General features: G+C 66.0%; 51 protein-coding genes (2 of these 51 running past the window's edge). 28 read left to right on the forward strand and 23 right to left on the reverse strand.

Going from position 1 to position 56,256, the window contains the following annotated elements:
* The 3 genes in view from J2T07_RS12895 to J2T07_RS12905 are tightly spaced (each overlapping or abutting the next) and all read left to right on the forward strand, a layout consistent with a single transcriptional unit that may run on beyond the window.
* A protein-coding gene (locus tag J2T07_RS12895; RefSeq protein ID WP_306850486.1) for an aldose 1-epimerase crosses the window boundary here: on the forward strand, positions 1–459 show its 3' end. Its footprint begins 459 nt before the window's first position; only the last 459 of its 918 coding nucleotides appear in the window; the start codon falls outside the window, past its left edge; the stop codon is at positions 457–459.
* Positions 456–2,726 (forward strand): alpha-galactosidase, encoded by a 2,271-nt coding sequence (locus J2T07_RS12900; protein WP_306850487.1) that lies wholly within the window; start codon positions 456–458, stop codon positions 2,724–2,726. Before J2T07_RS12895 ends, J2T07_RS12900 begins: the two co-directional genes overlap by 4 nt.
* Positions 2,723–4,897, forward strand: coding sequence for a CBM35 domain-containing protein (locus tag J2T07_RS12905; protein ID WP_306850488.1), 2,175 nt, complete (start codon positions 2,723–2,725; stop codon positions 4,895–4,897). The genes J2T07_RS12900 and J2T07_RS12905 overlap by 4 nt, the downstream gene beginning before the upstream one ends.
* Here the strand turns inward: J2T07_RS12905 and J2T07_RS12910 are convergent.
* Together J2T07_RS12910 and J2T07_RS12915 are read right to left on the reverse strand one after the other, a co-directional pair.
* On the reverse strand, positions 4,881–5,318 hold the full coding sequence (locus J2T07_RS12910; protein ID WP_306850489.1) for a hypothetical protein: 438 nt from the start codon (positions 5,316–5,318) through the stop codon (positions 4,881–4,883). The genes J2T07_RS12905 and J2T07_RS12910 overlap by 17 nt on opposite strands.
* 17 nt (positions 5,319–5,335) lie before the next feature.
* The gene (locus J2T07_RS12915; RefSeq protein ID WP_306850490.1) at positions 5,336–5,494 is read right to left on the reverse strand and encodes a hypothetical protein; all 159 of its coding nucleotides are present in this window, start codon (positions 5,492–5,494) and stop codon (positions 5,336–5,338) included.
* Between the two features lie 175 nt (positions 5,495–5,669).
* Here J2T07_RS12915 and J2T07_RS19170 point away from each other — a divergent pair, with 175 nt between their 5' ends.
* Both J2T07_RS19170 and J2T07_RS12920 read left to right on the forward strand, forming a co-directional pair.
* Positions 5,670–5,843, forward strand: coding sequence for a DUF3606 domain-containing protein (locus J2T07_RS19170; protein WP_430539364.1), 174 nt, complete (start codon positions 5,670–5,672; stop codon positions 5,841–5,843).
* Positions 5,840–6,067 carry a hypothetical protein gene (locus tag J2T07_RS12920; protein ID WP_306850491.1) on the forward strand — a complete coding sequence of 76 codons (228 nt, stop codon included), beginning with the start codon at positions 5,840–5,842 and terminating at the stop codon, positions 6,065–6,067. The genes J2T07_RS19170 and J2T07_RS12920 overlap by 4 nt, the downstream gene beginning before the upstream one ends.
* 18 nt (positions 6,068–6,085) lie before the next feature.
* On the opposite strand, the gene J2T07_RS12925 is transcribed toward J2T07_RS12920, so the two are convergent.
* Together J2T07_RS12925 and J2T07_RS12930 are read right to left on the reverse strand one after the other, a co-directional pair.
* Positions 6,086–6,304, reverse strand: a complete 219-nt coding sequence (locus J2T07_RS12925) for a hypothetical protein (protein ID WP_306850492.1) — start codon at positions 6,302–6,304, stop codon at positions 6,086–6,088.
* 358 nt (positions 6,305–6,662) lie between these two features.
* Complete coding sequence (locus J2T07_RS12930; protein ID WP_306850493.1) at positions 6,663–6,953, reverse strand: hypothetical protein; 291 nt, start codon at positions 6,951–6,953, stop codon at positions 6,663–6,665.
* A 336-nt stretch (positions 6,954–7,289) separates the two neighbouring features.
* Between J2T07_RS12930 and J2T07_RS12935 the strand changes: the two genes are divergently transcribed.
* Entirely contained in the window at positions 7,290–7,943 is a 654-nt protein-coding gene (locus J2T07_RS12935) for a response regulator (protein WP_306850494.1), read from the forward strand.
* 92 nt (positions 7,944–8,035) lie between these two features.
* On the opposite strand, the gene J2T07_RS12940 is transcribed toward J2T07_RS12935, so the two are convergent.
* Positions 8,036–11,263, reverse strand: a complete 3,228-nt coding sequence (locus J2T07_RS12940; protein WP_306850495.1) for an Rne/Rng family ribonuclease — start codon at positions 11,261–11,263, stop codon at positions 8,036–8,038.
* A 350-nt stretch (positions 11,264–11,613) separates the two neighbouring features.
* On the opposite strand from J2T07_RS12940, the gene J2T07_RS12945 reads away from it, so the two are divergent.
* Positions 11,614–12,561: an RluA family pseudouridine synthase gene (locus tag J2T07_RS12945; RefSeq protein ID WP_306850496.1), complete on the forward strand. Its 948-nt coding sequence runs from the start codon at positions 11,614–11,616 to the stop codon at positions 12,559–12,561.
* A 110-nt stretch (positions 12,562–12,671) separates the two neighbouring features.
* Here the strand turns inward: J2T07_RS12945 and J2T07_RS12950 are convergent, their stop codons facing one another.
* Both J2T07_RS12950 and J2T07_RS12955 read right to left on the reverse strand, forming a co-directional pair.
* Positions 12,672–14,099: a CPBP family glutamic-type intramembrane protease gene (locus tag J2T07_RS12950; RefSeq protein WP_306850497.1), complete on the reverse strand. Its 1,428-nt coding sequence runs from the start codon at positions 14,097–14,099 to the stop codon at positions 12,672–12,674.
* A gap of 1 nt (position 14,100) precedes the next feature.
* The gene (locus tag J2T07_RS12955; RefSeq protein ID WP_306850498.1) at positions 14,101–14,442 is read right to left on the reverse strand and encodes a 4a-hydroxytetrahydrobiopterin dehydratase; all 342 of its coding nucleotides are present in this window, start codon (positions 14,440–14,442) and stop codon (positions 14,101–14,103) included.
* A 116-nt stretch (positions 14,443–14,558) separates the two neighbouring features.
* On the opposite strand from J2T07_RS12955, the gene J2T07_RS12960 reads away from it, so the two are divergent.
* Positions 14,559–15,152, forward strand: coding sequence for an NfuA family Fe-S biogenesis protein (locus J2T07_RS12960; RefSeq protein WP_306850499.1), 594 nt, complete (start codon positions 14,559–14,561; stop codon positions 15,150–15,152).
* 13 nt (positions 15,153–15,165) lie between these two features.
* On the opposite strand, the gene J2T07_RS12965 is transcribed toward J2T07_RS12960, so the two are convergent.
* The 6 genes from J2T07_RS12965 to J2T07_RS12990 all read right to left on the reverse strand — a co-directional run bounded on the left by J2T07_RS12965 (position 15,166) and on the right by J2T07_RS12990 (position 19,719).
* Positions 15,166–15,516 (reverse strand): c-type cytochrome, encoded by a 351-nt coding sequence (locus tag J2T07_RS12965; RefSeq protein ID WP_306850500.1) that lies wholly within the window; start codon positions 15,514–15,516, stop codon positions 15,166–15,168.
* A 17-nt stretch (positions 15,517–15,533) separates the two neighbouring features.
* The gene (locus tag J2T07_RS12970) at positions 15,534–15,854 is read right to left on the reverse strand and encodes a c-type cytochrome (RefSeq protein ID WP_306850501.1); all 321 of its coding nucleotides are present in this window, start codon (positions 15,852–15,854) and stop codon (positions 15,534–15,536) included.
* A gap of 99 nt (positions 15,855–15,953) precedes the next feature.
* Positions 15,954–17,189 carry a TraB/GumN family protein gene (locus tag J2T07_RS12975; RefSeq protein WP_306850502.1) on the reverse strand — a complete coding sequence of 412 codons (1,236 nt, stop codon included), beginning with the start codon at positions 17,187–17,189 and terminating at the stop codon, positions 15,954–15,956.
* A gap of 25 nt (positions 17,190–17,214) precedes the next feature.
* Complete coding sequence (locus J2T07_RS12980; RefSeq protein WP_306850503.1) at positions 17,215–18,105, reverse strand: carbon-nitrogen hydrolase; 891 nt, start codon at positions 18,103–18,105, stop codon at positions 17,215–17,217.
* A 43-nt stretch (positions 18,106–18,148) separates the two neighbouring features.
* A complete protein-coding gene (locus J2T07_RS12985) occupies positions 18,149–19,186 on the reverse strand; it encodes an agmatine deiminase family protein (protein ID WP_306850504.1) in 1,038 nt (345 codons plus the stop codon).
* Positions 19,187–19,377: 191 nt separating this feature from the next.
* Positions 19,378–19,719 carry a hypothetical protein gene (locus J2T07_RS12990; RefSeq protein WP_306850505.1) on the reverse strand — a complete coding sequence of 114 codons (342 nt, stop codon included), beginning with the start codon at positions 19,717–19,719 and terminating at the stop codon, positions 19,378–19,380.
* A gap of 176 nt (positions 19,720–19,895) precedes the next feature.
* On the opposite strand from J2T07_RS12990, the gene J2T07_RS12995 reads away from it, so the two are divergent.
* The 6 genes from J2T07_RS12995 (at position 19,896) to J2T07_RS13020 (ending at position 27,489) form a co-directional block, all read left to right on the forward strand.
* Positions 19,896–21,785, forward strand: coding sequence for an ABC-F family ATP-binding cassette domain-containing protein (locus tag J2T07_RS12995; RefSeq protein ID WP_306850693.1), 1,890 nt, complete (start codon positions 19,896–19,898; stop codon positions 21,783–21,785).
* Positions 21,786–21,787: 2 nt separating this feature from the next.
* Positions 21,788–22,804: a phosphoglycerate mutase gene (locus J2T07_RS13000; protein ID WP_306850506.1), complete on the forward strand. Its 1,017-nt coding sequence runs from the start codon at positions 21,788–21,790 to the stop codon at positions 22,802–22,804.
* Positions 22,801–24,513, forward strand: a complete 1,713-nt coding sequence (gene recJ, locus J2T07_RS13005; protein WP_306850507.1) for a single-stranded-DNA-specific exonuclease RecJ — start codon at positions 22,801–22,803, stop codon at positions 24,511–24,513. The genes J2T07_RS13000 and recJ overlap by 4 nt, the downstream gene beginning before the upstream one ends.
* Complete coding sequence (locus J2T07_RS13010) at positions 24,513–25,487, forward strand: multidrug resistance efflux transporter family protein (protein WP_306850508.1); 975 nt, start codon at positions 24,513–24,515, stop codon at positions 25,485–25,487. Before recJ ends, J2T07_RS13010 begins: the two co-directional genes overlap by 1 nt.
* 53 nt (positions 25,488–25,540) lie before the next feature.
* Entirely contained in the window at positions 25,541–25,996 is a 456-nt protein-coding gene (locus J2T07_RS13015) for a hypothetical protein (RefSeq protein ID WP_306850509.1), read from the forward strand.
* Positions 25,997–26,229: 233 nt separating this feature from the next.
* Positions 26,230–27,489, forward strand: a complete 1,260-nt coding sequence (locus tag J2T07_RS13020) for an MFS transporter (protein ID WP_306850510.1) — start codon at positions 26,230–26,232, stop codon at positions 27,487–27,489.
* Here the strand turns inward: J2T07_RS13020 and J2T07_RS13025 are convergent.
* The 3 genes from J2T07_RS13025 to J2T07_RS13035 are packed head-to-tail and all read right to left on the reverse strand — an operon-like array spanning position 27,464 to position 29,827.
* Positions 27,464–28,354, reverse strand: coding sequence for a LysR family transcriptional regulator (locus tag J2T07_RS13025; RefSeq protein ID WP_306850511.1), 891 nt, complete (start codon positions 28,352–28,354; stop codon positions 27,464–27,466). The genes J2T07_RS13020 and J2T07_RS13025 overlap by 26 nt on opposite strands.
* Before the next feature lie 4 nt (positions 28,355–28,358).
* On the reverse strand, positions 28,359–29,225 hold the full coding sequence (locus J2T07_RS13030; RefSeq protein ID WP_306850512.1) for an acyl-CoA thioesterase: 867 nt from the start codon (positions 29,223–29,225) through the stop codon (positions 28,359–28,361).
* 47 nt (positions 29,226–29,272) lie between these two features.
* Complete coding sequence (locus J2T07_RS13035) at positions 29,273–29,827, reverse strand: N-acetylmuramoyl-L-alanine amidase (protein ID WP_306850513.1); 555 nt, start codon at positions 29,825–29,827, stop codon at positions 29,273–29,275.
* 45 nt (positions 29,828–29,872) lie between these two features.
* Between J2T07_RS13035 and J2T07_RS13040 the strand changes: the two genes are divergently transcribed.
* From J2T07_RS13040 to J2T07_RS13050, 3 genes are all read left to right on the forward strand, one after another.
* Positions 29,873–30,391: an alpha/beta hydrolase gene (locus J2T07_RS13040; RefSeq protein WP_306850514.1), complete on the forward strand. Its 519-nt coding sequence runs from the start codon at positions 29,873–29,875 to the stop codon at positions 30,389–30,391.
* Complete coding sequence (gene rlmKL, locus J2T07_RS13045) at positions 30,388–32,532, forward strand: bifunctional 23S rRNA (guanine(2069)-N(7))-methyltransferase RlmK/23S rRNA (guanine(2445)-N(2))-methyltransferase RlmL (protein WP_306850515.1); 2,145 nt, start codon at positions 30,388–30,390, stop codon at positions 32,530–32,532. The genes J2T07_RS13040 and rlmKL overlap by 4 nt, the downstream gene beginning before the upstream one ends.
* Before the next feature lie 77 nt (positions 32,533–32,609).
* Positions 32,610–33,020 (forward strand): hypothetical protein, encoded by a 411-nt coding sequence (locus J2T07_RS13050; RefSeq protein ID WP_306850516.1) that lies wholly within the window; start codon positions 32,610–32,612, stop codon positions 33,018–33,020.
* A gap of 60 nt (positions 33,021–33,080) precedes the next feature.
* Here J2T07_RS13050 and J2T07_RS13055 read toward each other — a convergent pair whose 3' ends face one another.
* Complete coding sequence (locus J2T07_RS13055) at positions 33,081–33,521, reverse strand: DUF6491 family protein (protein WP_306850517.1); 441 nt, start codon at positions 33,519–33,521, stop codon at positions 33,081–33,083.
* Between the two features lie 182 nt (positions 33,522–33,703).
* Between J2T07_RS13055 and egtB the strand changes: the two genes are divergently transcribed.
* Complete coding sequence (gene egtB, locus J2T07_RS13060) at positions 33,704–34,972, forward strand: ergothioneine biosynthesis protein EgtB (RefSeq protein WP_306850518.1); 1,269 nt, start codon at positions 33,704–33,706, stop codon at positions 34,970–34,972.
* Positions 34,969–35,952 carry an L-histidine N(alpha)-methyltransferase gene (egtD, locus tag J2T07_RS13065; RefSeq protein ID WP_306850519.1) on the forward strand — a complete coding sequence of 328 codons (984 nt, stop codon included), beginning with the start codon at positions 34,969–34,971 and terminating at the stop codon, positions 35,950–35,952. The genes egtB and egtD overlap by 4 nt, the downstream gene beginning before the upstream one ends.
* 152 nt (positions 35,953–36,104) lie before the next feature.
* Here egtD and mfd read toward each other — a convergent pair whose 3' ends face one another.
* The 5 genes from mfd to J2T07_RS13090 all read right to left on the reverse strand — a co-directional run bounded on the left by mfd (position 36,105) and on the right by J2T07_RS13090 (position 42,824).
* Complete coding sequence (mfd, locus tag J2T07_RS13070) at positions 36,105–39,554, reverse strand: transcription-repair coupling factor (protein WP_306850520.1); 3,450 nt, start codon at positions 39,552–39,554, stop codon at positions 36,105–36,107.
* Between the two features lie 80 nt (positions 39,555–39,634).
* Entirely contained in the window at positions 39,635–40,543 is a 909-nt protein-coding gene (locus tag J2T07_RS13075; protein WP_306850521.1) for a cation diffusion facilitator family transporter, read from the reverse strand.
* A gap of 36 nt (positions 40,544–40,579) precedes the next feature.
* The gene (locus J2T07_RS13080) at positions 40,580–41,089 is read right to left on the reverse strand and encodes a Slp family lipoprotein (RefSeq protein WP_306850522.1); all 510 of its coding nucleotides are present in this window, start codon (positions 41,087–41,089) and stop codon (positions 40,580–40,582) included.
* Between the two features lie 28 nt (positions 41,090–41,117).
* Complete coding sequence (locus J2T07_RS13085; RefSeq protein ID WP_306850523.1) at positions 41,118–42,020, reverse strand: 23S rRNA (adenine(2030)-N(6))-methyltransferase RlmJ; 903 nt, start codon at positions 42,018–42,020, stop codon at positions 41,118–41,120.
* A 168-nt stretch (positions 42,021–42,188) separates the two neighbouring features.
* Positions 42,189–42,824, reverse strand: a complete 636-nt coding sequence (locus J2T07_RS13090; protein WP_306850524.1) for an NAD(P)-dependent oxidoreductase — start codon at positions 42,822–42,824, stop codon at positions 42,189–42,191.
* Between the two features lie 114 nt (positions 42,825–42,938).
* On the opposite strand from J2T07_RS13090, the gene J2T07_RS13095 reads away from it, so the two are divergent.
* Positions 42,939–43,841, forward strand: a complete 903-nt coding sequence (locus tag J2T07_RS13095) for a LysR family transcriptional regulator (protein ID WP_306850525.1) — start codon at positions 42,939–42,941, stop codon at positions 43,839–43,841.
* 8 nt (positions 43,842–43,849) lie between these two features.
* Here the strand turns inward: J2T07_RS13095 and J2T07_RS13100 are convergent, their stop codons facing one another.
* Positions 43,850–44,383 (reverse strand): DUF6630 family protein, encoded by a 534-nt coding sequence (locus J2T07_RS13100; protein WP_306850526.1) that lies wholly within the window; start codon positions 44,381–44,383, stop codon positions 43,850–43,852.
* A gap of 436 nt (positions 44,384–44,819) precedes the next feature.
* On the opposite strand from J2T07_RS13100, the gene J2T07_RS13105 reads away from it, so the two are divergent.
* The 8 genes from J2T07_RS13105 to J2T07_RS13140 all read left to right on the forward strand — a co-directional run.
* Positions 44,820–47,207, forward strand: coding sequence for a TonB-dependent receptor plug domain-containing protein (locus tag J2T07_RS13105; protein ID WP_306850527.1), 2,388 nt, complete (start codon positions 44,820–44,822; stop codon positions 47,205–47,207).
* Positions 47,208–47,457: 250 nt separating this feature from the next.
* A complete protein-coding gene (locus J2T07_RS13110; protein WP_306850528.1) occupies positions 47,458–47,877 on the forward strand; it encodes a hypothetical protein in 420 nt (139 codons plus the stop codon).
* 133 nt (positions 47,878–48,010) lie between these two features.
* Positions 48,011–49,288, forward strand: a complete 1,278-nt coding sequence (gene tviB, locus J2T07_RS13115) for a Vi polysaccharide biosynthesis UDP-N-acetylglucosamine C-6 dehydrogenase TviB (RefSeq protein ID WP_306850529.1) — start codon at positions 48,011–48,013, stop codon at positions 49,286–49,288.
* A 14-nt stretch (positions 49,289–49,302) separates the two neighbouring features.
* A complete protein-coding gene (locus J2T07_RS13120; RefSeq protein ID WP_306850530.1) occupies positions 49,303–50,313 on the forward strand; it encodes an NAD-dependent epimerase in 1,011 nt (336 codons plus the stop codon).
* 124 nt (positions 50,314–50,437) lie between these two features.
* Complete coding sequence (locus tag J2T07_RS13125; RefSeq protein ID WP_306850531.1) at positions 50,438–51,286, forward strand: HpcH/HpaI aldolase/citrate lyase family protein; 849 nt, start codon at positions 50,438–50,440, stop codon at positions 51,284–51,286.
* A 5-nt stretch (positions 51,287–51,291) separates the two neighbouring features.
* On the forward strand, positions 51,292–53,676 hold the full coding sequence (locus J2T07_RS13130) for a sodium:solute symporter family transporter (protein ID WP_306850532.1): 2,385 nt from the start codon (positions 51,292–51,294) through the stop codon (positions 53,674–53,676).
* Positions 53,677–53,716: 40 nt separating this feature from the next.
* Complete coding sequence (locus tag J2T07_RS13135) at positions 53,717–54,607, forward strand: LysR family transcriptional regulator (RefSeq protein ID WP_306850533.1); 891 nt, start codon at positions 53,717–53,719, stop codon at positions 54,605–54,607.
* Positions 54,608–54,866: 259 nt separating this feature from the next.
* Positions 54,867–56,256 carry the 5' portion of a TonB-dependent receptor gene (locus J2T07_RS13140; RefSeq protein ID WP_306850534.1) on the forward strand. Its footprint extends 863 nt past the window's final position, so the window shows 1,390 of its 2,253 coding nt (coding positions 1–1,390); the start codon lies at positions 54,867–54,869; its stop codon lies beyond the right edge, outside the window.

Below are 56,256 nucleotides of genomic sequence, written 5' to 3' on the forward strand. Positions count from 1 at the left end.
TTCGGTGTCGGCCTGCATCCGTTCTTTCCCCTGCACGGCGGCGTCCGGTTGCGCGCGCCTGCCAGTTGGGTCTGGCTGAACGACGGGTGCGATCCGTTGCCGGTCCGGCGTGCGCCGGTACCGCCCGAGTGGGATTTTTCGTCGGACCGTGAGCTGCCGGCAGGTGGGCTGAACCATGCTTTCGATGGATGGCGGGGGCAGGCCACCATCGAGTGGCCAGCGCTTGCGCTGCGCCTGCTTGTCGAGGCGGAAGTCGATGGCTACGTTCTCTATGTCCCGGCGGGCGACGACTTTTTTTGCCTGGAACCCGTGGATCATCCGATCAATGCCGTGCACCTGCCAGGCGGCCCCGTCGCCAACGGTATGACCGACCTGGCGTCAGGTGAGACCCTTGAACGTGCCTTCGCCTTTCGCGCGGAGGCTTTGGATAGTCGAAAGGAAGGGAGGTCGCACCGTTGAAGTTACGAGCCCGCACGATCCGCCTTGCCATGTTGCTCGCGGCAAGCCTGCTCGCCGCTCCGGTCGGCGTCACCGCCAAGGGGGCGCCGGAACGCACGGCATCGCCACGCTACGATGCCGCGCACCGCGTCTTCAGACTGGACGCCGGTGGCGTCACCTATGCGATGGGCGTGAACGCCGACGGCATGTTGCAGACGATCTATTGGGGCGCACGGCTGCCGGCGGACGATCCGCTCGGTCCTGCCGTCGCGGCGCCTGAACGCTCGTCGTTCGACCCCGTCGGGGCGCTTACGCCACAGGAATACGCCGGTTGGGGTGGTGCGATGACGGCCACCCCCGCACTGAAGATCCGCCTCGACGACGGCAACCGTGACGTGGTGCTTCGCTACGACAGCTACCGCGTCGATGGAGACCATCTGTCGATCGTGCTGCGTGACGCACAGGCGGGCGTGGCGGTGACCCTCGATTACACCGCCGACACCGCGACCGGCATCATCGGTCGCTCGGCCCACATCGAGAACGCGGGAAAGCAGGCGCTCACGATCGACGCCGCCGCGTCGGCCACGTGGAACCTGCCCCGCGCCGATGACTACTCGTTGCGCTATCTCACCGGCACATGGGCGGGGGAATGGCATCTGCAGACACGGCCCATCACGCCAGGCGCCACCGTCCTCGATAGCCGCCGCGGTAGCACGGGCGACGAGAACAACCCCTGGTTCGCGATTGGCCGCGGCAGCGAATGGAACGAAGAACACGGCGACGTATGGTTCGGTGCGTTGGCCTGGAGCGGTTCATGGAGTATCCGCGTCGACGAGGACATCCTCGGCCAGGTTCGCGTCGTCGGTGGCTACAACCCGTTCGACTTCGCCTATCGGCTGAAGCCGGGCGAGGTGCTGGATACGCCGGTCTTCTATGCCGGCTACACCGGCGACGGCATCGGCGAAGCTTCGCGGCTCCTGCACCGGTTCGAGCGTGATCGCATCTTGCCTGGCGGTGCCCACGCGGCGCTACGCCCGGTGCTGTACAACTCCTGGGAGGCCACCGAGTTCAAGGTGGACGAGCCGGGGCAAGAGCGTCTCGCCGAGAAAGCCGCGGCGCTGGGTGTGGAACGTTTCGTCGTGGACGACGGTTGGTTCGGCGCGCGCGACAACGACCACGCCGGCCTCGGCGACTGGGTGGTCAACCGTCGCAAGTTTCCCCATGGCCTGAAGCCGTTGATCGACAAGGTGCATGGGCTCGGCATGAGCTTTGGCCTGTGGGTCGAGCCGGAGATGGTCAACCGCGACAGCGACCTCTACCGCGCGCATCCCGATTGGGTGCTCAACTTCCCGGGCCGGGACCGCAGTGAAGGGCGTCACCAGCTCGTGCTCAATCTCGCGCGCGAGGACGTGAAGGCGCATCTGCTCGACGTGCTCGACCGCCTGCTCAGCGAGAACGATATCCAGTTCCTGAAATGGGATTACAACCGCAACTGGTCCGAACCGGGCTGGCCGCAGATGTCACCCGCCGAACAGCAGAAGGTCTATGTGGCCTACGTGCGCAACCTGTACGACATCCTGCGCCAGTTGCGCGCACGCCATCCGAAAGTCGAGATCGAATCGTGTTCCGGAGGGGGTGCGCGCGTGGACCTGGGCATCATGGCGCTGACGGATGAAGTGTGGCCTTCGGACAACACCGATCCCTCCGATCGCCTGTCCATCCAGGACGGCTTCACTTACGCCTATGCGCCCGCAACGATGATGGCGTGGGTCACGGGCTCGCCGAACTGGGTGAACAATCGCGTCAGCTCGCTGGATTTCCGTTTCCTGTCGTCGATGCAAGGCGGACTCGGCATCGGTGCGAACCTGCTGGACTGGACCCCCGCGGAAGAGGCGACGGCGCGGGGCTATGTCGCCGAGTACAAGAAGATCCGCGTCACGGTGCAACGGGGCTCGCTGTACCGCCTGCTATCGCCACAGGAACGCGCGCCGTGGTCGGCCACGGAGTCGGTGGCCGACGACGGTGCACAGGCGGTGCTGTTCGCATTCCAGCGTCAGGGTGAAGAAGCCCGTCCCTTCCCGACCCTGCACTTGCGGGGGCTCGACGTGAAGGCACGTTATCGCTTCCGCGTCGTATACGGCAAGGTCGCCCCCGGTACGCCGGACGTGGCCAGTGGCGCGTACTGGATGCAGCGCGGCATCGACCTCGTGATGAAGGGCGACTTGCAGGCCGCCGGCGTGGTGTTCGAGCGCGAAGGCACAGCTTCCCACCAAGGAGTCACGCGATGAATGGTTCGGTTCCGGCAGTTTCCCGTCTGGCGCTTGCGTGCGGACTGATGACGCTTGCCAGTGTGGCATCGGCGCAGGTCAATGGCGTGGGGCAGAGGCCTTACCTCGGATGGAGCAGTTTCAGCCAGCAGACCATCGATCCGGCATTCCTCACCCAAGCCAACATGGTCGCGCAATCGGATGCGCTCGCCACGTCCGGCTTGCAGGCGCACGGGTACACCTACATCAACCTGGATTCCGGTTGGCAGGGTGGGTTCGACGCCAACGGTCGTCCCACACCCGATCCGCGGACCTTCCCCGACATCAAGGCAATGATCGATCACATCCACGGTCATGGACAAAAGGCGGGCATCTACTGGATCCCCGGTGTGGAAGAGCCGGCGGTACAGGCCAACTCGCCGATCCTCGGCACGCCATATCACATACAGGACATCCTGGCATTGCCGCATCGCGCCGGCAACGCGTTCGGCGCGCCGGGTGAATCGCCGTACCACTACAAGATCGATTTCAGCAAAGCCGGCGCGCAGGAATACATCGATTCGGTGGTGGCGCTTTTCGCCTCGTGGGGCGTGGATTTCATCAAGCTCGACGGTGTCACGCCGGGTTCCTATAGCGACGACCTGAGCATCGACAACCGCGACGACGTCGCGGCATGGTCGAAGGCGATCTCACGCAGTGGCCGCCCCATCTGGCTCACCGTCTCCTGGGCGGTGGACAAGGATTACCAGGACGTGTGGCAGGCCTATTCCAATGCACGCCGCATCGACGACGACGTGGAATGCGAAAGCCGCTGCGCCACGCTCACCAACTGGCCGCGCATCGAGAAACGTTTTCGCGACCTGCCGGGATGGCAGGATGTGGCTGGTCCGTCGAAAGGCTGGAACGACCTCGATTCACTCGACATCGGCGACGGTGACGAGGACGGGCTGACGGTGGACGAGAAACGCTCGGCCGTCACGCTCTGGGCGATGGCGAACGCACCCCTGTACCTGGGGGGCGACCTTACGAAGCTCGATGAAACCGGCAAGCAGTTGGCCGGCAACGACGAGGTCATCGCGGTGGACCAGTCCGGCAAGCCCGCCGTGCAGGTCATTGGTGGCGACTTGCCCGTATGGGTGAGCGACCTGGGCGGCGGCCGCTACCATGTCGCCTTGTTCAACATGAATGCGACGCGCGCGGTCGTCGAGTTGCCTTGGCGCGTGTTGGGACTGACCGGTGCCCGGCGCGTGCGCGATCTCTGGCGTCACCAGGAGCAGGGTCCATCATCGGGCAGCTACCGTGTTGAACTCCCCGGGCATGGCACGCAGCTGTTGCTGGTCGAAGCGTTGCCGGGGCATATGACGCCCGGCCCGTCCACGAATTACGAAGCCGAGGCCGCCACCCTCGCCGGCACGGCAGCGCCGGCGGCGTGCGCCGGTTGCTCGGGCGATGTGAAGGTCGGCGGCCTGGGACTCGGGGCGGGCAACGCGGTGAGCTTCGATCACGTCTATGCACCACGGGATGGCGCCTATCTCATGCGGGTCGACTCGCTCACGCTCGGCCTTCGCTCGTATCTGTACCAGGTTAACGACGGGCCATTCCAGACCTTCAATTCGGGGGGTGGCAGTTTCCAACTGCCGTCGCAAAGTACGCTGCCGGTATGCTTGCGCAAGGGATTCAACCGCATTCGTTTCGGTAACGCGGCCAGCTACCCACCCGACCTGGATCGCATCGTCGTCGGTGGGACCGGCGACGCCGCGCTTCCCGCTTCGTCCACCTACGAAGCGGAGGCCGCGGTCCTTGGCGGTACCGTGACCGCGGGCTTCAGCAATTATTTCTCGGGGCTGGCGAAGGCGGGCAATATCGGTGTCGGATCCGCGAACTCCGTGACCTTCCCGGCCGTGACCGTGCCCACGTCGGGCAGCTACCAGCTGGAGATCGACTACGCTACCAAGGGGCCGCGCACGCTCTACCTGGTCATCAACGGGCAGGCTCCCATCAGGCTGGATCTCGATGGCAGCAGTTTCGACGATCCCGTGGCCAAGGTGCTCGATGTGTCGCTCAAGGCGGGGACCAACACCATCGGACTCGGCAATGCCGATGCACCGGCGCCGGACCTGGATCGCATCGTCGTGGCACCCCGGGTCTTGCCGGCGTGGCTCGGGGCTTCCGCGACTACATGTCAGCGGTAAGCCGGTGGGCGGTCAAGCTGGCCGGCCATGCCGGAAGCAGGCAATGGCAGCGTCCGGCGAACAGAACCGCCGGCCGTGACCATTCCGAAGCGTCTGAGATCCGCTGCAGCAGTGTGCAGGCCTCCGCGATGTCGACATAGTCGGCATCGCGCATCGCCCTGAGCCGGCGCTGCGCCCGCCAAAGAAGGGTGATCGCTTCAGCCACGCCGCGATACGGCGCTATGTCCTCGAGATAACGGCAGGTGTGCCTCAGGTCGGCCATTCGCATGTCGCCGGCCGATCGTGGCATCCGCTCGTTCCATTCCGCCTCGGCGGCATAGAGGATGTCGAGCGCGTAGCCCAACTCCTTGCATGCCTCGTCGACCGCATGCGCGGTGACCTGGCAAGGTCCGGGCAGCGATCGACGGGGGGCGAAGCTCATGCACTTACCTGTTACTGTTAGGGCTGTTTTCCCGTCCGGCGTTTGGCCGGCTCGCGCGGTGTCTCGGGAAGCTTGCCGCGACGCTCATGGGAATAGACGTAAGAGACGAACGCTGCCGACGAACGGTCGGCGGGCGCGCCATTCGGAAAACGCGCCGGTGGCTTCTGCGTGGGCATGACTTGTCCGGTTGGGTGACTAGGCCCCTCGATGTGAGGGAGGGTGTCCCACCATGCGCCTTGGGTTGTTATGCGCATGTAAGCAATATCGCCAGGTAACCCCTTTTTTTCGTCACGCGGGGGTAACGGGCGAGGTGTCAATGGTGGCCTTTAGCGGGGAAGGGCAATGGAAATGATGAAACGCAGCACGCGGCCTGCCGATGCCACGAAAATCGATCTCGAGTCGAGGACCGAGGTCAACTGGTGGGTGCGTTCCCTAGGTGTGTCGGAGCAGTCGCTCCGCGATGCGGTAAAGCGTGTAGGACAGGTGCCGGGCGACGTACGCGCCGAACTCCGGCGCCGCCGATGATGGACATTTCGGATCGGCCATTGCGCATCTTCGTGTTCTTCCCGCCCATCAACGAAAGGACGTGGACCGTCCTGTTGCCGGGAGCGCACAAGCACCTGTTCCGCACGGAGGGGCTGGCCGTGGAATTCGCCCTCAACCAGGCCGCCGCCATGAAGGGCCGGGGCAGGGCGGTGCAAGTGCTGAAGGAGCGCATCTCGGGAAGCTGGATCCCGGTGCATTTCTGACCCGGCGCTTTGCCGGGTTCAACGCGATGCAGACGATTTCGATGGTGCGCCCGGTTTTTCCGCGCAAGCGGCACGGGTAAGCGCGCGATCCGCCTCGCCGTCATTGGGCCGCGCAAGGCGGGCCATGCAGGTTTCGAAGGTTTCCGGCTGCGGGCGCGTGGCGAAATAAGCGGTGCCCACGGCGATCGCCAGCGCGATGGCGATCCAGGGAAGGCTGTCGTTGAGTGTCTTTGGCATGGCGGTAACGGCGTTTACGAGACCATTATAGATCGGCCTGCCACCTCCGGAGCCGTGCATGCGACCTGGGTCCCTTCACGCGCCGACGTCGAGGCCGGCGACCTGGATGTCCCGCGCCAGGGGGAGAGCTACTTCCCCCGGTGATTGTCCTCGCCGCCGTCGTCCACGGGATCGCCCGAGGAATCCGTGCGCGGTCGTTCAGTAGGCCCCCGCCGGTCCGGCGGTTGGTCCTGTCCCGGTTGTTGCGGTGGGCGATTTTTCTCATTGGCCATGGGCGTCTCCTTCATCGGGAGGCTCCACCTTGGCGCCTTCATGCTGACGGATGCGTGCGAACCATGTGAGTAACGTGTCGGTGCCCTCAGTGGGCCCTGCGCTTGGGCCCGGCGGCTGTGACAGGGGGTGCCGTGAGGCCGGCGCGGGTCGATGCGTGCGAACGGCTGGCCTGCTCGGTCAATAAAGGTGTCACGATCGCCATCCATCCTTCGGCGAAGGAGCGGACATTTCGCGGACGCCGCTCCGGCGTGTAACGGGACATGGCTTCCGCCAGCGCGGCCACCAGTACGGCCGGTTCCGGATGGGTCGAGATAGCCGCTTCCAGGGCGGATTCCAGGGCCGCGAGTTTTCCGAGGAGGTAAGTCCGGTCTTCCATGAGTGAGGTGTCCTTGCTGGGTCCTTGGATGGACGGAGTGCCTCGTCTGTGGCCTCCGCGATTCCGTATGTGGCACACCTTCCGGTGTCGTCGGGCAACGCTGCCGAAATCGTGCTGAGGCATTCACCTACCAGCAGCTGCGCCTGACGATGACACGATCATCAGGCCATGTCACCTCACATGCCAAGGCGGATACCGCTACAGGCGGCGGAGCGACGGCCGGATCATACGTGCACGCTGGTTGTCTCGCCTGCACATCTGGCATTGTATGCATTCGCAGGCGCGCGCGGCCGATACGCGCGCACAGAAGTACAGTCGGCCCAGGGAGGGCATTACATGATTAACGTTGTTTTGGTCGACGACCACGAGTTGGTCAGGACCGGGTTCCGGATGATCCTGCAGCAGCAGGCCGATCTCCGGATCAGGGGAGAAGCGGGTTCGGCCGAGGAAGGCCTGCGCCTCATCCGCTCCCAATCACCCGATATCGCGCTCGTCGATGTCCATATGCCAGGCATGAGCGGCGTGGAGCTGACCGAGCGCGTGATTCGCGCGAAGCTTCGCACGAACATCGTCATCCTCACCGTGGTCGATGACGCGCGTTTCCCCAAGCGACTGCTGGACGCCGGGGCACTTGGTTATCTCACCAAGGGATGCTCGTCCGAGGAATTGCTCAGTGCCGTGCGTCAGGTAGCCTCGGGCCGGCGCTATCTCGCCCCCACGGTGGCCCAGCAGCTGGCACTTGCCACGCTCGACGGCTCGGATTCGCCGTTCGACACGCTATCGACGCGCGAGATGGAGGTGTCGATGATGCTCGTTCGCGGGATGCCGCTGACCTCGATCGGCGAAAGACTAAACCTGAGTCCGAAAACCGTCTCGACCTATAAGCAGCGTCTCATGGAGAAACTGCATGTCGAACATGTCGTCGGCCTGGCGCACTTGATGACCGTGCACGGCTTGCTGGACACGCACAATCACCAGGTGGGCAGCTGACGCTGTTCATGGATTGATGCAAAAAAACGCCGGGCAATGCCCGGCGTTTTTTATTCCAGCGGGAAGGCCGGGGCCTTCCCGCTCATTCTTCACTATCCGCCGTGGGAACTGTCGTCCTGTGGCTCCTGGCGCGGACGGGTCAGCAGGTCGCCCTGGGCGGGCGGCGGTGTCCACGCAGGCTTTGCCGTCGGTGCGGGCGGCGTGTGTGATACCGGCGACACGTTCGATGCTTCGGCCGATTTAGGCTTCGGCATCGGCGCGCTTTCCGCCTTGGACGGGGCGTCACCGGCCGGGGATGCAACCGGCGGGTTCTCAGCTTCTTCCGCAGGGGCATCTTCGTCGCGGACGGCTTCGGGATGGGCCTGTGTCGGTACCACTTCCGTTGTTTCGGGGAGGATGCCGCGAGCGGGCGCGTCGAGCACGGATGCCGGCCGGGTAGGGGCGTCCGGTTCGATGACGGTCTCATCGATGGTCGCCAGTGCCTGGGGAATCGGCGCGGCGGCCGGGACCGGCGCCGAGCCCGTCACGGGGGCGCTCTTGAGCGGCGCATCCGATTCGGTCTGGCGACGTTCCGTGGTGCGGGTCTGCGCCGAATCGGCCGGGCTAGCGGCTTCCGTCGGGGCATGCACGGTTGGTGCGGATACGGGGGCATGGCCCGGAATGGGCGGAAGCTTCGGCAGCGAGGGCAGGGTCAATGCGGACGGTACGCTGTCCTCATCGGCCAGATCGACCTCGGCCGGGTGCGAGCCGGTATGCACTGGCGCTTCTACCGCGAAGGCATTCTCGGCGGCTTCGGCGGTGTCGAGCATCGGCGGAACGCTGGCGCTCGGACGTGCGGTCTCGGCACGCGCGGTTTCGGTGCGGCCGGATTCGACCGGGGACGCGTCGTCACCGTCCTCGTCGTCCAGATCTTCGGCGTTGCTGCCGCCTTCGATGGCACCGGCCTGGCTACCGTCTTCCTGGCGACGGCGACGGCGGCCACCACGGCGGCCGCGACGGCGGCGCTGGCCGCCTTCCGTTTCCTTCGCGCCTTCGCCCTGAGGCGCGCTGGCGTCCGCGGCGACCGAGGCTTCGATGTCGCTCACCGGCGCGTCGGTGGCCGCCTGGATCAGTTTTTCGTCGTCCTTGGCAACCGGTGCGGCGGGCCTTTCCGCGGGAGCGCGTGGTGCGGCCGACGCCGTCGCCTGGGCTACGGTCGCGGCTGCGGCCGCCGTCACGGCCTTGTCGGTGTTGTCGCCCTGCGGCTTGCGTTCGCCTCGCGGCTGTTGCTGGCGACGGCCATTCTCGGCGCCTTGAGCAGCCTGCTCCTGACGGCCCTGACGCCCCTGCTGGGCATCCTTCTGGCGTGCCTGCTTTTCTTCGCCCTGGCGCGGCTCGCCGCGGCCTTGCTGTGGCTTGCCGCCCGACTTCGGCTGCGGGTTCCTGGCTTGGTTGCTGTCCTTGCGCTGACCCTGCGACTGGCGCGGCTCGCCCCGGCCGCCGCGTCCTTCGTTGCCACGGCGATCGTCACGACGTGGGCCGCGGTCGCTTCGGCCGCCCTGGCGGGAGTCCTCGCGACGGGCCGGTGCGGGCGCCGGTGCGGGCGCCGCTGCCGCGCCGCCACCGAAGAGGCTGCCGAACAGACGGGAGAAGAAGCCGCCGGACGGCGCCGATGGAACGGGCGCACGGCTGGCTGGCGCCGGTGCGGCCACGACATCGTCGGTGTCGTCATCGCGCAACGGAGCGGGCGTGCTCGGAACCACGCCCGTCACCAGCGGTTGCTCGCCGCTGCCGAGGGCCTGGCCCATCTTGGGCAGGGCCGCGGCCGCGATCGGCGTGGTCCTCTCGTAGCTGGGCTTGCTGTGCTCGCCCATGTCCGCCTCGCGGATACGGGTGATCTCCAGGTGCGGGGTTTCCAGCTTCTCGTCGGCGACCACGACCACGTGCACGCTGTGGCGCAGTTCGATCTCGACGATGCTGGCGCGCTTCTCGTTGAGCATGAAGTTGGCGACCGTGGCCGGTGCCTGCACCAGAACCTGCCCGGTGTTCTCCTTCATCGCGTGTTCTTCGATCAGGCGCAGGGTGGAAAGCGCCAGCGACTCCACGCTGCGGATGTGGCCGTGGCCCTCGCAACGCGGACAGACGATCTGGGTCGCTTCGCCGAGGCTCGGACGCAGGCGCTGGCGGGACATCTCCAGCAGGCCGAAGCGGGAGATGCGGCCGATCTGGACACGCGCACGGTCGGCCTTGAGAGCCTCCTTGAGGCGCTCTTCGACCTCGCGCTGGTGGCGCGGGCTGTCCATGTCGATGAAGTCGATGACGATCAGGCCGCCGGCGTCGCGGATGCGCAGCTGGCGGGCGATCTCGGTGGCGGCTTCGAGGTTGGTGTTGAACGCCGTTTCCTCGATATCGCTGCCCTTGGTCGCCTTCGAGGAATTGATGTCGATGGCGGTGAGGGCTTCGGTCTGGTCGATGACGATGGAACCGCCCGAGGGAAGGCGGACATTGCGCTCGAAGATGCTCTCGATCTGGGTCTCGATCTGGTACCGCGAGAAGAGCGGGGTCGGGTCCTGGTAGAGCTTGAGCTTGCGCAGGTTGTTGGGCATCACCTGCTGGACGAAGTCGCGGGCGTCGTTGAACAGCGACTCCTCGTCGATGAGGATCTCGCCGATGTCGTTGCGCAGGTAATCGCGAAGGGCGCGGATGAACAGCTTCGATTCCTGGTAGATCAGGAAGGGAGCCTTCTGGGAATTCGCGGCGGCCGAGATCGACTTCCACAGCTGCAGCAGGTAGTCGAGGTCCCACTGGAGTTCCTCGGCGTCGCGTCCCATGCCGGCGGTGCGCACGATGAGGCCCATGTCGTCGGGCACCGACAGGTGCTCCATGGCCTCCTTGAGCGCCTGCCGGTCTTCACCCTCGATACGGCGCGAAACGCCTCCGGCACGGGGATTGTTCGGCATCAGCACCATGTAACGGCCGGCGAGGCTGATGAAGGTGGTGAGGGCGGCACCCTTGTTGCCACGCTCTTCCTTCTCGACCTGGACGATGATTTCCTGGCCTTCCTTGAGGAGCTCGCGAATGTTCGACTTACCTTCCGCGTTCGGATTGAAATACTCGCGGGCGATTTCCTTCAGGGGAAGGAAACCATGGCGTTCGGCGCCATAGTCGACGAAGCAGGCTTCGAGGGAGGGTTCGACGCGGGTGATGCGGCCTTTATAGATATTGGCCTTTTTTTGCTCCCGGGACGGGATCTCGATGTCCAGGTCGTACAGGTTTTGACCATCGACGATGGCCACACGCAACTCTTCGCGCTGAGTCGCGTTGATCAACATACGCTTCATTGTGGGTTCCTCGGCCTTGCCGCGCGGCCGCGCGCCGCGGTGGCGCCCATGTGGCGGCCTGCCGGGGATCGCGCCGCAGCGGTGAGGCTTCAAGCGGCATGGGATCCGGGACCGATACCTGGACCCGGCGTGATTCGTGAATAAGCGCCTTGCAACCGGTCCGCGTCCTTACGGATTAGCCGGACAACCGCAACCCGAACCGCTACGATGTAGGGTGTCCTCGCCCTCCGACCCCTCGGACGGAATGGCGCGACACTCGCCTTACGCGGCGGTACTGGCACCCCGCGAGAGATGAGTCTTCAGCGGAGCCTGGCGCCCGCCGAGTATCCTATCAATTTCGAGTTTTATCAATGCAGACGGTAACTTCCCTCGACGGCGGCCAAGGTGTGCGCCAGGTCGAAATCGGTCCCGAGAGGGACGGTCAGCGCGTGGACAACGCCCTGATGACCCTGCTCAAGGGAGTTCCGCGCAGCCTGGTCTACCGCCTGCTGAGAACCGGCCAGGTGCGGATCAACGGCAAGCGCGCCAAGCCCGAGACCCGCCTCGCCCTTGGCGATATGCTGCGAATTCCACCGGTTCGCGTGGCCGAGCGCGATGAAAGCGTCGCTCCTTCGGGCATGGTCCGGGCGGTCGCCGATTCGGTCATTTTCGAGGACAAGCACTTCCTGGTGATCGACAAGCCCGTGGGTATCGCCGCCCATGGCGGCAGCGGGGTGAGCCACGGAGCCATCGAATTGCTGCGGGCGGCCCGGCCGAACGAACATCTGGAACTCGTCCACCGGCTGGACCGCGACACCAGCGGCGTGCTGGTGCTGGCGCGTTCCCGTCCGGGCCTGACCGGCCTGCAGGCGCTCATCCGGGACAACGAGGTGACCAAGCAGTACCTCTGTCTCATGACCGGCACGCCGCGCAAGGCGAAATTCGATGTCAACGCCCCCCTGCTCAAGTCGGTGATGCATGGCGGTGAGCGCATGGTCCGCGTGGATGACGCCGGCAAGCCGTCGCTCACGTTCTTCCAGGAACTGGAGCAGTACCCGGGCGCCCGGCTGATGCAGGCCACGCTCGGTACCGGCCGCACCCACCAGATCCGCGTGCATGCCCAGTATGCGGGCCACCCGCTGGCTGGCGACCCGAAGTATGGCGACGAAGAGGCGAACAAGCGCTTCCGCGCCAAGGGACTCAAGCGGATGTTCCTGCACGCGGCACGGATGAGCTTCGACCTTGGCGGCAAGAACTACGACTTTTCCGCCCCATTGCCCGACGATCTCAAGGCGTTCCTGGACAATCTGCGCGGCTGACGCCTATCAGTGGCAGCCGACCTGGTGGGAGCCGACCTTGTCGGCGATCCCGCGGCAGCGGGCAAGGTTTAGGCAAGCACCCATCGCCGACAGGGTCGGCTCCCACCAACTCAGCCCAGGAATCTCGCGCTGACTTCCAGCGATCGGAGCAGGCCGCCGGCCAGGCCGGCCTGGAGGAGTACCGCGCTGAGCGCGTGCGCCAACGCCACGGGCAGCAAGGCGCGACGGTGGAAGTACCACCAGGCCCAGCCGAATTCGGCCACGAAGCACAGCTGCATCAGCAGGCCATTGGGGGTATGCAGCAGGGCGAAGGCCAGGGCGGTGAGCAAGAGGGCCAGCGGGCGGGGCAGCGCCCGTTCCAACAAGGCCCCGACGACCGCCAGCATCAGCCATTGCTGGAACAGGGCCCAGCCGACGTATACGGCCACGCGCCCCAGTGGCGGCCACGAAGGGGCGTGACCGAAAAACACGACGACGCAGAGGGCTGCCGGTACCGCCAGCAGCGGCCAGCCGGCGGCGCGCCACGTGCCGAGCCAATGCCAGCGCGGGAGCACGCCGGTGGCATGGAGAAAGAAGGCGTAGGACGCGCCCGCCATGAACATCGTGACGCCGATCGGGTCCGGACGATCCGAAAGCCCCAGCCCTGCGATGAACCAGAGCGGGCCGACGAGGACGAGCCCGGCGTCGATCAGATCCCGCGCGGCACTCGCCGCCACAACCGGCTGACGCAGGTGCCGTCGCAGGACCGATCCCCCGAAGGCGCCGAGCACGAGCAGGTAGACCAAGGGCGGCAACCAGGGCAGCCCCGCTTGCGCGGGGCCGGCTGCCGTCTCCGAACCGAATGTCACCAGTGGGTCGGCCGCGCGGGCATGGTCGCGCCATGCGAGCAGCCCTTCGGCCGACAGCCTGGAGGGAAGGGCGCCAACCGGCGACTGGATCGGGCCAGTTTCCGCCACCAGAGAAGCCTCGTGCAGCGTGAACGTGGCCGCCGCGGGAAGCCTCACCTCCAGGCGCAACATGGCTGCGCGGGTAGGCGGCGCGGCTGGCCGTCCCGCCGCGTCGGTCCAGTCCAGACGGTCCAGTCGAAGAAAGGAAGGCAGTTTACCGGCGGCCAATGTGCCGAGCGCGGCGCGCCGAATCGGGCCGCTCAGCGTTTCCCGTGCCACCCAGGCGTAGTTGCCAGGCGCAGAGGCTTCCGCGCGAAGCCACAACCGGTCTAGCCGCGTCACGTCCGCGGGCCGGGTCAGGGGCAGGCCGATCTCCATGGCGGAACCATCCGTGGCGCTGAAGGCCAGTCCGCCAGGGGCGGGTTCGAGACGTCCGGCACCGAACGCGCGGCCGGCGACCACGTCGTCCCGCTCACGAAAGCGCCACGACCAGGGCGACCCACCCGCGGCGAAGGCGTCCCGATCGGCCGCGCTTTCGCTTTCGATCGCTGCCCGCACAACGGTTGCCGCGAATCGCGGCAAGGCGAAGAGCGAGGCGATCGTCAGGATCGCACTCGCCAGGACCGCCCAACGGGCACTGCCCCGATGCATGTCAGCGGTCCAGCAGGGCCTCGACCCGCGCGGCGCAGATGAAGTCGTTCAGGGAGAGGCCGCCGACATCGTGAGTGGACCACAACACCTGGCAATGGCCATAACCCGCTTCGAGGTCCGGATGATGGTCTTCCTGGTTGGCCATGAAGCCCACCGCATTGATGAAGCCGAGCGTGTGGTGGAAGTCGGGGAAACGGAAGTCCTTGACGATGGCCTTGCCGCCAGCGGTGACCTTCCAGCCGGGCAGGCTTGCCAGGTGGCCGTCGATGGCGGCGCTGTCGAGCGCGTGCTCAGCGCCCTTGCGCGGCTGGCAGTGCTGGGTGGCGAGCGGGGAGAGGGTCATGGTGTATCCATCCATCCTGAGAAAGCGCGAAGCGTCCGCGCTGGCGATTGAATTGTCAAAAGACGGCGCCCAACTCGAAAGCGTACTAAAATGGTGCTGATTACCCCGGAGCCATCATGATCGACATTTCCGAACGCGCGCAGGCCCATTTCCAGCGCCTGCTGGCCCAGCAAGGTGACGAGGGCCTCGGCATACGCTTGCGCGTGGTCGCGGCGGGCACGCCTTCCGCGCAGTGCGAACTGGAATTCTGTGGCGCCTCGGAGCTCACCGGCGACGAATGGACGGTCGAGTGCGAGGGCTTCAACCTGTACGTCGACGGCGAGAGCATGCGCTGGCTCGACCCGGCCAACATCGACTACGAGACCACCCCCACGGGTAGTCAGCTCAACATCCGCGCACCGAGGATCAAGGGCGAAGCGCCGGGCGAGGGTGCCGGGCTCGTCGAGCGTGTGCAGTTCGTTCTCGAGTCGGAAATCGCGCCGCAGATCGCCTCGCATGGCGGCCGTATCTCGCTGGTGGAGGTGACGGCCGAGGGCGTGGTCGTGCTGCGCTTCGGTGGCGGTTGCCACGGTTGCGGGATGGTCGACGTGACACTGAAGAATGGGGTGGAGAAGACCCTGCGCGAGCGTATCCCCGAAATCACCGAGGTGCGCGACGCCACCGACCACGAGACGGGCGAAAAGCCCTACTTCGCCCGCACGGCCGGATAAGACACCAGGGCGGTCATTCGCCCTGGATGTGGTGCTCGAGACCCTGCAGTTTGGTCGGCATCGTGGCGAAGTAGGCCGAGACGTCGTCGATGTCCTGGTCGGACAGCGTGGCGGCGAAGCCCTTCATGATGGCGTTGTCGCGGCGGCCATCCTTGTACTCATGCAGGGCCTGCGCGAGGTAATCGGCGTATTGGCCGGCAAGGCGCGGGTACTGCGGGTCGACGGCGTTGCCATCCTGGCCGTGGCAGGCCACGCAGGTGGCGATCTTGGTCTTGCCGCGCGCCGGGTCACCGGCGGCGAAAGTCTGGGTGGCGGCCAGCGCAAGGAACGCGCCGATGGCAATCAGGGAAAACCCACGGATCATCGTTCGTCCTCGGCGGCTTACTTGGCGAGACTGGAAAGGTAGGCGGCGATATCCGCGATTTCCTGGTCGGACATGCTTTGCGCCTGGGCGCCCATCGTCGGGTGCTTGCGCTCGCCGCTCTTGTAGGCCTTAAGGGCGTTGACGATGTACTGCTCGTTCTGGCCGGCGATATGCGGCACGTGGTACTCGGGGTACGCGTTGGCATAGCCCGGCACGCCATGGCAGCCGTTGCAGGTGTAGACGAGTGTGCGACCCTTGGCCTTGTCCCCTTCGGCATGCGCGGCGGATGCGGCGCACAGAGCTACAGCGATCAGTCCAACCAGATGCAGACGCTTCATTAAGTGTTCCCTGGGTGCCGGGCGGGGCCGGGGGTTGAATAGCCGTCGAAGTATAGAGGCGTGCCGCGACGGCGGACAACTCGGGCCGGGAGATCGCCGTCAGAACAGGCTGCGGATGATGTGGATACCCGCGATGTATTCACCGGCGATGGTGCCGATGCTCACCAGGAAGAAATTGAGCAGGGTGCGCGCCACGCGGTTCTTCCACCAACCGGTCCAGTGGGTGATGTCGTCGCGCAGGTGTTCGAAGTCCAGCACGCGGGGCTTGCGCACCCAGGCTTCGGCCATGGCGCTGACCGCGCCGGAGGGAATGCCGGGCCGAAAGGGTTTCAGGGGCGCGGCGACGAAGGCGGCGATGATGGACAGCGGATGGGCGCCGGCGATCAGCGCGCCCAGCGCCGAGAGGCCGCCGGTGAGCAGGATCCAGTTCTTCAGCGCGTCCACGCCCAGGCTCGGGCTGCGGTAGAAGGCGTAGCCGATCGCGGCGAAAATCGCCAGCACCAGGGCGACGGCAAGAACCTTCGGCCAGTTCGAGGCGGGCGGCGTCACGGCGAGATCGTCGGCCAGCGCCCGCGCATCCCCGTGCTGGTCCGCCAGTTGCGCGCTCATGCCCTTGAGGTGCCCGGCGCCGATCACCACCAGCACCTTGCGGCTGGGAGCCGAGGGATCCATCGAGGCGCCGTTCTCGCGTAGCTTCGCCGCCATGAACTCGTCGCGTTCGGCGATCAGTGCGCGGTAGAGGGGGGCGGAGCCGCTGGCGAATTCGCTGAAGGCACTTTCGAGCAGGTCGGCCTGCTTCAGCTTCTCGATGTCGGCCTCGGCGATCTCCTCGCGCTCGAACACGCTGCCGAGCATGCCGGCCATCAACCCGAAGCGCTGGAAGAAGCCCACGCTGCGCCATGCCCGCTTGAGCGTCGTGCCCACCTCGCGGTCGACCAGCCACACCGGAACGCCGCGCGCGTCGGCGCCATCCATCGCGGCCTTCATCTCGGCGCCGGGTTCGATGCCGTACTGCGCGGCGAGGCGCTTCTGGAACGAACCCAGCACCAGGCTGGCCGCGACCATGCCTGCCTTGCCCTGGCGGATGACCTGGAACAGGTCCATCTGCTTGAATGCTTCCGGATCGCGGATGCCGTGCGCGCGGCTCGGGCAAAGCTCCACCGCCACGGCGTCGAAGTGCTCGGTCTCCAGCAAGGCATCCACGGCCTGCACGCTGGCGCGCGACACGTGCGCCGTGCCGAGGATGACGTACTCGACGCCGTCGCGCGTCATGCGCTCGATGGGTTGGCCTTCCAGGGCGGTGGGCAGGGTGACGTCGTACTCGGCCGGAATCATTCGCGGGGTGGTCCTTGGGGTGGGGTCAGTCGCGGAAGCGCTTGGTGAGATCGCCGTAGGCATCGATACGGCGGTCACGCAGGAACGGCCAGATGCGGCGCACGTGTTCGCTGCGTTCCATGTCGACATCGCAGACCAGCAATTCGCGCCCGTCGGTACCGGCCTGGGCGAGGAACTCACCCTGCGGGCCGGCGACGAAGCTCGAACCCCAGAACTGGATACCGCTGCCGACGTTGGAGGGATCGGCCTCGTAACCAGTGCGATTGCACGAGAGCAGGGGAAGACCGTTGGCGACGGCGTGGCCGCGTTGCACCGTGATCCATGCCTCGCGCTGGCGGGCTTTCTCCTCATCGGAATCGTTCGGATCCCAGCCGATCGCAGTGGGATAGAACAGCAGGTCGGCACCGGCCAGTGCCATCAGGCGCGCGGCTTCGGGGTACCACTGGTCCCAGCACACGAGCACGCCGAGCTTGCCGACCGAGGTCTGGATGGGATCGAAACCAAGATCGCCCGGCGTGAAATAGAACTTCTCATAGAACGCCGGATCGTCGGGAATGTGCATCTTGCGGTACTTGCCGGCGATCTCGCGCGAGCGGTCGAAGACCACGGCCGTGTTGTGGTACAGGCCGGTGGCGCGCTTCTCGAAGATCGAGGCGACGACCACGAGCTTGAGTTCCTCGGCGAGCTTGCCGATGCGATCGGTGCCCGGTCCGGGAATGGTCTCGGCGAGATCGAACACCTCGACGCTCTCACGCTGGCAGAAGTACGGGCCGTTGTGCAGTTCCTGCAACAGCACCAGTTCCGCGCCGGCCTTCGCGGCATCGCGCAGGCCGGACTCGATGGCATCGAGGTTGGCGTCGCGGCTGCCACGATCGGTTTCCTGGAGGAGGGCGACCTTGAGGGTCTTGCGGGTCATGGACGTCTTTCCTCGCGCGGCACACCGCGCTTGCTTGGGTGGATTACCGGGTGATCGCCGAGGGCAGCTGCATGGTGATGCAATGCAAGCTGCCGTTCTGCCAGATCAACGGACGGCATGGCACCTGGACCACTTCGCGGCCCGGATGCGCCAGCCCGATGATCCGCGCCGCCTCGTCATCGACACGGTCGCCATAGGCCGGCACCAGCACGGCGCCATTGACGATCAGGTAGTTCGCGTAGGAAGCCGCGAGGCGGCGGCCTTCATCGATGATCGGCCGGGCCCACGGCAACGGATGCAGCGGGTAGGGTTTGTCCTCCAGCGTCCTCAACTCGGCCAGTTCCGAGGCCATCTGGCCCAGTTCCTCGAAATGCGGATCGCTGTCGTCGTCGCACGCCTGGTACACGATGCCGCCGTCCTCGGAGAAACGCGCCAAGGTATCGATATGGGCGTCGGTGTCGTCGCCTTCAAGATAGCCATGCTCCAGCCACAGCACGCGATCCGCGTGCAGCGTGGTGGCCAGGGTATCCGTCATCGTCTCGCGGGAAAGGTCGGGATGGCGCTGGTGCAGGCACTTCCAGGTGGTGAGGATGGTGCCGCGGCCGTCGCTCTCGATGCCGCCACCTTCCAGCGCCCAGTCGATGCGCTTGTGTGGCAGGCCGGCCAGGACGCCGCGCTCGAGCAGGCCCGAGATCAGCGCGTCGTCCTGCTCCGCACCGAACTTGCCACCCCAGCCGGTGAAGCGGTAGTCGTTGAGCAGCACGCCGTCCGCGCCGGTGAGCGTGATCGGGCCGGAGTCGCGCAGCCAGGTGTCGTCGTAGGGCAATTCGATGAAGTGCACGCGGGCCATGTCGGCGCCGGCCTTTTCGATGGCCACCCGGGCGCGTTCGCGCAGGGCGGCATCGGCGACCACGATATGCAACGGCTCGAAACGGGTCACCGCGGTGGCCAGGGCGATGTAGGTGGTCTCGACGCCGTCCAGGCGGTCGGCCCAGTCGGTGCCCGCGTGCGGCCACGCGATCAGCACGCCGGCCTGCGGTTCCCATTCGGCGGGCAGGCGGTAGGAAGAGCGGTCGGTCATGGCGAGGACAGGGCAGCGAGGGAAGCCGGCTATTGTAAGGCTTCCCGGTTACCGCTGCCTGGTGGGAGCCGACCCTGTCGGCGATCCCAGCGGCAGCGGGCCACGCTGAGGCAAGCACCTATCGCCGACAGGGTCGGTTCCCACCGGGCCGTGTCGGCCCTGCCAACCTGCAAGGCCGGCAGGGTTGTGAGCTACTTCGGACTCGCAGGATTGAGGTTGTTGCCCGCCGGGGTGTTGAGCACCGCGTGGATGACGTGGCTGCGCTCGAAATAGACGATATAGCCGGGATACATCCAGCGGTTGATCACCGGCTGCTTGCGGCTTCCGCCACCGCGGGAGTCCAGCTTGGCGGTGGGCTGGCCGAAGCGGCGTTCCACCTCGGCCATGCTCATGCCTTTCTTCGGCAGGTTCATGGCCTGCTCCTGCTGCACGCGCTGCATCAGCAGGGTGTCGCCGGCATGGACGGATGGGGCCAAAGAGGCTGACACGAGCGCCAGCGCGATCGCGGTGAAAACAGGCTTGAAGGTGTTCATGATGGCTCCGTCGCGCTCCCCATGCGGCGCAGGACGCCGTTGTAGCAGATCGCCCCGGGGTGCGCCATGGGCGGCGCCCGGCGGACTTCGCGCTTGTGTGCTGCGTCGCGTTTCGGCGACGCGGACGGAGCGGGACGGCTATCATGCGCAGTCGTCTCTCGCCTGCATGCCTATCCATGATCTCGTTCCGCAACCTCGCCCTGCGCCGGGGCAGCCGTACCTTGTTGTCGCAGATGGATCTCACCATCCAGACCGGCTGGAGCCTCGGCGTCATCGGCCGCAACGGCTGTGGCAAGTCCACCCTGTTCGCCGCGCTCAAGGGCGAGCTGGAGCCGGAAGTGGGTGACCTGGACATGCCGTCGAAGGTGCGTCTCGCCTCCGTGGCCCAGGAGACTCCCGCCTTGCCCGACCCGGCGATCGAATACGTCCTGGGCGGCGACGTGGAAGTGGCCGCCGCCCTCAAGGCCGAAGCGGACGCGTTCGCCGCCGAGGACCACGAGGCCGTGGCCGCCGCGCACATGCGCATCGAGGAAGTGAATGGCTACGACGCGCGTGCCCGCGCCGGCCGGCTCATGCATGGCCTCGGCTTCGCACCCGAAACCCATGAGCGGCCGGTGTCTTCGTTCTCGGGTGGCTGGCGCGTGCGCCTCAACCTTGCCCGCGCCCTGATGGCACCGTCCGACCTGCTCCTTCTCGACGAGCCCACCAACCACCTCGACCTCGACGCCGTACTCTGGCTGGAGGAATGGCTGCGCCGCTATCCGGGCACGCTGCTGATCATCTCCCACGACCGCGAATTCCTCGACGGCGTGATCTCGCACACGATGCACCTGCACGACGGCACCGCCAAGCTCTATACGGGCAACTACAGTGCTTTCGAACGCCAGCGCGCCGAACATCTGCGCCAGCAGCAGATCGCGCACGAGCGCGAGAAGGCCGAGCGGGCGCACCTGCAATCCTTCATCGATCGCTTCAAGGCCAAGGCCAGCAAGGCCAAGCAGGCACAGTCGCGCATGAAGCGCCTGGAAAAAATGGCAGGCACCGAGGCGGTGCGCGCCGAGCGTTCCTTCAGCTTCTCGTTCCCGACGCCCGACCGGCTACCGACCTCGATGCTGCAACTGGATCACGTGGATGCGGGCTACGGGGACCACGTCGTCCTGCACGACATCGCCTTCGGGCTGGAATCCGGTGACCGTATCGGCCTGCTGGGTCCGAACGGCGCCGGTAAGTCGACGATGGTGAAGTCGCTGGTCGGTGAACTCGCGCCGCTGGTCGGTGAGCGCGGCATCCACAAGGACACGAAGATCGGCTACTTCGCCCAGCACACGGTCGAAAGCCTGCGTGAAGGTGCGAGCCCCTTCGACCATCTGCAGGAAAAGGCACCCAATGCCGGCGCGCAGGTGCTGCGCGACTACCTCGGCACCTGGAACTTTCCGGCGGATCGTGCTTTCGAGCCGGTGGACGCATTCTCCGGTGGAGAACGGGCGCGTCTCGCACTCGCCCTGATTGCGTGGGACAAGCCGAATCTCCTGCTGCTCGACGAACCGACCAACCATCTCGACCTCGACATGCGTGAAGCACTCGCCGATGCGCTCGCGGCATTCGATGGCGCGCTGGTGCTGGTCTCGCATGACCGCCACCTTCTCGGCATGGTTTGCGACGAGTTCTGGCGCGTGGCTGATGGCAAGGTGGAGCCGTTCGACGGCGACCTCGATGACTACGCGAAGTGGCTGCGCAGTCGCGCCACCACACGCAAGACGGCGGCCGTGGCCTCCGCGCCGGCCGACGCGCCCGTGCAGGAGTCGGCGAAGGAGAAGCGCAAGCTCAGTGCCGAGGACCGCGAGAAGGAAAAGCCGTTACGCGCGCGGGTGAAGAAGATCGAGGCGTTGATCGAAAGCATGGACAAGGAACTCGGCATGATCGAAGGCAGGTTGGCCGATCCGGCCGTGTATGGCGGCCCAACGGCCGAACTGATGAAGCTCGGCCAGCGCCAGACCGAGCTGCGTGGCGATAAGGAAACGCTCGAAGCGGAATGGCTCGAACTGCTCGAACAGATCGAGGCATGAGTATGAGCGCCGTCCTCCATGTACTGTTGCCGGGACGCGACAAGGTTGGCGGCGTTCCTCCTTTCGCGAGTTGGCTGGCACGCGGAACGACGTTGCCAGCGGCGGTGCCGGGCTACCTCGTCGCACTATCGGAACACTTCCGCTGGCCGCACGGCCCATTGCCCGCGGCCGCCCTGATCCGCCAGTCGGTGGCTGGCGACGCCGGTGGCGCCCTGTGGCTGTCTGCCGATCCCGCGTGGGTGCAGCCGGAACTCAACGGCGCCCGCCTGCTAGCCTGCGGCAACCTCGGCTTGAGCGTGGAGGATTCGAAGAGCCTGGTCGACGCGCTTGCCGAAACCTTCGAGGCGGAGGGAATGAGCCTCCTGGTCGGCGATGCGCAACACTGGCAGCTGCGCCTGCCGAGCTACGTCGAGGTGCCTTCCTTTCCCGAGCCGGAGGATGCGCTTGGCGCCGATCTCTTCGAGCAGTTGCCCAAGGGCGAGGAAGGCCGTCGCTGGCGCGCCTTGATCAACGAAGCGCAAGTGGTCTTGCACAACCACCCGGTGAACCGCACGCGTGTGGCGCAGGGCTTGCCTCCCGTAAACAGCGTATGGCTGTGGGGTCCCGGTGCGCTTCCCGAGTGGGTCGAATGCGGCTTGACGCGCATCTACAGTGACGATCTGCTCGCCTGGGCCCTGGCCCACCGCGCGAACGTGGACGTCCAGTCGCGCACGATGTTCGCCCCCTCGGCTCACGTAGAAGCCGCTCGAGCAGGAGCCGCCCATACAGGAGTCGCCCCTGTGGGAGCCGCTTCAGCGGCGAAGGGTGCTCGCGGCAACCCAGCCATCGCCGCTGAAGCGGCTCCCACATACAGCCTGCTCGACTTGCAGGACATCCAGCCGACCGATTTCGAGCGCGACTGGTGGCCCGCGATCGAGGCGCATCTCACGGCAGGCACCGAGATTCGCCTCGCCTTCGCCGATGGCGTGCGCATGGTGTTACGCAAGAGCCACCGCCTTCGTTTCTGGCGCAAGGCATGACCGCGAGGGCTTGGCGCCAGCGCACCGTCGTCGCCGCGCCGAGCGGCTGGCCAACTCACGTCCACCCGGTGATCCAGCGCATCTATGCCGCACGTGGCGTATGCACGCCGGACGGTGCCGAGCATCGACTGGCGCGGATGCTGTCGCCCAACCTGCTCGGTGGCATGGATCATGCCGTTGCCTTGCTCATGCGCGCCATCGCCGAGGACAAGCGCATCGTCATCGCCGGCGACTACGACTGCGACGGTGCCACCGGCACGGCGGTGGCCGAACGCGGTCTCCGCCTGCTCGGAGCGCGCCATGTGAGCCACGTGGTGCCGAATCGCTTCGTGCACGGCTACGGCCTGAGTGAAGCGCTGGTGGCGTCGCTCGACCCGACACCCGATGTCATCGTGACCGTCGACAACGGCGTGGCCAGCGTCACCGGCGTGGCCGCGGCGCGCGCGCGCGGTATCGCGGTGGTGATCACCGATCACCACCTGCCGGGCGACACGCTGCCCGAAGCCGACGCCATGGTGAATCCCAACCTCGCCGGTGACGGTTTTCCGAGCAAGGCGCTCGCGGGCGTCGGCGTCATGTTCTATCTGCTGTTGGGCATCCGCGCTTCCATGCGTGACGCAGGCCATTTTCCCAACGGCGAGCCGGATCTGAGCGTGCTGCTGGATCTGGTCGCGCTCGGTACCGTGGCCGATCTCGTGCCGCTGGATTTCAACAACCGCGTCCTGGTCGACGCGGGCCTGAAGCGCATGCGCGCAGGCAAGGCGTGTGCGGGTATCACGGCGCTCATCGAAGCCAGCGGACGCTCGCTGGCGACCGTGGGAGCGACCGACCTGGCCTTCGCCATCGGCCCGCGACTCAACGCCGCCGGTCGCCTCGAAGACATGTCGCTGGGTGTCGCCTGCCTGATCACCGACGATCCCGGCATCGCAAGGCGCTACGCCGAACAACTTTCAGCGATCAACCAGGAGCGCCGCGAGATGCAGGCGGGGATGGTCGAGGAAGCCGAGACCATGGTCGCGCGGGCGGCGCACGTGGATGCCGTGGGTGTCGCCCTGTTCGACCCTGGCTGGCACGCGGGCATTGTCGGCCTGGTGGCGTCCAAGTTGAAGGAGAAGCTGCATCGTCCCGTGCTCGCCTTCGCACCCGCGGGCGACGCTACGAATGAGCTTCGGGGCTCGGCCCGCTCCATTCCCGGCTTTCACATTCGCGACGCCCTGGCCGAAATCGACGCGAAACATCCCGGACTGATCCTTCGTTTCGGCGGGCACGCGATGGCTGCCGGCCTGAGCTTGCAGGCCCGTGACTTCGAGCGTTTCGCCGCCGCCTTCGACGCGACGGCGCGCGCGCACCTGGATGACGAGCGGCTGCAAGCCCTCGTCCATACCGACGGCGAACTCGATTACCGCGACCATACCCTCGATCTCGCGAAGCAGCTGCGCCATGCCGGGCCATGGGGGCAGGGCTTTCCGCCACCCCTCTTCGAGGCGCGTGTCGAATGCGCCTCGTGGAAGCCGATGGGTGGCCGCCACCTTCGCTTGCAATTGCGCCACGAACAGGGCGGAGCGCCGCTCGATGCCGTGATGTTCAACTGCTACGACGGAACGCCGCCACCGGCGCGCATGCGCGTGGCCTACGAGCTTTCCGTCAACGACTGGCAGGGCAGGGAAAGCCTTCGGCTGTTGTTGACGCACATGGAAGCCATCGGCTGATGCGCTCCAACGCACTCACCGCCGTGGCGATCGCGCTGCTCTCGGCGCTGTTCTTCACGCTGACCTATGTCCTGAATCGTGCCGTCGTCAGTGGCGGTGGCCATTGGCAGTGGGCGGTGATCCTCCGCTACATCGTCACGTTGCCGTTGCTGGCCGCCGTGTTGCCGTTTCAGGGCGGGCTGGGCAACCTGCCTCACGAATTGCGTTCGCATGCGCGGACATGGCTCGGCTGGAGCACGGTCGGCTTCGTGTTCTTCGGTGTGCCGCTGACCTGGGCGGCAAGCAGTGGTCCGTCGTGGCTCGTCGCGGGCAGCTTCCAGGTGACCGTCCTCGCTGGCCCGTTGATGGCTCCCTTCATTTATCGCGACGAGCGTGCGCGCTGGCATGGGGGCGCGCTGGCGATCGGTGCACTGATCGTGATCGGCGTGATGCTCCTGCAGTTCGGTCATGCGCACGGTGCGCTGGACGCCTCCGCGTGGCTGGCGGTGGGCGCGGTGGTCTTCGCCGCCTTCGCTTACCCACTAGGCAACCGGAAGATCCTGCTTCACCTGGAGCGCAGCGGCACGAAACTCGGGGCGGTGCAGCGTGTGTTCGGGATGACCCTGGCGAGCTGGCCGCTATGGCTCGTGTTGTTCGTCCTGACCGGGATGACCATCGGACCGCCGACGCTGCGCGAAGTGCTGCTGGCGAGTGGCGTGGCCTTGTCGTCGGGCGTGATTGCCACCGTGTTGTTCTTCCACGCCACGGAGCGGGTCGGCCGGCAACCGACGGCCCTGGCCGCCGTCGAGGCGATGCAGGCGGCTGAATTGTTGTTTGCCACCGCGATTGGTGCGGTTTTCCTCGGCGAAGCGATTCCTGGCGCCCTGGCCGCGACGGGAGCCATCGCCATCATCGTCGGTATCGGCCTGTTCGCATGGGTCAGTGGAAAGGAGGCCGCGCCAGTCGACGATCGCGATACAGGGCGCGGCGCTTGACGCCGAGGTAACGGATACGGCGTAGGCTGGGGTGTCCTCACGGAGACCTGGCCATGAAAACCGTCGTTCTCGCCTTGCTGCTTGGCCTGCCCGCGATCGCGGCCGCCACACCTCCGCCCGGCACCCACGGCCAGCCCGCGCCGGCCCCCGACCCGATGAAGCGCTTCGTCTGGCGCGACGAGGCGGCGGGGTACACCTTCGTCGCACCACCGCGCTGGGCTGGCAAGGTGCGAGCCGTGCCGCTGGAGTCGGCGGAACTGGCGCAGTCGGGTGCGACCAGTGGCGTCTGCTTCATGGCGGGATCGAAAACCCTGCTGGTCTTGCTCGCCACGGACGAGAGTCGGATGCAGGCGTTGACCGCAGCGGGAGGTTCCGAGTTATCGCGGCACGGCGAGCGCGTGGTGGCGGTCAAGATGGTGGAGGATGGGGGCGAACTGGCGTTGACGAACGAGGAACTCGCGTCGGCGGTGCAGTGGGATGGCGGGGCGAGCGGAAGCATCGCTCGCTGACCCACTTCCCTTGCTGGCCTGGTTCAGTGACAGCCGCTCTTGTGGGAGCCGACGTGTCGGCGATGGGTGCTCTCCGAAACCTCGCCCGCTGCCGCGGGATCGCCGACAAGGTCGGCTCCCACCAGGGTGCCGGATTTCGATAGGCTGCCGCCCGATCTAGTCATACTTAAAACATATCGAATCGGAGCTTTCGCTGTATCGATTCGACTCAATTCAGGGATTAGCCTTTTCGTATGGCTCATTCCCTGGAGGTTCCCGTGGACGGCTCATCGTCCGTCGCGCCAGCGGTGCTCGTGGATCGACGCATTCGTCATGGCACACCGGCTTTTCGGCGCACCAATCTGGCTTTGTTTTCCTCGGGCTTCGCGACATTCGGGCTGCTCTACTGCGTGCAACCCCTGATGCCCGCGTTCTCCCGCGCCTTCAACGTGGACGCGGCCGCCAGCAGCCTGTCGCTCTCGCTTACCACTGGTGTCATGGCCGTGGGCATGCTGTTCGCCGGTGCGATGTCGGATGCATGGGGGCGCAAGCCCATCATGCTGGTGTCGCTGTTGGGCTCGTCGATACTCGTGCTGTTGACCGCGATGGCGCCGAACTGGACATCGCTGCTGGTGTTGCGCGCGATGCTCGGTCTCACGTTGGCAGGCCTCCCCGCCGTGGCGATGACCTACCTGAGCGAAGAAGTCCACGGCGAATCGATCGGTTATGCGATGGGCCTCTATATCGGCGGCAACGCCATCGGCGGCATGAGCGGGCGCATCCTCTCCGGATTGGCGGCGGATCATGCGTCGTGGCGCGTGGCTGTCGGCATGATCGGTGTCCTGGGCCTGGTCGCGGCGTTCCTCGTGGCGCGTGGATTGCCGCCTTCGCTGCATTTCCAGAAGCGTCGCGCCCATCCGCGCGCGCTGGCGGAGGCGTTCGGTACGTTATGGCATGACAAGGGTTTGCCGTGGCTGTTCGCGGAAGGCTTCCTGCTGATGGGTGCCTTCGTCACCATCTACAACTACGTGGGCTACCGCTTGCTCGCACCGCCATTCTCGCTCTCTCAGTCCCATGTGGGGGCGATCTTCATGGTCTATCTGGTCGGCGTCATTGGTTCGGCGTGGATCGGTTCGATCGCGGGAAAACTCGGCCGCCGCCGTGTGCTCTGGTCCACCTTGGTGATGATGCTGGCCGGTGTGGTGTTGACGGCGAGCGGGTCGCTCTGGGCCATCGTGGCCGGTATCGCCGTGATGACCTTCGGTTTCTTCGGCGGGCATTCCATCGCGAGCAGCTGGGTCGGCAATCGCGCGCCTTCGGCCAAGGCGCATGCCTCGTCCTTCTACCTGTTCTCGTACTACATGGGCTCCAGCATCGCCGGCTCGCTGGGTGGCATCGCGTGGACTCACGCCGGTTGGAGCGGTGTCGCGGGTTATGTCGCGGCACTTGTATTGCTTGGCCTCGGCATCGCGCTGAAGCTGCGCAGGCTCACGCCTTTAGCATCAGTTCCATAAAGGCTTTTACTAGTGGCGACGCGTCGTCGCGGCGGTGCGCGAGGTGCAGGGCGCTCGCCGCGTCGGGCGAGTCGATGGTGACGTAGGCCACGCCATCCACTTGCACGTGGCGCATCGATTCCGGCAACACCGCCACGCCCATGCCCGCGGCGACCAGGCCGATCATGGTCGACGATTCCCCGGCCTCCTGCGAGATGCGCGGCGAGAAGCCCGCGTTGCGGCACATCGTCAACAGCTGGTCGTGGATGCCGGTGCCCGCCGCGCGGGTGAATACGATGAAGTTCTCGTCGGAGAGTTCTTCCATGTGCAACTTCGCACGCGTGCGCCGTGCCAGTGGATGGTCGGCGCGAATCACGGCGACCAGCGGATCGTCCACCAGCTTGCGTGCAACGAGGGGCGCGGGAAGCACGGCGCCCCGAATCAGCCCCAGCTGCTGGCGATCGCCGAGCAGGCATTCGATCTGCTGAAGCGTGTTGCGTTCCTGCAGTACCAGCCGTACCGACGGATAGGTGTCGCGGAACGCGCGGATCGCCCGTGGAAAACGCTCGATCAGCGGCGTGCTGCGGGTGAAGCCCACATGTAATTCGCCGATCTCGCCGCGTTCGGCGCGGCGCGCCATGTCTCCGGCATCGTCCACGCGCGCGACGATGTCTTTCGCGGCGTCGAGGTAAGCCCTTCCTGCGTCGGTGAGTTCGACGCGCCGGTTGGTCCGGCGTAGAAGGCGCACGCCGAGCGTGCTTTCCAGGTCCTGGATCTGCTGGCTGAGCGGTGGTTGGGAGATGCCCAGTCGCTCGGCGGCGCGGCTGAAATGGAGCTCGTCGGCAACGGCGATGAAATAGCGCAGGTGCCGTAGCTCGATGTTCACGTCATCAATCCGGTCGGACGCGGATCAGGCCTTCCTGTGCGGTGGATGCCACGAGGATGCCGTCGCGGGTGTAGATCATGCCGCGCGCAAGGCCACGCGCACCCTGCGAGGTCGGGCTGTCGAAGGAGTACAGCAGCCATTCGTCGATGCGGAATGGACGGTGGAACCACAGCGCGTGGTCCAGGCTGGCCATCTGCATGTTGCGGGTGAGATAGGAAATGCCGTGCGGCAGGGTCGCCGTGCCGATCAGGTGGAAGTCCGATGCGTAGGCGAGCAGCGCCTGGTGCAACGACAAGGTGTCGTCGATCGGCGCGGTGAGACGGAACCAGATGTGCTGGTAGGGCGGCCGCTTGGCCGGGCGCAATTCGTCGCGTGGCCAGACATGGCGGAACTCGAAAGGCCCGTCGATGCCCAGCCAGCGCTGGGTCTTCTCCGGCAGGCGGCCCAACTGTTCGAGCGACATGGCCGGCATTGGCTCGACGTCCTCTGGCGCGGGGACTTCCGGCATCGACATCTGGTGTTCGTATCCTTCTTCCGGTTCCTGGAACGAAATGGAACCGTTGAGGATCGGCTGGCCGTGCTGGATCGCGACGACGCGGCGCGATGAAAACGAGCCTCCGTCACGCGTGCGTTCCACGCTGTAGACGATCGGTGCGTTGATGTCGCCGGCGCGCAGGAAATAGGCATGCAGGGAATGCGCCTCGCGCTTCGGGTCCACCGTGCGTTGCGCGGCTGACAGCGCCTGGCCGAGCACCTGGCCGCCGAAGACGAAGCGGGTGCCGATGTCGCGACTCTGGCCACGGAAGAGGTTGTCCTCCAGGCGTTCGAGTTCGATCAGCTCGACGAGTTCGCCGACATGGTTGTCCGACATGGGGATCCTGGTAAGCGGTGGCGCGATGGGCGGCCAGTATAACGGGGCTAGCCGGCCAGCCGGCCCAATCGTCCCGCGTCGTACGCCCTGGCCCAGGGGAACTGCGGACCCGGGTCTCGCTTGCGTGGCACCTCGTTCTCGGGGTCGTCACTGGCGGGCACCAGGGCCGTGTCGAGGTCCTCGTGGCCGGCGATGTGGCGCAGCGAGGGGAAGCGCTCCACGAGGTGGTCGAGCAGGGCGCGCAAGGCAGCTATCTGGCGTTCCGGGTAGGGCTCGGTCATGGTCTGCCGCGCGGAGTGGAACCAGTCGGGGTAGCGGCCGGTGTTCACCAACTCGATGCCGATCGATCGCGGGTTGTAGCCGCGGGTGTGGTGGGCCACGCGCAGGGGGTCCACGTAGCAAAGCACCGAGCCGTCGCGGTCGATGTAGTAATGGCCGCTGTTGCCCGCGCCGGAGTCGTGGAGCACGCGTTCGCCGTACTCGCGGGCCATGGCCAGGTCGGGCAGTTCCGTGCAGTGGATCACCACGAGGTCGATGGACCCGGGTTCCCGCTGGGGGAGGACGGACTCGTAGGGCAGGGGGGCGTGAAGGATGTCGATCATGCCGCTTTGATAACATAGGCGGTCATTCCGCGTACGGAGACCGCCATGCGCGGCCACATCATCCTTTCCCACGGTTCCGATTCCGGTCCCGACGCCACCAAGGTCAGCGCGCTCGCCACCCTGGCCGAAACGCTCGGCTGGACGACGGCGCGGCCCGATTACCGTGAGGACGACGTACTCGGCCATGCGGGTTCGGTCGATCCCCGCCTCGCCCGGTTGGCCGCCGCCATCGCCGCTTCGCCGCAGCCCCCGGTGCTGGTCGGTTCGAGCATGGGCGCCTTCGTTTCCGGCCTGGCCTCGTTGGAGGCACCGATCGCCGGACTGTTCCTGCTTGCCTTGCCAGCGCGCATCCCCGGTTATCCCCGGGCGTTCGCCGCCCGGCCGGGTGTGTCCTCGTTCCTCGTGCATGGCTATGCGGACGATGTATGCCCGCTCGACGAGGCGCTCGCCTTCGCCCGCGGCCACGCCATGCCCGCCCTGCTGGTCCACGACGACCATCGCCTGGGCGCGACGCTACCGGACATCGAAGCTGAATTTCGCCGCTTCCTGGGCGGGCTGGCATGAGCGCCTTCTTCGCCACCTGTCCGAAAGGGCTGGAATACCTGCTCAAGGACGAACTCATCGCCCTGGGCGCCGGCGACGTGCGCGAGGCGCTGGCCGGTGTGTCGTTCACCGGCACCATCGAGACGGCCTACCGCGCCTGCCTCTGGTCGCGCATGGCTAGCCGGGTGCTGCTGCCGCTGGCCGAATTCGACGCCGCCGACCCGGAGGCGCTTTACGCCGGTGTGCAGGCCATCGACTGGGCCGAACATCTCGCCCCGCATGGGACATTGGCGGTCGATGCCAATACCGCGCAGAGCAAGCTCACGCATAGCCAGTTCATCGCACTGAAGACCAAGGACGCCATCGTCGACCAGTTCCGTGCCGCCAGCGGCGCGCGGCCCGACGTGGATCCGGAGGAACCGGACGTGCGCGTGAATGTGCGCCTGCGTCGTGACCGCGCCACGCTGTCCATCGACCTCTCCGGCCTGCCCCTGCATCGCCGTGGCTGGCGCGAGCAGCAGGGCGAGGCGCCGCTGAAGGAAAACCTCGCCTCGGCGATGCTGGTTCGTGGCCAGTGGCCGCGCATCTACGCCGAAGGTGGCGCGCTTGTCGACCCGATGTGCGGCTCGGGTACCTTGTTGATCGAAGGTGCACTGATGGCCGCCGACGTGGCGCCCGGGCTGCGCCGCGACTACTACGGCTTCCTGGGCTGGCGGAAACACGACTACACCCTGTGGCGCGGCATCTACGACGAGGCCAAGGCGCGCGCCGAAGAAGGCCTGCGGGCGCTGCGCCCCGTGTTCTTCGGCAGCGACTCGGACCCGCACATGGTGCAGACCGCCAAGCGCAATGCGCAGAGCGCGGGTGTCGCGGGATTCATCCACCTGGACCGTCGCGACGCCGCCCACGTGGAGCCGCCGCCGGAAACGCCGCTGGGCCTGGTCATCACCAATCCTCCCTACGGTGAGCGCCTGGGCGATCGCGCCGAACTGCCCGCGCTTTACCGCGACCTGGGCCAGGCGCTGAAGGATCGCTTCGGTGGCTGGCGCGCCGCCGTGTTGTCCGGGGACGAGGAACTGGGCCGCGCATTGCGCCTGAGCCCGGACAAGCGTTACGCCTTGTTCAACGGTGCGCTGGAGACCCCGCTGCTGACGTTCTCCCTGCGCGCCCGGGACGAGGCGCCGCGCGAGGCGAAGCCTTTGTCCGAAGGCGCGCAGATGCTGAAGAACCGGCTGGAGAAGAACGTCCGCCACCTGCGCAAGCGCCTGGCCCGCGAGGGCATCACCTGCTGGCGCGCCTACGACCAGGACCTTCCCGAATACGCGGCGGCCATCGACGTCTACGAGAACTGGCTGCACATCCAGGAATACAAGGCGCCACAGGATGTACCCGTGGACGTCGCACGCCTGCGCATGCGCGAGATCGTGCGCGTGGCGGGCGAGGTCCTGGCCATCCCCCGGGAGCGCATCGCGGTGAAGACGCGCGAGCGTGGCAAGGGGGGCTCCAAGTACGGCCAGTTCGACCAGAAGGGCGAGTTCGTCGAGGTCCATGAAGGAGGCCTGTCCTTCCTGATCAACCCGACCGACTACCTCGATACGGGCCTGTTCCTCGATCATCGTTTGGTCCGGGCGAAGATCCGTGAACTCGCAGCCGGCAAGCATTTCCTGAACCTGTTCGCCTACACGGGCACCGCCAGCGTCTATGCCGCCGCCGGTGACGCCCGCGACACCACCACGGTCGATCTCTCGGGTACCTACCTGGACTGGGCCTCGCGCAACCTGGCCCTGAACGGCTTCACCGGGAACCGGCACCGCCTGGTCCAGGAGGATTCGCTGACCTTCCTGCAGAGCCGTTCGATGCAATACGGCTTGATCTACGTGGATCCGCCGACCTTCTCCAATTCCAAGAAGGCCGACGACTTCGACGTCCAGCGCGACCACGTGAAGCTGCTGCTGCTATGCGCCGAGCGGCTGTTGCCCGATGGGGTCATTGTTTTTTCGAACAATTATCGCCGCTTCCAGCTTGACCGGGCGGCCCTGGAACCCCATTTCTCCATCGAAGACTGGAGCGCACCGAGCATTCCGTTCGACTTCGCCCGGCGTCACGACATCCATGGCTGCTGGCTGCTCCGGAAGCCGTTCGTGAATCCGTGGCAAACGTGAACGGCGGGTCGAAAAAACTTCAGTCCGGATTCAGTGCCGGAGCGCGAATCTGCGTCCAACACCCGGAGGTAACTGTCATGAAAGGTACGTTCGTCAAGTCGGCTCTCGCCATCGCCGCTGCGGGTCTGATGGCTTTCGCGCCGAGCGCGTTTGCCCGCGGGCACGGCTACTACGGCGGCGGCTACCATGGCGGTTACGGCTATCACGGTGGCTATGGCTACCATGGTGGCGGTTATTATGGCCGTGGCCACTACGACAGCGCAGGCCGCTGGATCGCCGGTGCCATTGTGGCCGGTGCGGTCGTCGGCCTGGTCGCCAACGCCACGGCGCCGCGTACGGTCGTTTACGATCGTCCGGTCTACTACAGCCGCCCGGCCACGGTCGTCTACGAAGACGCTCCGGTCGTCACCCGCCGGGTCACCACCACGACGACCTACGTCGATGACGGCTACGGCGGCACGCGCTACATCCGCGACGACGGTTATTGATCGACTTCGCGGATCCTGGTCCCGACACAAAGAGCCCGGCCATTGGCCGGGCTCTTTTGTTTACGGCACCATGCCGTTCGGCTCCGCTCCTGAGCCATGTCGCTTGGCCTTCTTCGCGAGCTTGTCGAACTCGGTCTTGTCGATCGTCTGCACGGACTGAATCTGGCACGGGGGATCGTCGCGGCGGACGATCTGCTCGTTGATGCCGCCGCAGATGCGCATGGAACCGACGGCCTTGTCGCTCTCCGAGGCGCGGAAGTGGATGCCGCCGCCAAGATCCATGCGCGGGCAGGCCACGGTCGTCTTGACCAGGAAGTGGTTGGGCCCGTTGCGCACGGTGATGGTGTGGTCGTCGATCACGTTCCATTCGTTGATGCGGTCGGTGCGCAGGCAGTCGGCGAAAGGCAGTTCCTTCCGCGCCTGCGGAGGCGCACCGGAGCCTTCGGCGTGGACGCTGGCGGTGACGAGCAGGGAGGCGGCGAGCAGGTAGCGGAGGTTCATGGCCATACCCTCGGAGTGGGACTTCCACGTTAAGCCCGAACGGGCGTGGAGGCGAGAGTTTATGCGGGATCGATGCACCTGCCGTTAAGCCGCCGGCAGGGTCCGCTCACATTCGTTGAACGTTTGCTCGGGCATCGTTCGCGAATGTCAGTGGCGACCGTCCCTTGCACAGGAACCCATGCATGAGCACGCCCACGCTCGGCCTCGATATTGCCCCCGAGGCCGGCTCGGACCTCGCCCATCGCTTCCTCAGGATTCGGCGGCGCAGCACGGAATTGGCGGCGCCGCTTTCGCCGGAAGACACCGTCATACAGTCCATGCCCGACGCCAGCCCGGCCAAGTGGCACCTGGCCCATACGACCTGGTTCTTCGAACATTTCGTGCTGGGCCGCGACGCGGATTACGAACCGCGCCATCCCGAATGGCATTACCTGTTCAATTCCTACTACCAGTCGGTGGGGCCGATGCATGCCCGGCCCCATCGCGGCATGTTGACCCGGCCGGGCCTCGACGAGGTGCTGGCGTACCGGGGCCGCGTCGACGAGGCGGTCGCGGAGCGCATCGTGCGCGGCGACGACGCCATGCTGCCTTCGTTGATCGAACTGGGTGTTCAGCACGAACAGCAGCATCAGGAGCTGCTGCTTACCGATATCAAGCACGCGTTCGCCCAGAACCCGTTGGAACCTGCATATGCACCGGAGATCGCGCATGCGGTTCCCGTCGTCGCGCAGCCGTTGCGCCATGTTCCCTTCGACGAAGGCGTGGTGAAGATCGGTCATGAAGGGACCGGCTTCGCCTTCGATAACGAAGGGCCGCGGCACCGCGCGTATCGGCAGGCGGGGGCGATCGCCAATCGACCCGTGACCAATGCCGAATACATGGCTTTCGTGCGTGACGGCGGATATCGCGATCCGCTGCTCTGGCTTTCCGATGGCTGGGCGAGGGTGCAGGAGGAACACTGGTTCCGGCCTTTGTACTGGGACGATGCCCTCGAGACCGAATTCACCTTGCACGGCCGCCGCGAGATCGATCCTCATGCGCCCGTATGCCATCTGAGTTACTTCGAGGCCGACGCATTCGCGCGCTGGGCCGGCGCTCGTCTGCCCACGGAAGTGGAGTGGGAAACGATGGCGTCGGAACTTCCCGTGCGTGGGAACCTTCAGGACAACGGTGTGTTCCAACCCCGTGCCACATCGTTCGAGACGACGCTCGGACAGATGTACGGTGACGTTTGGGAATGGACGATGAGCCCCTATGTCAGTTACCCGGGCTTCCGGCCGCTGGCTGGCGCACTGGGCGAATACAACGGGAAGTTCATGAATGGCCAATGGGTGTTACGAGGCGGATCCTGCGCCACTCCCGCTGACCATATTCGTGCGACGTACCGAAATTTCTTTCCTCCCCACGCCCGTTGGCAGTTCGCGGGGATACGACTTGGAAACGATCGATGAGCGCTCAACCGAAAGACATCCGCGTCGATGACCGTCATCCGGATGTCGAGGATACCCTCGAGACCGTTCGCCGCGGCCTTGCCGCGAAACCGAAACGACTTCCCTCGCGCCTGTTCTACGACGAGCGCGGCTCCGCGTTGTTCGAAGCCATCTGCGAGCAACCCGAGTATTACCTCACCCGTACCGAGATCGCGATCATGCGCGAGCATGCGGGTGACATCGCGGACACCCTGGGCCCCGACGTCCGCCTGGTGGAATACGGCAGCGGCAGCGGCATCAAGACGCGCATGCTGCTCGAACACCTGCGCGCCCCGGTGGCCTACGTGCCAGTGGAAATCTCCCGCACCGCCTTGATGGAAAGCGTGGCCGACCTGGCGACACGTTTTCCAAGCGTACCGATGCAGCCAGTCTGCGCCGATTTCACCCAACCGTTGCGTCTTCCCGTCGCAACGCGCTCGCCCCGTCGTACGGCGATCTATTTCCCCGGTTCCACCATCGGCAATTTCGAAACCAAGGACGCCGTCCGCATCTTGCGCCAGATGCGCGCGGAGATGAGCGATGGCGGTGGCATCATCGTCGGCGTGGATCTGAAGAAGGACGCCGCCGAGATCGAGGCGGCGTACAACGATGCCGCAGGCGTCACCCGCGACTTTACGTTGAACATGCTGGTGCGGTTGAACCGCGAGATCGGTGCTGACTTCGACATCGACGGCTTCCGGCATCGTGCGCGCTATAACGCGATGGCCGGTCGCATCGAGACCGACCTGGTGAGCACGAAGCGCCAGGACGTGCACGTGGGCCACGATACCTTCGCCTTCCGCGAAGACGAGGCGATGCACGTGGAGTACAGCTGCAAGTATTCACTGGACGATTTCGCCCAGATGGCGCACAAGGCGGGACTGTCGGTGGAAAAAGTGTGGATGGACGAGGCGCGCCGCTTCAGCGTGCAGTACCTGGTGCGGGCCACGCCGGTCGCTTGAGGCCGGATTGAATCGCCGACAGGGTCGGCTCCCACCAGCGTGCGTCGGCCTGCCTGGTGGGAGCCGACCTTGTCGGCGATGCCCTTAGCTCGGTGGGGTCCGACCTTGTCAACGATGCTCTTAGCTTGGTGGGAGCCGACCTGGTCGGCGACTCAGCCTGGCCGCGGCGCTCCCAGCGCCACCAGTACGTCCTGCGCCGTGCGGATGCGCTCCGCCGATCCGGGAAGCTCCAGGATCACGCGCAGCTTGTCCTGGCCATCCATCTTGAACACCCTGGGCTGCTGCTGGATCAACCTGATCAGGGCCATCGGGTCGATGTCCGGCTTCTCGCGGAAGGTGACGCGGCCGCCGTTGGCACCGAAGTCGAGTTTGCGAATACCCAGCGGTGTCGCCATCAGCTTCAGTTGGGCCACCGCGAACAGGCACTTCGTCTGATCGGGCAACAAGCCGAAACGATCGATCATCTCCACCTGCAACTCGCGCAGGCCGTCATCGTTCCGCGCGCTGGCGATGCGCTTGTACAGCGTCAGGCGCGTGTGTACGTCGGGAAGGTAGTCCTCCGGGATCAGCGCAGGCAGATGTAGTTCCACCTCGGTCTCGTGCTCGGAGGTGAGGTCGAAGTCCGGTACCTTGCCGGACTTCAACGCGCGCACCGCGCGGTCGAGCAGTTCGGTATACAGGCCGAAGCCGATTTCCTGGATCTGCCCCGACTGTTCCTCGCCGAGCATCTCGCCGGCGCCGCGGATCTCGAGATCGTGCGTGGCCAGTGTGAAGCCTGCGCCCAGTTCCTCCAGCGAGGCCAGGGCCTCGAGGCGTTTCTCGGCGTCAGCCGTCATCGAGCGGCGGTCGGGCACGATGAGATAGGCGTAGGCGCGGTGGTGCGAGCGACCCACGCGGCCACGCAACTGGTGCAGCTGGGCGAGGCCGAAGCGGTCGGCACGGTTCACGACGATCGTATTGGCCGTGGGGATGTCGATGCCCGATTCGATGATGGTGGTGGACACCAGCACGTTGAACCGCTGGCGGTGGAAATCGGCCATCACCTGTTCCAGTTCGCGTTCGGGCATCTGGCCGTGCGCGACGCGGATGCGTGCTTCGGGAACGAGCTCGGCCAGCTCACGTGCCGTGCGCTCGATGGACTCCACTTCGTTATGCAGGAAATACACCTGGCCGCCACGGGCCAGCTCGCGCTGGATCGCCTCGCGGACGAGCGCCGGCTGGTAGGTGGAGATCAGCGTGCGCACGGCGGTGCGATGCGCGGGAGGCGTGGCGATGATGGAAAGGTCGCGCAAGCCGCTCATCGCCATGTTCAAGGTGCGCGGGATCGGCGTGGCGGTGAGTGTGAGCAGGTCGACTTCGGCGCGCAGTTTCTTCAGCTGTTCCTTCTGGCGCACGCCGAAGCGCTGTTCTTCGTCGACGATGACGAGCCCGAGGTTCTTGAAACGGATATCGGGCTGGAGCAGCTTGTGCGTGCCGACCATCACGTCCACCTGGCCATCCGCCAGGCGTTCGAGGGCGAGATCCACTTCCTTCTTCGACTTGAAGCGTGAAAGCACGTCCACACGCACGGGCCAGTCGGCGAAGCGGTCGGCGAAGTTGCGATAGTGCTGCTGGGCGAGGAGGGTGGTGGGAACCAGCACGGCCACCTGCTTGCCCGCGGTCGCGGCCGCGAACGCGGCACGCAACGCCACTTCCGTCTTGCCGAAGCCGACGTCGCCGCAGACGACGCGATCCATGGCACGCGGCGCGGCGAGATCGGTGATGACGGCGTCGATCGCCGCCTGCTGGTCGGCGGTTTCCTCGAACGGGAAGGTCGCCGCGAATTCCTCGATCATCTGCCGGTCGACCGACAGGGATTCGCCCTGGCGGGCCTCGCGCTGTGCATAGATCGCCAGCAACTCCGCCGCCACGTCGCGCACCTTCTCGGCGGCGCGCTTCCGTGCACGCTCCCAGGCGTCGCCACCGAGCGAGTGCAGCGGTGCCAGTTCCGGCGCCGTGCCCGTGTAGCGGCTGACCAGGCCCAACTGGGCCACGGGGACGTAGAGCTTGTCACCCTTGGCGTATTCGATGGTCAGGAATTCGCCGGGCATGTCGCCGACATCGAGCGAGACAAGCCCCTGGTAGCGGCCCACGCCATGGTCGATGTGCACGATGGGCGAGCCGATCGACAGCTCGGTGAGATCCTTGATGATGCTTTCGGGATCGCGTGCCGCCCCGGCGCGTCGCTTGCGGTCCGTGCGGACGCGTTCGCCGAACAACTCGCGCTCGGTGAGCACCGTGAGCGTCGGCTTGGCCAGCGCAAAACCCTGTTCCAGCGAGGCGGCGGTGATCGCCAGCGATTCGCCGCGCGCAAGGAAGTCCTTCCAGCCGTCCACGTTCACCGGCTTCAAGCCCGCGCCGGCCAATTGTTCGATCAGTGCTTCGCGGCGACCCGCCGAATCGGCGGCGATGAGGACGCGGCCGGGATAGCTGGCGAGGAAATGGCGCAACGCCGTGCCCGGTTCCTCGCCCTTGCGGTTCAACGGTACCTCGGGGGCCGGTAGCGTGCCCAGGTCCACGGCATGCTCGTGATCCTTCGAGACCACGTCCACGCGAACCTGCTTGTTCAAGCGCTCGCGCAGTTGCTCCGGCGGCAGGTAGATCTCGCTCGGCGGCAGTACCGGACGCTCGATGTCATGCGCGCGCTGGTCGTAACGCTCGGTGGTCTGCGTCCAGAACTGCTCGGCCGATTCCAACGCGCCTTCGCCCAGCACGAACATCGCGTCGCCGGCGATGTAGTCGAACAGGGTCTCGGTAGCCGGGAAGAACAGGGGCAGGTAATACTCGATGCCGCCGGGTGTCACCCCTTCCTTCATGTCCTGGTACAGCGGGCAGCGCCGGATGTCGATCGGGAAGCGCCCGCGCAGGTTGCTGCGGAAGTTCTTCGCCGCGTCCTCGGTCAAGGGGAATTCGCGGGCGGGCAGCAGGTCCACGCCCTCCACCTGGTGCTGCGAGCGCTGGGTCTCGGTGTCGAAGGTGCGAATCGACTCCACTTCATCGTCGAACAGTTCCACACGATAGGGCTCGCTCGCGCCCATGGCGTAGATGTCGATCAGCGCCCCGCGCACGGCGAAATCGCCCGGTTCGCTCACCTGTGGCACGTTCCGGTAGCCCGCGGCTTCGAGGCGGCGCTGCTCGGCGATGAGATCGAGTTTCTGCCCCTTGCGCAGCACCAGCCCGGAGCCGGTGATGTGGGTGCGAGGCGCGATCCGCTGCATCAGCGTGGCGACGGGCACCACGAGCACGCCGCGCCGCGTGCTGGGCAACCGGTACAGGGTGGCGATGCGCTGCGACACCACTTCCGGATGCGGGCTGAAGACGTCGTAGGGCAGGGTCTCCCAATCCGGGAAGTGCAACACCGGCAATTCGCCGGCGAACACGGCCAGTTCGCTTTCGAGGTTGTCGGCGCTGCGGGTGTCGCGCGCCACCACGACCAGCAGGCCGTCATGGGCGCGGGCCGCCTCGGCGATCTCGAGTGCCCAGGACGAACCGTGGGGGACGGCCCAGTAACGGCGGGTCTTGGCGTTGACGGGGAGCGGGGGGCGAGGGAGCGCTACGGGCATGGAGTCGGGCAGGAGCCTTGCGGACAAGCCGTCGATTGTACTACCTGCCCGTGAAGGCGCTTTGTGCGGCGACCCTGGGTTCAGTCGGCGTAGTCGGGCTCGAAGAAGCTCCAGCGAACGTCCTTGAACTCGGCCTTGAAGTCGGCTTCGACGATGTTGATCGCCTCGATCATGGCCCGGGCGGTCGGCGCGGCGGCCATTTTCGCCTTGATCGCCACCATGACGTCGGTGCCCATCTGCAGGGTGAGCACGTTATAGACGATGTCGATCTCGGGGCGGGCCTCAAGGAAGGCGACCATCGCGGCGCGCTGTTTCGGCTCCACGCCCTGGCCGATAAGCAAGGCCTTCACCTCGATGGCGACCGCCACCGCGACCACGATCAGCAGGACGCCGATGGCGATCGTGCCGAGCGCGTCGAAGAGCAGGTTGCCCGTGACCATGGTGAGCACGACCGCGAGCAGGGCCAGGCACAGGCCGATCAGCGCGGCCAGGTCCTCGCCGAAGATCACCAGCAATTCGCTGGCGCGGGTCTCGCGGAACCATTGCCATATCGAACGGCCTTCACGGGCCTTGTTCACTTCCTGCATGCAGCCATGCATGGAAACGCCTTCGGTAACGATGGAGAAAGCCAGCACGCCAACGGCCAGCCAGGCCCATTTCAGGGGTTCCGGATGGGTCAGTTTATGCACGCCCTCGTAGATCGAGAACATGCCGCCCACGCTGAAGAGCAGGATCGCCACGAGGAACGACCAGAAATACAGGGCGCGGCCCCAGCCGAGCGGATAGTCCGGCGAGGGCGGCCGCTTCGCCTGGCGCATGCCGAGGAGCAGCAGGCCCTGGTTGCCGCAGTCGGCCAGCGAATGCACGGCCTCGGCGAGCATGGCGCCGGAGCCGGTGAAGATCGCCGCGACCAGCTTGGCGATGAAGATGGCGAAATTGGCTCCGAGCGCGAGGAAGATCGCGCGCTTCGAATCGGCGTGTCCCGACATGTGATCCCCTGTCCCGCGGTGATTAACCGCAAGATATTACCGTATGACGCCAACGCCCACGCCGAAACTCACGTTGGGATGACCACCGGACATTTCCTTGGCGGTCCACACGTGCGACTGGTTCACGGAGACCAGCGGAAACGTGTATTGGGCCTGGCCCACGTTGCCGGTGCGGGTGCCGTTGAGGCGGCCTGCGATGGTCACCAGCGATCCGGCGGGATAGTCGAGGCTTTCGACATAGCCGGGCATGGCCGCGATGAAGCGGCCGTTGCCGGTGTCGTTGGCTTTCGGGCGTTGCGAACCGTCGAGCGGGTAGGCGAGGACTTCGATTTCGCTGTGGTCGGCGAAGTTGCGCACGTTGACGATGCGGCCGCCCCAGATCACGTCGGCGCTGCCGTAACGCTCCGGCTCGCGCGCGACCTGTGCCGGTGGCACGGCGACATTGCTCGCGGTGGGCTTGTAGATCGGCGCGGGGGCGCAGCCTGCAAGGGCGAGGGTCAGCAGCAGGGCGGCAGGGACGGCGAGACGGACGATGGTCGGGCGCATGGGTCGGCTCCTGGCGTGTACGACGACTTTACCGCCTTCGGACTGAATGAGGCGACTGCAGGCCGTGGGCGGGGGTTTCATCTTTGCCTTCCTCGACCAGCCAGGTCAGCCGGTATTCGGATTCGCCCGGCGTGCCGAGCAGCTTGGGCAGCACGCGCAATGAATCGCGCAGGGTTTCATCGAGTTTCCACGGCGCGTTCACGATGGCCACGCCCGTGCCGTTGAGGCGCAACGGGGAGTCGTCCGGGCGAAGCAACACTTCGGCGACCAGCACACGCTTCGCACCGCTCTTGCCGAGCCAGCGGTGGAAGGGTTGCACCTGGCTGCGCAGCTTGATCGGGTACCAGATGGCATAGATGCCACCGGGCCATTTCTCCATCGCCGCCTTGAGCGATTTCTCGATGATCCGGAACTCCATCTCCTGCGACTCGAAGGGCGGATCGATGAGGACGAGCCCGCGTTTCTCCTTCGGCGGCACGAAAGCCTTCATGGCTTCGTAGCCGTCGCGCTGGTGCACGTGCACGCGTGGATCGTGATGGAAAAGCTGGCGCAGCTGATCCGATTCGCCGCTCTGCAGTTCGCACAATTGGGCGGAATCGCCCTCGCGCATCAGGTGCGCGGCGATCCATGGCGAGCCGGGGTAGTAGCGCATCGATTCGTCGCCGGCATTGCAGGCGCGAACCACGTCCAGCCATTTCCACAGCAGCGGCGGCAGGCCGCTGGCGGTCTTCAGGATGCCGAAGCCTTCGTCGGACTCCGCGGTTTTCCGCGCCTCGGCGCCGCGCAGGTCGTAGCGGCCGCGGCCAGCGTGGGTATCGATGTAGCAGAAGGGGGAACTCTTCTGCTTCAGCGAGTCGATCAGGGCCACGAGCACCATGTGCTTGAGGACATCGGCAAAATTGCCGGCATGGAAGGCGTGGCGGTAGTTCATCCTCGGGAGTATAGCGGTCGCTATCGTGGCCCGCTGCCGCGAGATCGCCGACAAGGTCGGCTCCCACAAGGAGCCGTCGCCCCTTGGTCCGGAGCAGACGGCTTGGTGGGAGCCGACCTTGTCGGCGATGGGGCCGCATCCGTGCGCATGCCGCGGAACTTGTGGTCCTCAGTACGCGAAGGTCACCCGCTTCTTCGCCGCATCCCCTTTTTCCAGGCGATCGAGCACGCCGATGGCGAAATCGGCGGTCGAAATCCGGCTGTTCCCTTCGGCATCCACCAGCAACTGGTCGGCGCCCATGCGGTAGGAGCCCGTGCGCTCACCCGGCGCGATCACCGCCGCCGGACTGACATAGGTCCAGTCGATATCGGCCTTGCTGGCGCGGAACACCGCCAGCGCTTCGATCTGTGCGTTCGCCGAAGGCTTCCACTCCGCGGGGAAATGGGCATCGTCGATCACACGGACCCCGGGAGCGACCTCCAGGCTTCCGGCACCGCCAACCCAGGCGAAGCGGCGCACACCCGCCGAAGACAACGCATCCAGCAGGCCTGCGGCCTGTTTCGGCACGTTGGCTGGTTCGGCGTGGTCGTTGAGGCTGGCGATGGCGGCGTCGGCTCCGGGAAGGAAGGCCGCGAACGAGGTGGGGCTGGAGACATCGCCCTGGACGACGGTCAGGGCGGCATGCCGCGTGGCGACCCGTGTGGGATCGCGGACGATGGCGGTCACCGCGTGACCGCGGGCCAGGGCTTCGTCGAGGATGACCTTGCCAATGTTGCCGGTGGCGCCGAACAGGACGATCTTCATGGGGGGCTTCCGTAGGAGGGGATGGAAGTAGCATGCACCCACCACCGTTCACGAGATACGCGTAATCGATGGATTCATCGTAAAGTATGACTTTACGATAGAGCCGGAGCCGGCATGGCCGACGTCAACCTCAACCGCCTCGGGGTCTTCGTGACGCTCGTCCGGGCGGGCTCGTTCACCGCGGCCGCCCAGCAGCTGGGCAGCACCAAGGCGATGGTGAGCCAGCATCTGGCGAAGCTGGAAGAAGAGCTCGGCGTGCAGCTGGTGGTGCGCAGCACCCGGCGGATGTCGCTGACCGATGCCGGCGAGCGATTCCACGAGGACTGCGCCCGTGTGCTCGCCGATGCGGAGGCGGCCATCGCACAACTGGGCGAATGCCGCGACACGCCGATGGGCAGCCTTCGTGTCGCCGCCGCCGGAGACCACGGTCCCTCCATCGTGGCGCCCGCTCTGGCCGACTTCGCAGCGAGGTTTCCGCAGGTCAAGGTGGAACTGGTGACCAGCGACAGCGTCGTCGACCTCATCGCGGAGCGTTTCGACCTGTCGATCCGGATCGGCTGGTTGCGCGACTCCAGCCTGCGGGCCGCGAAGCTGGCGAGCTTTCGCCAGTGCCTCGTCGCCTCGCCGGCCTACGTCGCGAAACATGGCGCGCCACGGGTACCCGAAGACCTCGCCGCGCATGCATGGATCGCGCTTACCGTGCTTTCTTCGCCCACGCGCTGGACCTTCTTCAGCGCGGGCGACGAGGCGGAACACACCGTACAGACGCGCACCGTGGCCAGCGCCAACAGCACGCTGGGCGTGCACGCCTTCGTCGCGGCGGGCCTTGGCGTATCGGTGCTTCCGGATTATCTCGTCGACGAGGACATCTCGGCCGGCAGGCTCGTGGCCTTGCTGCCCCGCTTTCGTCTTCCGGAAGGCGGCGTGTACGCGGTCTATCCGGGCAAGCAACCCCCGGTGAAAGTGCGTGCCTTCATCGACCTGCTGAAGGAAAGGCTGGCAGGCTCATCCGGATAGCCGAAAAGTCAGGTGACCTGGCTGCCGAGACGAAGGTTGATGCCCAGTTGCGTCGCTACCAGGCGCATCTGCTCGTCGTCACGCGAGCTGGTGATCCAGCCGGCGTAGACGTCGTCGTCCGCTTCGCGCGACCACAACGTGTAGCCGTGCTGGTTCAGCTGGTCGAAGGCACGCGAGAAGATTTCCGCGCCGTCGATGTCTTCGTGGAATTCGTCGTCGTCCGGATCGCCATCCCAGTCGATGTCGATGTTCCAGCGGCTTGCCAGCTCCTTGATCGCATCCACCAGCGCGCGCGTATCGTCGGCGTCCACTTCGAAGCCCGAGCGCCAGTCCGTCACCCGGCCGACGATGCGTACAGGGTCCTCGTCGCCTTCTTCCTCGACTTCATCACGATAGGCGGAGAACTGCTGCATCGCACCGTCCTCGTCGCCTGGGTTGATGAGCAGGAGCAGGTGCCAGACCTGGGATTCGGTGGAGTCGTCGCCGTCCTCCGCGTCGTCAGGGTCGTGCTCGTTCTCGAAATCGTCGTCGTACGAAGTCATGGGCGGTGCCGCTCGATGGGGAGGGCGACAGTATCGCCCATCCGGCGTGACGGAGGATTGGACGTCCGAACGGGTGGTTGACAAACGTACGATGCGATGCAACAAATATCGTTCGCGATATCCCGCCAAGGCGATCCAGTCCCCAGTGAACGCACATCAGCAGCGCCTGACCACCATCCCGACGATCCTCGCGGCCGCGCCGCGATGTCCGGCGATGCGTGCGCGCTGTTGTCGTTGTCGACTGGGCTGATCCGCACGCCTCGCCCCTAGCGCCACAGGCGCTGGCGCGTTCCGCGGCCTGACCGCGGCTCCATCCACCCGCTTTTTCGGCCGTCGCTGGCCCGGCATGCCTTGCGCATCGCCGTGCCGCGGCCGCCCATGCTCATCCGGCGCCCGGCGGTGCCGGTATCGCTCATCGTCCAGGGGACAACCACCCATGCACTCGCTCGTCCATCGCCGTCGCCACACCTTGTTCCTCGCCCTGGCCGTTGTCTTCGGGGTCCCCGCGCTCCACGCCCAGGACGCCGCCCGCGCCAGCCAACTCGATACCGTGATCGTCACCGGCACGCGCAGTACCGAACGCACCGTGTCCAGTTCGCTGCAGCCGATCGATGTCATCACACCGCAGCAGCTGCAACAGACCGGCGCCACGCAGCTCGCGGCGGCACTGGCCCGGCTGGTTCCTTCGCTGAACTTTCCGCAGCCGACCACCATCAGCGGTGCCGAAGTGGCCCGCCCCGTGACGTTGCGTGGCCTCAGCCCGGACCAGGTGCTGGTCCTGATCGATGGCAAGCGCCAGCATACCGGCGCGTTCCTCAACCTCGGTGGCGCCATCGGCCGCGGTTCGAATCCCGTGGATCTCAACGCCATTCCCGTGTCCGCCATCGAGCGCATCGAAGTGCTGCGCGACGGCCAGTCCGCGCGCTACGGTTCGGACGCCATCGGTGGAGTGATCAACGTGATCCTCAAGAAGGCGGGGCAGGGTGGCCAGGTCACCGCGAAGTTCGGCGGTTACGACGCCGGCGACGGGCTGCAGCGCCAGCTCACCGCCGATACCGGTTTCAAACTGGGCGACAAGGGTTCGATCCATATCGCCATCGATACGCAGAACAACGATGGCACCAATCGCGCGGGCCGGGACCGCACCGCCGCCGCGGTGGGCAGCACGTATGGCCAGAAGGTGTACTGGCTGGGCGATCCGGCGGTGCAGTCGAACAAGGTGTCGCTGGTGGGACAATACGCCTTCAGCAAGGCGGTCGAGGTGTATGTCGAGGCGCTCTACCGACGCGACCGTGACGAGACCGCCAGCCTCTACCGCCATCGTGGCGACTCCACCAATGTCACAGCGATCTATCCGAACGGCTACCTTCCGATCAGTATCCCCATCGTCAACGACACCAGCATCACGGCGGGGATACGTGGCGCTCTGGGCGAGGGCTGGCACTACGATCTCTCGGCCACCCATGGTTCGAACGAGTACGAACAGCGCAGTCACGCGATCAACGCCGACTGGTACCAAGCCTTCGGCTACACCCCGTTCTTCATCCAGGGAGCCGACTACAAGACCGACCAGCAGACGGGCAACCTCGACATCGGCAAGGAATTTTCGCCTTCGTGGCTGCCCAACCCCGTGAGCGTGTCCTTCGGCCTGGAATACCTGCGGCAGGGTTACAAGGTCAGTCCGGGCGATGCTGTGTCGCAGTACGGTCCGAACGGCGGCATCACCGGCGACCTGCAGGGCAACTGGCAGCGGCACGACGTGTCGGAATACATCGATCTCGAGACGAACCTGACCGATCGCTTCGCGCTGTCGCTGGCGGGCCGCCATGAGCACTACAGCGATTTCGGGGGTACCACCTCGGGTTCACTGTCCGGACGCTTCGACTTCAATCCGAAGGTGGCGCTGCGCGGCAGCGTCGGTACGGGATTCCGCGCGCCAACGCTGGTCCAGCAGCATTACGCCGATATCTCCTCGCAGTTGCAGGACCTCGGGCAGGGCCAGGTACTCGTGCAGTCGGGCACGTTCCCTGTCGACGCGCAGGCGGCGAGCCTGCTCGGTGCCGAAAAACTCAAGCCGGAAAAATCCCGAAGCGCCACGCTGGGCCTCGTGCTGGAACCGCTCAACGGCTGGAACGTGAGCGTCGATGCTTACTGGATCAAGATCGCCAATCGCATCAACCTCTCGTCGAACATCCCGGTGAACACCCCCGCTGTGAACGCCTACCTCACGGACCATGGCGTGGACGCGAATTACCAGTCGATCCGCTATTTCACCAACGCGGTGGATACGCGCACGCGCGGTCTCGACCTCGTGAGCCAGTACGCTTTCGACTTCGCCAACGGCGATCGCCTCAACACCACCGTCGGCTGGGCATACAACGAGAACGAGGTGACCAAGGTCAAGCCGAATCCGGCGATCCTCGATGAGTTGGGCGTGGCCGTGCAGCGCGTGGAACGCCGCGAGCGGCTCGGCCTGCTCGGCGATACCAATCCTCGCACGAAGCTGGACGTGGGCCTGGACTACCTGCATGGCCGCTGGGCCGGGCACGCGAACGTGCAGCGCTACGGCGACTACACCGTGTACAGCAATAGCGGCACCGCGCTCGACCAGAACTTCGATCACCGCTGGACCCTCGACCTCTCGGCCGACTACGCCATCGACCAGTGGACCTTCTCGGCCGGAGCGGACAATGTGTTCAACGCGCGGCCCGAGCAGACCAAGTTCGCCAACTCCACCGGTGGCAATTTCAAGTACAGCCTATTCTCGCCGCTGAGCTGGAACGGCCGCTACTACTACGCCAGCGCGACCTACCGATGGAACTGATGGGCCTGCCGGGTGGTGGCTCTCGCGGCTTGGCTTGCGACCGGCGACGCGCATGGACGGCCGCTGGCGGGAGTTCGAGGCGCCGCCGGGGCTGACCGTAGCCATGGCTGACCCAGTGAAAGCCGCTTCCGCGGCGAATCAGGCCAAATCTGCCCAATTTTCTTATTGACCGGGGGCGGCAAACGCGTTCTTCTTGGTTTAGCCGTCCATTCGGCGCGGTCCGCGAGGGCCGGTATCAAGGGGGAAGCCTATGAACGCGGTAACTTTCGTTCGGGCGACGGGAGTCGCCCTCATTCTGGTATGTGCCGCCGGCAACGCGGCGGCCCGGTCGGACGAGACGCCGCCGGACACGATCTGCACCGTGCTGGGCACGGCAGACAGGTACGTGGGCACCACGGTCACGGTTCGCGGCGTGGCCGCCACCGAGGGCAAGGTGACCATGCTGTCCGACGCGCAGTGCAAGGGCGCGGTGAGCCTGAGCATGGATGACGGTTCCACTCGCAAGCGCGATGTCACGGCATTCCGGCGTACCGTGGCGGGCAAGGGTGTCCGTGCCGATGCGACGGTCTTCGGCCGTTTCAAGGCCACGGGCGACGCGAAGGCGCCTTACGCCATCGACGTGTACAGCGTCCGCGACGTGAACGAGCTTCCGGCGGCCGAGGGCGGCTGACCGGCAGCCCCGCCAGACGGTGGCCGTGGGCCGCCGTCTGGCGCCCCGTGTGCGCGATCCGCTAGGCTTCCATGCTTTAACGGCCCGCCGGCTCTCTGCCGCCGAGGCCGTGCACCTCCTCGATGGAAGCCCGATGCAGCAACTCGACACGGTAAAGATCGGCGTTATAGGGCTGGGCTACGTGGGGCTACCCCTGGCCGTTGAATTCGGCAAGCGCTACGCCACGCTGGGTTTCGACATCGACGCCTCGCGCGTGGCTGAACTGCGGGCTGGCACCGATCGCACGCTGGAGGTGGACGCGGCGGCGCTGACACGGGCCGGGCGGCTGTCCTATAGCGGCGACCTCGACGACCTGCGTGCGTGCAACGTGTTCATCGTGACCGTACCCACGCCGATCGACAGCGCGAAGCGGCCGGACCTCACGCCCCTGACCCGTGCGAGCGAAACGCTGGGCAAGGTGCTCAAGCAGGGCGACGTCGTGGTCTACGAGTCCACGGTCTATCCCGGTTGCACCGAGGAAGTTTGCGTGCCCATCCTCGAGCGTACCTCGGGCCTCGTCGTCAACGAGGATTTCTTCGTCGGCTACAGCCCCGAACGGATCAATCCCGGGGACAAGCAGCATCGGGTCAACACCATCCGCAAGGTCACCTCGGGCTCCACGCCCGAGGCGGCCGACTTCGTCGACTCGCTGTACGCGAGCATCATCGATGCGGGCACCTACAAGGCCAGCCGCATCAAGGTGGCCGAGGCGGCCAAGGTCATCGAGAACACGCAGCGCGATCTCAACATCGCCCTGGTCAACGATCTCGCCATCCTCTTCAACAAGCTCGGCATCGACACGCTCGAAGTACTCGAAGCGGCCGGCACGAAGTGGAATTTCCTCCCGTTCCGTCCCGGCCTGGTGGGTGGCCACTGCATCGGCGTCGATCCGTATTACCTGACGCACAAGGCGCAGGAAGTCGGTCACCATCCCGATGTGATCCTCGCCGGCCGTCGTACCAACGATGGCATGGGCCCCTATATCGCCGGCGAAGTGATCCGCCTGATGGTGTGCAAGGGCCTGAACCCGGTGGGTGCCCGCGTCCTCATGCTGGGCCTGGCCTTCAAGGAAAACTGTCCCGACCTGCGCAACACACGCGTGGTCGACATCATCGCCTCGCTGAAATCGTACAACGCCACGATCGACGTGCACGACCCCTGGGTGGACGCGGACGAAGCCGAGCGGACCTACGGCGTGCGGACCGTGTCCGAACCGCCGCACGGCGCCTACGACGCGATCGTCATCGCCGTCGCGCATCGGCAATTCCACGAGATGGCGGCGGCGGGTATCCGCGCCTTCGGCAAGCCCGGTGCCGTCATCTACGATGTGAAGTACGTGCTGCCACGCGACGCGGTGGACGGCCGGCTCTGAGTGGAGGACCGTCGATGAAGATACTCGTGACGGGCACGGCGGGCTTCATCGGCTCGCACGTGGCGATGCGCCTGTTGGCGCGGGGCGACGAGGTGGTCGGCGTGGACAACCTCAACGACTACTACGACGTGACGCTGAAGCAGGCACGCCTGGATCGTTTTCGTAACGATCCGCGCTACACGCACGTACATGCCGACATCGCCGATCGCGGCGCGATGGAGTCGTTGTTCGCGGAGCACCGCCCCCGGCGCGTGGTGCACCTCGCCGCGCAGGCCGGCGTGCGCTACGCGGCCGAGAACCCCCATGTGTACGTTTCGAGCAACGTGACCGGATTCCTGCACGTGCTCGAAGGCTGCCGCATGCATGCGGTGGAACACCTGGTATTCGCCTCCACCAGTTCGGTGTATGGCGCCAACCGGGCCATGCCTTTTTCGGAGCACCGTTCCGCCGAACATCCGCTGACGCTCTATGCGGCAACGAAGAAAGCCAACGAGCAGATGGCGCACAGCTACGCCCACCTGTATGGCACGCCGTGCACGGGCCTGCGCTTCTTCACCGTGTACGGGCCCTGGGGACGGCCGGACATGGCGCTGTTCCTGTTCACCCGGGCGATCCTGCGAGGCGAGCCGATCAAGGTGTTCAATCACGGGTGCCACCAGCGCAGCTTCACGTATGTCGACGACATCGTCGAAGGTGTGATCCGTTGTCTCGACCGCCCGCCTTCCGCCGATGTGGACTGGAACGCCATGTCGCCCGATCCTTCCTCCAGCGGCGTGGCGCCGTTCCGCCTGTTCAACATCGGCAACGAGCAGCCAGTGGAACTGCTTGCCTACATCGAGCGCATCGAGGAATGCCTTGGCCGCAAGGCCGTGATGGAACTCCTTCCCCTGCAGGCGGGCGACGTGCCGGATACGGCGGCCGACGTGAGCGATTTACGTGACGCCACGGGATACGTGCCGCAGGTGTCCGTGGAGGAAGGTGTCGCCCGCTTCGTACGCTGGTACCGGGAGTACCACGCCGTCTGACGGTCTTGTGCTTCGCAGCAAGATAGGAATCCTATCGTTAGAACGTGCGTACCCGGCTCGATTGGCGCATGTCCGATGCCGCAGAATCCCGGGTCATCGGAGTGTCGGCGTCGGCGGGGGATCCATGCGCAGCAAGTTGTTCGTGCCCGGCGGGCGTCCGGAGCTCTTCGACAAGGCACTGGCGGGTCCCGCCGATGCCTTGTCGTTCGACCTGGAGGATTCCGTCCCGGCGGAAGCGAAGACCCGCGCCCGTGACGACGTGGCCGCCTTCGTCGCATCGCCGGCGATGCGTCAGGCGGCAAAGCTTGCCATCGTACGTGTCAATGCGCCGGATACCTCCTGGTTCGAAGACGATCTTCGCGCCGTGGTCGTGCCGGGGCTGGCCTTGCTCAACGTGCCGAAGCTCGAATCCGCCGATGAGGTACGCGCGGTGGTCGCGGCCCTGGAACGGGTCGAATCCGACGGTGCGCGCGAGACACCGGTCGGCCTGCTGGTAAACGTGGAAACGCCCAGGGGACTGGAGCACGCTGCCGCGATGGCGGTGGCGCATCCCCGTGTCGCTGGCCTGCAACTGGGGCTTGCGGACCTGTTCGAACCGCATGGCATCGATCGCGGCGATGCCGCGGCCGTGCATGCCGCCATGTTCGCCGTGAAGATGGCGGCGGCCGCCGCCGGTGTGTTCGCCGTCGACGCGGCATTTGCCGCGATCGACGACGCCGACGGCTATCGGGCTGAAGCACGCATGTCCCGCCGGCTCGGCTTCATCGGCAAGAGTTGTATCCACCCGCGCCAGGTGGCGTTTGCCAACGAGGTATTCGCGCCCACGCCCGAGGACATCGTACACGCACGCCGCGTGGTGGCCGCGGCGGCCGAGGCCGCGCGCATGGGACACGGCGCCTTCGCGCTGGACGGGCGGATGATCGACCTGCCTTTCGTGAAGCGGGCGGAAGCTCTCCTGGCGTCGCTCGGGTGAGGGGCATGCGTTACGTTGCGATGTGGCTCCGTGTCTTGGTGCTCGCGGTCGCATGTGCGACCGGCGTGCCTGGCCTCGCTCGCGCGGATGCCTTGACTCCGTTGCGTAGCGATGCGTTACCGCCGGTACCGGCGGGCGGCGCGATCCAGGGTCTCGCCACGCTGGACGGCCGCGTCCTGGCCATCGTCGACAAGAAGGCGTGGCTGCTCGACCAGGGCAAGGCGGCGTGGGTGCCGCTATCCTGGGCGGCCGGACAGCCTCCTGGCGGACTGGCGGTCGTGTTCGGTGACGGTGCGCGCGCCTATGCGACCCAGCTCGACGCCGGGCGCGTGAGCGGCGTGGTTCGCTTGTCCCTGGGCGCCGGCGGCCTCGAAGTACGCCCGTTGCCAACGCCGCCCGAACCCTTGTCCGAAGTCACGCCCGCGTTCGCGGGTACCTCCGTTTTCATCGCAGGCATGTCGAACGGCGCGCCACGCATCTGGCGCCTCGATGCCGATGCGGCCCGGCCCGCATGGTCATCCATCGGCGGATGGCCTTCCCGCGCCGCGGCGACTTCGCTGGCGGTACAGGGCGCGGGCATCTTCGTCACGGCGGGTGGTTCCGTGTGGCGCCGGTCGCCCGAAGGCGTATGGACTCACCGTGGCGACGTGCCGGGAACGGTGCTTCCGGGCATGGCGAGGGCGCTGGGGCAGGCCAACATCCTCTACCTCGTCGCGGACGCGTCGGACACCGCGCATGCGATGACCTACCAGGTGGTCACGCAATCGTGGGCATGCCTGCCGGGTGTCGACTTCGTGCGGCCGGTGGCCATGGCGCCCTGGCAGGACGGCGTGCTCTGGGCGAGCGCGATCGATGGCCGCACGGCGGTGGCGTCCGCCCAGGTCCAGTCGGGCAAGCTGCTGCTGCGCTGGCTCGACTGGCTGGTGATCGTGGCCTACCTGGCCGGGATGATCGGCATCGGCCTCTACTTCTACCTGCGCGAGAAACGCAACTCCACCTCCAGCTTCTTCGTCGGTGGCCGCAGCATTCCCTTCTGGGCAGCGGGCATCAGCCTCTATGCGGCCAACACCAGCTCGATCAGCTTCATCGCGATTCCCGCCAAGGCCTTCGAAAGCAACTGGCAGTACATGACGAACAACCTCATCGCCGTGTTCGGCCTGATGTTCGTCGCCGTGTGGATCGTGCCGCTCTTGCGCAGGCTCGACCTGATGTCGGTCTTCTCGTACCTGGAAACGCGCTTCCATCCGGCGATCCGGATGATCGCCAGCGCCCTGTGCATCCTTACCCAGCTCGGCAGCCGGATGAGCGTGATCCTGTTCCTGCCGGCGCTCGCGATCGCCACCATCACCGGGATCAGCACCACCTTGAGCGTGATCCTGATGGGCGGCTTCACGATCGTCTACACCGCCATGGGCGGCATGAAGGCGGTGATCTGGACGGACGTCGTCCAGGTGATCGTCAAGATGGGTGGCGCGATCTTCGCCATCGGTTTCATCATCTGGCACCTGCACGGTGGCATGGGCGAATTCGTGCATACGGCCATGGCCGACCACAAGTTCCACCTGCTCGACTTCAGCTTCGACCTGACCAAGGCCACGGTATGGGGCTTCATCTTCCTCGTGCTGTTCGACGTCGTGCTGACATTTCCGAAGGACCAGGTGCTGATGCAGCGCACCTTGTCCACGCCATCGGACAAGGAGGCGGGGCGCTCGATCTGGGCGTTCGCGGCGATCATGATCCCGGGAGGTTTCGTCTTCTACATGATCGGTACCGCGCTGTTCGTCTACTACAAGGCGCACCCCGAGCGGATGAACCCCCTGCTGCCGATCGACGCGACGTTCCCGTTGTTCATCGCCGCGGAGTTGCCGATGGGTGTCACCGGCCTCATCGTCGCGGGTATCTTCGCGGCGGCCATGGCGACGCTATCGGGCATCATGAACAGCGTGGCGACGCTGGTCTCGGTGGACTTCTACGAGCGCCTGGTGAAGAACCCGTCGCCCAAGCGAAGCGTGGTCTTCGCCGAAGTCAGCACGATCGCGGTGGGCCTGGTGGGTATCGGGCTGGCCCTGCTGCTGTCGCGCTTCGATGTGCATTCGCTGTTCGACGTGTCGATCGAACTGGCCGGACTGCTGGGCGGCGGTTTCGCAGGCGCGTACACCCTGGGCATGTTCACCCGGCGCGCCAATTCCCCGGGGGTGGCGATCGGGATCGCCGGCAGCACCGCGCTTACCCTCGTGGCCTGGGCGTTCCGGCTCGTGCATCCGTACTTCTACCTGGCGATCTCTATCTTCCTCTGCATCGTGATCGGCTACGTGGCCAGTCTGTTCTTCCCCGCGCCGACCCGCTCGCTCGAGGGCCTGACGATCCATCGCGAATCGCGCAAGGGATGACCTACCATGGTCTTCCTCTGACCAGCGCCGGCGAGATCCCGTGGAAACCCAGTTCCTCCATACCTTCATCACCGTGGCCGACCACGGTTCCATGGCGGCGGCGGCGCGACTGCTGAATATCACGCCCGCTGCCGTGGCGCAGCAAATCCGGACACTTGAACGCGAGATCGGGGCCACCCTCATCGCGCGCGTGGGGCGTACGGTGAGCGTCACCGAGGAAGGTTCGCGCATCCTCCAGCGTTCGCGCGACCTGCTGCGCAACGTGGCCGACCTGCGCAGCGTCGCCAACGAGAGCGGGGTATCGGGCGAGTTGCGCCTGGGCGCATGCCCGACGGCGCTGGCGGGCATGCTGCCGGACATCCTCGCGCGCATGGTGGACACCTTTCCCCGGATCAACGTATTCATCAAGCCGGGCTATTCGGTGGACCTGTACCGCGACGTGGAAGCGGGCGATCTCGACGCGGCCGTGGTATTGCAGGCCCCGTTCCCGCTGCCCAAGACGTGCGAGTGGCAACTTCTGCGCGAGGAGCCTCTCGTGGTACTGGCACCGCGTTCGATGGCGGCGCGCGATCCGCACGACCTTCTCGCCAGCGAGCCACTGATTCGCTACGACCGTAACCAATGGGGCGGCCGCCAGGCGGACGACTACCTTCGCGCGAATGGTATCGTGCCGCGCGAGCGCTTCGAGTTGAACGCGTTGAACGCGATAGCCGTGATGGTCGACCGCGGCCTGGGTGTGTCGTTGGTTCCCGACTGGGCAAAGCCCTGGCCGGAAGGACTCGACCTCGTGCGCCTGCCATTGCCCCAGCCGTCGGAGCCGAGGCGTATCGGCATCGTGTGGTCGCGCTCTAGCGTGCGCGTGCGCCTGGTCACCGTGTTGTTGCAGGAAGGCCGCAAGGCCATGGCGTCGGCGTCAGCGCTCGCACGATGAAGATGTCGGCGATGTTGCGTCGCCGCATAGTTTTGCTTGGTTCGTAAGCAACAAAAACTAGTCTCTGAACATACCCGCCGTCGGTTTCTCGGCAAGGGCGAAGCGCATAGATTCGCCATCAACGAAACCCAGGTCATTGGGACGCCGGGGAGGGCGTCGCCAACCGCAACAGCAGCTACCGTCAGGCGCGTCGTCATCGGCGCTCGCGCCGCACTCGCCCGCCTGGGCGATCCGTACCAACGGCATCCACGGACCCGACATGATCAAACCACTTTCCTCCGCGATCGGCAGCATCCTGCTGGTCTCCCTGTTCGCCACGAGCGCACTCGCGCAGGATGCCGCGGCACCGGCCGCCGGCGATGCGCCGAAGGCCGCCAAGAAGAAATCCGACAAGCCGGCCGAGCCGACCGACCTCGACCAGGTGATCGTCACCGGCACGCGCACGCCGAAGGCGGTCGACGAGATTCCCGGCGCGATCACGGTCGTGAACAAGGAGGAGATCGCGCATACGCTGCTGGTGACCGAGGATGCGACGGCCGTGCTGGCGCGTTCGGTGCCAGGCTATGCCGAGTCGTCGCAGGCGATGAGCAACACGGGTGAGACCTTGCGTGGCCGCATTCCGCTGCGCCTGTTCGACGGCGTGCCCCAGGGTTCGCCGCTGCGCGAAGGCACGCGCAACGGCACCTTCACCGACATGGGCATCGTCGGCCGCGTGGAAGTCATCAACGGGCCATCCGCCTCCGAAGGCATCGGTGCGGCGGGCGGCATCATCAACTACATCTCGAAGACGCCGACCAAGGAAGGCAACGAGACGACGATCACCACGCGCTACCAGACCCAAGGCAAGTCGGACAGCGGCGGCTGGAAGACCGGCGTGACCTTCTCCCGCAAGCAGGGCAGCTACGACGTGCTGCTGTCCGGGTCGTATATCGACCGTGGCATCACCTACGACGGCAACGGCAGGCGCATCGGCCTGAACACGTCGGGCTCGCTCGCCGACTCCACCTCGAGCAATCTGTTCGCCAAGCTCGGCTACAACTTCGGCGAGAACGACGACCAGCGCATCCAGGCCACCTTCAGCAAGTTCAAGATCCAGGGCAAGGGCGATTACGTGCAGGTGCTGGGTTGCCGCGGCCCGACCGACGACCCGCCGTGCGACGTGCCGCGGACGAACACTTCCGAGAAGGGCCACATCTTCGGTTCGAAGGACGCCTTCAACGACTTCAAGCAGTACTCGCTCGAATACACCAACAAGAACGTCCTGGGTGGTTCGCTGGACATCAACGTGTACAAGGCCGACCAGGCCATGCGCTACCTGCCCGAGAACACCGAGGACAAGCAGGACCCGCTGATCGCACCGCTGAACACCTTGTACGATCAGTCCGAGATCACCGCGAAGAAGCGCGGCATCCGTACCTCGTGGACGCGCCCGGATTTCCTGGTGACCGGCCTCGAACTGCACACCGGTGTCGACGTGGCGCGTGACGAGGCACAGCAGCGCCTGGCCTTGACCGGCCGCCTGTGGGTGCCGCCGATGATCTACAACAGCGTGGCGCCCTATGCGCAGCTGTCCTACGACATCGGCCCGTTGACGATCAGCGGTGGTTATCGCCGGGAAAGCGATCGCCTCACGGTCGACAGCTACACCA

It is taken from the genome of Luteibacter jiangsuensis, assembly GCF_030812295.1.
GTDB classification, from domain to species: Bacteria; Pseudomonadota; Gammaproteobacteria; order Xanthomonadales; family Rhodanobacteraceae; genus Luteibacter; species Luteibacter jiangsuensis_A.

What these genes read in the sequence shown, in the direction of transcription:
- J2T07_RS12905 (WP_306850488.1), top strand. Translation starts at nt 2,723, where the DNA reads ATGAATGGTTCGGTTCCGGCAGTTTCCCGTCTGGCGCTTGCGTGCGGA.
- J2T07_RS12910 (WP_306850489.1), bottom strand. Translation starts at nt 5,318, where the DNA reads ATGAGCTTCGCCCCCCGTCGATCGCTGCCCGGACCTTGCCAGGTCACC.
- J2T07_RS12915 (WP_306850490.1), bottom strand. Translation starts at nt 5,494, where the DNA reads ATGCCCACGCAGAAGCCACCGGCGCGTTTTCCGAATGGCGCGCCCGCC.
- J2T07_RS19170 (WP_430539364.1), top strand. Translation starts at nt 5,670, where the DNA reads ATGAAACGCAGCACGCGGCCTGCCGATGCCACGAAAATCGATCTCGAG.
- J2T07_RS12920 (WP_306850491.1), top strand. Translation starts at nt 5,840, where the DNA reads ATGATGGACATTTCGGATCGGCCATTGCGCATCTTCGTGTTCTTCCCG.
- J2T07_RS12925 (WP_306850492.1), bottom strand. Translation starts at nt 6,304, where the DNA reads ATGCCAAAGACACTCAACGACAGCCTTCCCTGGATCGCCATCGCGCTG.
- J2T07_RS12930 (WP_306850493.1), bottom strand. Translation starts at nt 6,953, where the DNA reads ATGGAAGACCGGACTTACCTCCTCGGAAAACTCGCGGCCCTGGAATCC.
- J2T07_RS12935 (WP_306850494.1), top strand. Translation starts at nt 7,290, where the DNA reads ATGATTAACGTTGTTTTGGTCGACGACCACGAGTTGGTCAGGACCGGG.
- J2T07_RS12940 (WP_306850495.1), bottom strand. Translation starts at nt 11,263, where the DNA reads ATGAAGCGTATGTTGATCAACGCGACTCAGCGCGAAGAGTTGCGTGTG.
- J2T07_RS12945 (WP_306850496.1), top strand. Translation starts at nt 11,614, where the DNA reads ATGCAGACGGTAACTTCCCTCGACGGCGGCCAAGGTGTGCGCCAGGTC.
- J2T07_RS12950 (WP_306850497.1), bottom strand. Translation starts at nt 14,099, where the DNA reads ATGCATCGGGGCAGTGCCCGTTGGGCGGTCCTGGCGAGTGCGATCCTG.
- J2T07_RS12955 (WP_306850498.1), bottom strand. Translation starts at nt 14,442, where the DNA reads ATGACCCTCTCCCCGCTCGCCACCCAGCACTGCCAGCCGCGCAAGGGC.
- J2T07_RS12960 (WP_306850499.1), top strand. Translation starts at nt 14,559, where the DNA reads ATGATCGACATTTCCGAACGCGCGCAGGCCCATTTCCAGCGCCTGCTG.
- J2T07_RS12965 (WP_306850500.1), bottom strand. Translation starts at nt 15,516, where the DNA reads ATGATCCGTGGGTTTTCCCTGATTGCCATCGGCGCGTTCCTTGCGCTG.
- J2T07_RS12970 (WP_306850501.1), bottom strand. Translation starts at nt 15,854, where the DNA reads ATGAAGCGTCTGCATCTGGTTGGACTGATCGCTGTAGCTCTGTGCGCC.
- J2T07_RS12975 (WP_306850502.1), bottom strand. Translation starts at nt 17,189, where the DNA reads ATGATTCCGGCCGAGTACGACGTCACCCTGCCCACCGCCCTGGAAGGC.
- J2T07_RS12980 (WP_306850503.1), bottom strand. Translation starts at nt 18,105, where the DNA reads ATGACCCGCAAGACCCTCAAGGTCGCCCTCCTCCAGGAAACCGATCGT.
- J2T07_RS12985 (WP_306850504.1), bottom strand. Translation starts at nt 19,186, where the DNA reads ATGACCGACCGCTCTTCCTACCGCCTGCCCGCCGAATGGGAACCGCAG.
- J2T07_RS12990 (WP_306850505.1), bottom strand. Translation starts at nt 19,719, where the DNA reads ATGAACACCTTCAAGCCTGTTTTCACCGCGATCGCGCTGGCGCTCGTG.
- J2T07_RS12995 (WP_306850693.1), top strand. Translation starts at nt 19,896, where the DNA reads ATGATCTCGTTCCGCAACCTCGCCCTGCGCCGGGGCAGCCGTACCTTG.
- J2T07_RS13000 (WP_306850506.1), top strand. Translation starts at nt 21,788, where the DNA reads ATGAGCGCCGTCCTCCATGTACTGTTGCCGGGACGCGACAAGGTTGGC.
- recJ (WP_306850507.1), top strand. Translation starts at nt 22,801, where the DNA reads ATGACCGCGAGGGCTTGGCGCCAGCGCACCGTCGTCGCCGCGCCGAGC.
- J2T07_RS13010 (WP_306850508.1), top strand. Translation starts at nt 24,513, where the DNA reads ATGCGCTCCAACGCACTCACCGCCGTGGCGATCGCGCTGCTCTCGGCG.
- J2T07_RS13015 (WP_306850509.1), top strand. Translation starts at nt 25,541, where the DNA reads ATGAAAACCGTCGTTCTCGCCTTGCTGCTTGGCCTGCCCGCGATCGCG.
- J2T07_RS13020 (WP_306850510.1), top strand. Translation starts at nt 26,230, where the DNA reads ATGGCTCATTCCCTGGAGGTTCCCGTGGACGGCTCATCGTCCGTCGCG.
- J2T07_RS13030 (WP_306850512.1), bottom strand. Translation starts at nt 29,225, where the DNA reads ATGTCGGACAACCATGTCGGCGAACTCGTCGAGCTGATCGAACTCGAA.
- J2T07_RS13035 (WP_306850513.1), bottom strand. Translation starts at nt 29,827, where the DNA reads ATGATCGACATCCTTCACGCCCCCCTGCCCTACGAGTCCGTCCTCCCC.
- J2T07_RS13040 (WP_306850514.1), top strand. Translation starts at nt 29,873, where the DNA reads ATGCGCGGCCACATCATCCTTTCCCACGGTTCCGATTCCGGTCCCGAC.
- rlmKL (WP_306850515.1), top strand. Translation starts at nt 30,388, where the DNA reads ATGAGCGCCTTCTTCGCCACCTGTCCGAAAGGGCTGGAATACCTGCTC.
- J2T07_RS13050 (WP_306850516.1), top strand. Translation starts at nt 32,610, where the DNA reads ATGAAAGGTACGTTCGTCAAGTCGGCTCTCGCCATCGCCGCTGCGGGT.
- J2T07_RS13055 (WP_306850517.1), bottom strand. Translation starts at nt 33,521, where the DNA reads ATGAACCTCCGCTACCTGCTCGCCGCCTCCCTGCTCGTCACCGCCAGC.
- egtB (WP_306850518.1), top strand. Translation starts at nt 33,704, where the DNA reads ATGAGCACGCCCACGCTCGGCCTCGATATTGCCCCCGAGGCCGGCTCG.
- egtD (WP_306850519.1), top strand. Translation starts at nt 34,969, where the DNA reads ATGAGCGCTCAACCGAAAGACATCCGCGTCGATGACCGTCATCCGGAT.
- mfd (WP_306850520.1), bottom strand. Translation starts at nt 39,554, where the DNA reads ATGCCCGTAGCGCTCCCTCGCCCCCCGCTCCCCGTCAACGCCAAGACC.
- J2T07_RS13075 (WP_306850521.1), bottom strand. Translation starts at nt 40,543, where the DNA reads ATGTCGGGACACGCCGATTCGAAGCGCGCGATCTTCCTCGCGCTCGGA.
- J2T07_RS13080 (WP_306850522.1), bottom strand. Translation starts at nt 41,089, where the DNA reads ATGCGCCCGACCATCGTCCGTCTCGCCGTCCCTGCCGCCCTGCTGCTG.
- J2T07_RS13085 (WP_306850523.1), bottom strand. Translation starts at nt 42,020, where the DNA reads ATGAACTACCGCCACGCCTTCCATGCCGGCAATTTTGCCGATGTCCTC.
- J2T07_RS13090 (WP_306850524.1), bottom strand. Translation starts at nt 42,824, where the DNA reads ATGAAGATCGTCCTGTTCGGCGCCACCGGCAACATTGGCAAGGTCATC.
- J2T07_RS13095 (WP_306850525.1), top strand. Translation starts at nt 42,939, where the DNA reads ATGGCCGACGTCAACCTCAACCGCCTCGGGGTCTTCGTGACGCTCGTC.
- J2T07_RS13100 (WP_306850526.1), bottom strand. Translation starts at nt 44,383, where the DNA reads ATGACTTCGTACGACGACGATTTCGAGAACGAGCACGACCCTGACGAC.
- J2T07_RS13105 (WP_306850527.1), top strand. Translation starts at nt 44,820, where the DNA reads ATGCACTCGCTCGTCCATCGCCGTCGCCACACCTTGTTCCTCGCCCTG.
- J2T07_RS13110 (WP_306850528.1), top strand. Translation starts at nt 47,458, where the DNA reads ATGAACGCGGTAACTTTCGTTCGGGCGACGGGAGTCGCCCTCATTCTG.
- tviB (WP_306850529.1), top strand. Translation starts at nt 48,011, where the DNA reads ATGCAGCAACTCGACACGGTAAAGATCGGCGTTATAGGGCTGGGCTAC.
- J2T07_RS13120 (WP_306850530.1), top strand. Translation starts at nt 49,303, where the DNA reads ATGAAGATACTCGTGACGGGCACGGCGGGCTTCATCGGCTCGCACGTG.
- J2T07_RS13125 (WP_306850531.1), top strand. Translation starts at nt 50,438, where the DNA reads ATGCGCAGCAAGTTGTTCGTGCCCGGCGGGCGTCCGGAGCTCTTCGAC.
- J2T07_RS13130 (WP_306850532.1), top strand. Translation starts at nt 51,292, where the DNA reads ATGCGTTACGTTGCGATGTGGCTCCGTGTCTTGGTGCTCGCGGTCGCA.